The organism is Mycolicibacterium obuense, from assembly GCF_055397605.1.
The window spans coordinates 2,611,390-2,669,060 of sequence record NZ_AP043663.1 but is presented as its reverse complement, the minus strand read 5'-3'; the positions used below and the strand labels follow the sequence as shown (position 1 = coordinate 2,669,060).

The window sequence follows — 57,671 nt, the reverse complement described above, 5'->3', positions numbered from 1 at the left end:
AGGAGGACGACGCGGTCAGGATGGCAAACGACAGCGTCTACGGTTTGGCAGCATCGGTGTGGACGAACGACCTTCGACGCGCTCACGGCGTCGCCGCCAGATTGCGCGCCGGCACTGTCTCGGTCAACACCGTCGATGCGCTCAGCGCGCAGACGCCATTCGGCGGCTTCAAGCAGTCGGGTTTCGGCCGGGATCTCTCGCTGCACGCGCTGGACAAGTACACGGGCCTGAAGACGACGTGGATCGCTCTGTGACAACGGGGATTCGCTAGGCAGCGACCGGCGGCGGCCGCTGGCTCCCGACTGTCAGCTCCACACAGGCGAGGCCGAGGGCTGCACCACGGCGTCCTCGCGGATGAGGTCGCTGGCCCGCTCGGCCGCAGCCATCACCGTACCCACCGGGTTCACCGAAGGAATCGTCGGGAAGATCGACGCGTCGACGATGCGCAAGCTGCGCACACCGCGCACCCTGAGTCGTGAATCACACACCGCCAGTGGATCATCGGACGCACCCATTCGGCACGTTCCCGACACGTGGTAGACGGTCTGATGGGTGGCCCGTAACGGCGCCGACAGTTCTTCGTCGGTGGTCAGATCCGCGCCGGGGAACACCTCGGCTCCGATCCACGTGGACATCGGTGATTCCGCGGCGATGCGGCGGGCCGCCCTGATGCCCGCGATGAGCGTCGCCTCATCGGCGCCCTCGTCGTCGGTGAAGTACCCGTAGTCCAGGTTGGGTGGCGCATCCGGGTCGGCGCAGGTGATCCAGACCCTCCCCCGACTGTGCGGCTTCGCGACATTGGGCGCCAGCGCCACGATGCGTTCGGGGAGTTGCACCCCGTAGGTCACGGCGTGGTCGGCGACAGCTTCGACGGGGAAGTGCATCAGCACGTCCGGCCGTGCCGGTCCGGTACCGCCCAATCGAACGGCCGCTCCGGCGTCCCAACCGGTGGCGCAGGTGTCGGGGACGTCTCGGCGCGCCTCCCAGACGATCAATCCCTCGGCGTGATCCATGAGGTTCTCACCCACCCCGGGACTGTCGACGAGCACGGACACGCCCGCTGCGTCGAGCACCGCCCGGGGACCGATTCCGGAGAGCTGCAACAACTTCGGCGAATCGATCGCGCCGCAGCACACGATCACCTCGCGGTCGGCGCGCAGTTCGTGCTGGACGCCGGCCGCATCGACGGTGAGCACGCCGACCGCCGCGCCGTCGTCGATGATGATCCGCACTGCCCGCAACCCGTGCCGAACGGTCAGATTTGCACGCGTTCCGAGCACGTCGTGCAGATAGTGCACGGACGTGGACGAACGCAGGTGGTTCTCCGGTGTGTATCCGATCTCGAAGAAGCCGGCTCCGACGCCCGTGCGCGCGAAGTCGGGGTCGCTGTTCCAGTTCGACCGGTCAGGGAGGTCGAGCGCTTTCCGCGCCGATGTGACGACGTCAGCGACGTAGGGATTCTGATCCTTCGGCGGGATCGGGGTGATGGGTGTCGCGAGCCGGTCGTAACACGCGTTGACCGTCTCCGGATCCCAACCCTCCACGCCGAGCGCGGCCCAGTCCTCCAGATCGGCGGGCAGCGGACGCCAGCTGATCATCGTGTTGGCCGTGGAGCAGCCACCGAGGATGCGCATCCGCGCCTGACGGATATGGGAGTTGCCACGATCCTGCGGCACGCTGCGGTAGTCGAGGTCGTACTCGCTTTCGACCATCTCGGGCCACCGGCGGATGTCCAGCGCGCGCGGCTCCCCGGCGTCCGATGGACCGGGCTCGACAAGCGTGACCGTCACCGCGGGATCCTCCGAAAGACGGCTAGCGACAATGCATCCCGCTGTTCCCCCGCCGACGACCAGGTAGTCGCTCACGCGGCGCTCGGAGCGACGTCGGTGGCGTTCGCGGCGACCACGCGTGGGCGCATCAGCGCGTAGTACAGCGGGCAGATGACGGCGAGTCCGACGATCCAGGAGATGTCCACGCCGTCCATCGCCGCGGCGGCGAAGCCGGTGAACAGGGTCGTGGACAGGAACGGGATCTGCACCAGGATGCCCGCGAAGTAGCAGCCGATCGCCACCCAGTTGAAGCGCCCGTATCGTCCGCCGTCACGTTCGAACAATGCGTCGATGTCGTAGTGCCCGTGGCGCAGGAGGTAGTAGTCGACCAGGTTCACCGCGGTCCACGGGATCAGCACGCACAGCAGCAGCGCCAGGAAGTTCGCGTAGTTGGCGAGGAAGTCCTCGGCGCTGACGAGTGCCGGAATCAGCGTGAGAACGAACAGGGCAATCGCGACCACCGCGCGGCTGCCTGCCTGCGGATTCCACTTCGGCACGATGTTCTGGCCGATCGTGATCGTCGACAGTGTTCCGCAGTACAGGTTCATCGCGTTTGTGGCGGTGATGCCGATCGCGAAGATGGCGAACACGCCGGTGGTCACGCCGTGGGTCAGGGACGAAAGCCCGTCGAGTGTCTCGTCGTTGGGCAGCGCGGCGCCGACGACCACACCGAGCAGCATCGGCAGGACGGAACCCAGAACGCAGCCCGAGTAGGTGCCCCAGAAGGCGGCGCGCTGGCCGGTGTCCTTCGGCATGTACCGGGTGTAGTCGGAAACGTAAGGGGCGTAGGCGATCTGCCAGAGCGCGGCCACCGACAGTGTCGCCATGAAGCCCGCCCAGGTGAATCCGTCTGTGTGCCACGTCCCGTCGGGTACGCCGTTGACACCGACGATCCACACGAATGTGACCAGCAAGGCACCGCCGGCGACCACCGACAGCAGCGCGGTCACGCGGTGGATGAGCCGGTAGCCGACGATCGTCGCTGCCACGCTGATCAGTCCGATGATGGTGATGGCCCCGTTGACCGGCAGCCCGGTGACCTGGGCGAGGGCCTGACCGCCGAGCACCGCGTTCGAGGCGAAGAAGCCGAGGTACATGAAGACCACCAGCACCACCACCAGCAAGCTGCCGTAGGACCCGAATTGCGCCCGGGTCTGCAGCATCTGCGGCACGCCCATCTGTGGTCCCTGCGCAGCGTGGAGCGCCATCACGACGGCGCCGACGACGTTACCCAGCACGATGGCAGTGACGCCGGCCCACGCAGGCAGGCCGAACACGGTCGTCGACAGTGCGCCGGTGATGATCGTCAGCAACATGATGTTCGAGCCGAACCAGACGGTGAAGAGATCACGTGCCCTGCCATGACGTTCGTCGAGGGGGACGTGGTCGATGGTCCGGCGCTCGACGGACTCCGAACCCGACTGTGGTGCGGTCATGACTTACCGGTCCTCACATGAGACGTGTCACCGCGGCCCGTGACCGCGATCGCGCTTCAGTATTCGGCGCTGACTGAAACGGATAAATCACAAAGAATCGCACTGCTAGATCGCTTTCATCGATCCAATGCAACGAGAAGTCCGCGTTGACCGGACGCACGCCCGGCATGACGATCGCCTGATGCCCGCTGATGTCGTCTTCACCAACGCCTCGGTTTTCCTTCCGCAGGGCTCTGCCCCCGTGGATACCGTTGCCACCAGCGCCAATCGGATCATGGCGATGAGCCTCGGCGTCGACCGCGACCTCGTCGGTGACCGCACCGAGGTCATCGATCTCCGCGGCGCCACCCTGCTGCCCGGCTTCATCGACGCGCATGTCCACCCAGTGGCAGCCGGGATGGCTGCGCTGCGGTGCGACCTGTCGACACTTCCGCACGACCGGAGTGGCTACCGGACAAAGATCGCGGAGTACGCCGCTGCCCACCCCGACGAGAAGGTCGTCGCGGGCAGCGGGTGGTACGGCGACGCGTTCGAGAGCGGGTTTCCGCTCGCAGCCGACGTCGACGACGTGGTCGCCGACAGGCCGGTTGTGCTGTCGAGTCACGACGGTCACGGCGTGTGGACGAACAGTCGCGCCCTCGAACTCGCGGGAATCGACTCCGACACCCCGGACCCTGCGGGTGGCCGCATCGCGCGCGACGCAGACGGGCGCCCGACGGGAATGCTGTTCGAAAGTGCCGCGGATCTGGCCAACCGGCTCATACCGGCGGCCACGCCGGCGTTCCTGCGCGACGCCCTACTCGAAGCCCAGCGACGACTGCACGCGGTTGGCGTCACGGGCTGGCAGGACGCTGGTGTGGGCATTCCGGCCTTCGGGCTCACCGATATCCTCTCCACCTATCTCGATGCGGACGTGGCCGGTGAGCTGACGGCACGCGTGGTCGGCGCGCTGTGGTGGACCGCTGACGCCGGGATGACGCAACTCGATGAGATTCTCGAGCGCCGTGCCGCGGCCGGGCAGTCGCGATTCACCGCCACGACAGTGAAGGTCATGCAAGACGGCATCTGCGAGAACTGCACCGCGGCGATGCTCGCGCCCTACCTGGGGGCAGCGGAGACAGAGCTCACCGGCATGTCGTTCATCGACCCGGCCGAGCTCTCCGACATCACGACACGGCTTGCCGCCGAACGGTTTCAGATTCACATGCACGCCGTCGGCGATCGCGCGGTGCGTGAGTGTCTCGACGCTCTCGAGGCCGCGATACTGCCGAACCGCGGGTTCGACGGGCGGCATCAGATCGCACACCTCGACGTTGTCGATCCGGCCGACGTCTCCCGTTTCGGCGAATTGGGGGTGATCGCCAACATCCAGGCGCTGTGGGCGCGCCGGGATCTAGAGATCGTCGAACGCAAGCTACCTCTACTCGGACCCGAACGGGAGCCGTGGCACTTCCCGTTCGGCTCGTTGCACCGCAGCGGTGCTCGGCTGGCTATGGGTAGTGACTGGCCCGTCACCGACCCGAACCCGTTGTGGGCCATCCACACCGCTGTGCATCGAACCGGGACCCGCGCCGACCCACATGCCATCGGAGACGGCGTGTTCGATACCCCTTTGCAAGCGCAGCAGGCCATCGATCTGCGAACCGCGCTCGAGGCCTACACTGCCGGCTCCGCCTACGCCAACCACGACAATGATCGAGGCGTCATCGCCGTCGGGAAGATCGCCGATCTGGTTGCCCTCGACACCGATGTGTTCGCCGCCGACGACATCGGCACCGTGGGGATAACTCTCACGATGGTCGACGGGGCCATCGTGCATCGTCTCTGAGGATTCCCACATCTGCCCGCGTGAGCCTGCGCAGGTGTACGCGGCGCCGTACAAGCTCCTTGAGCAGTCCGCAGTCCGGCACTAGCAGAACTTCGACAACCCCACCGGCACCACCCCGGGGATACGGCGTCGGTACCGAACTGCAAGCAGGTCTGATCGGTGCCCCGGAACTTGAATTTCAACTATAGTTGTAACACTCTAACTTTAGTTGGAATACGGGAGGAGGCTACTGATGCAGTTGAACAAGCCGTTCACCACGGTGACGCCGACCCTGGACGGCGACGTGCTCGCTGTCCTCGCATCCGCCGAGGTGACGTTCACGATCTCTCAAATCCAGCGCATCATCACCACGGCGTCGGGTGAAGGCATCCGTAAGGTCCTCACCCGCCTCAGCGCCCAGGGGGTGGTGCTGCACGATCAGGTGGGCCGGACCAACACCTACCGACTCAACACCGAACACGTTGCAGCCGAGCCGATCATGGCGCTGTCACGGCTGGCCTCCACGTTCCTCGCGCGCCTCGAAGCGCACCTGGACGAATGGGGTGCCGAGCTCAGGTACGCCGCCGTGTTCGGCTCGGCGGCGACGGGGCGGATGCGCCTCGACAGTGACATCGACCTGTTCCTGGTGCGCGCCACCGACCACGGCGCAGACGCCGACGCGTGGGAGCAACGGGTGACCGAACTCGGTCGACTGGTCACCGCGTTGACCGGAAACGACGGCCGCATCGTCGAGTACACCGAGGACGAACTCCGCGTCGCGGCGGCGACTGGCGAGCCTCTGCTCAATGACGTGTCCAAACAGGGCCTGACCATCGCCGGCACACGGGCCTGGCTCAATAAGCAGCTGCGCGTGGCCGACAAGGCTGCTCCGATGACGAGGTCCTGATGGCTGGACAACGCGACTGCAACTCGGTGGTCACCGCAGGGCGCCTGTCGAAAGCGACCGAGTTCTTCGAGCTCGCCGAACTCAGGGAAGATACGCACCCCAATGCCGCCGGCGATCTGTACGTCGACGCGGGCATCACTGCCTCCGACGTGATCTGCTGCGTGCGTCTCGGCGTGCACTCGAACACCGGCAAGCACAACGAAGCCGTCGCCCTCGTGAAGAAAGCAGACAGCGGATCCGAGCGGCACCTGAGCACGCTGCTGAGCTTGAAGAACAAGGCCGCGTACACGCATCAAAATCTCAGCTCGGCGGAGCTGAAGAAGATGAACCGCGCCGCGGATCACCTGGTGGAGAAGGCCAGGCGACTGGTGGCGTCGCGCACCTGACTTGCAACGGTGAGCAGCCCCAGCCGAGTCGGCTGGGGCTGCCTTCTGTTCCTAGCTGCTACAGCACCGCGCTCGGCACGCCGGCGGTATCCGCAGCGGGCTGCACTCCTGGTGCGTTCCCGTCCACCGGGCCGGTCGGAGCACCCGTGGCGTCCGGCACTGCGTGCGGTGACCTGCTTGCCCGGATCCTGTCCTGGCAGGAGGCGCCGGGCCCGCCTGCGGCTGCTCGCTGATGTACTACTCCGCCGCGGCGCTCATGATCTGGTCGATCTTTGGGAACTTCGTCATGCCGTTGAACCACTCCGCCGCAGCCGCCGCCACCTCGGGCGTGCTCAACGCCAGCGCCGCGAGAGTCGTTCCGTCCCAGACGGACCCGTACCGAGCGTCCTCCTGGCTGAACACGTCCCGCTCAGCCGGGGTGATCTGCTGGTCGCACTCCTCCACGCCCGCGACGTCTTTGGCGTCGCGCATCAACATGAAGGGCGACTCCCCGTCGCGCGCCGGACACTCTTCGTATCGATCACACCAGCCAGTTGCCAACCAGCCGGTCCGAGGATCACACACAGCAAGGTGACACCTGTACACCGCGAGACCGCTTACCGCGCGCCGCGTTGTACGCATCGATCGCGTCCTGCAACGTCGTGAACCGGCGCTTCTGGTGCTGCCGATTGCCGTCGGTCTTTCCGGCCTCGATCCGCATCTCGTAGCGGCCAGAGCCGCTGGACGTGGTGACGACCTTGACGTAGTCGGGGATCCGAGCCATGGCGAGGAAGAGTGGGACCGATAAGCGAGGTTGAGTGTCAACTCGTTCAACACGCCGATTACTCAACGGATCACCTAGATACAAAGAAACCCGCTCCGACACTGGTCAGAGCGGGTTTTTCCAGTCGGGCTGACAGGATTTGAACCTGCGACCACTTGACCCCCAGTCAAGTGCGCTACCAAGCTGCGCCACAGCCCGCGTGCTTCCCGGGATCGCCGGTCAGCGGTCGAAAGCTTACAGCAGGGTTACCCCCACCTCCCAACCGCGTCGCCGCGTCCCGGGCGGGTATCACTGATCGATGAGTGACACTCCCCTGTGGCTGTTCGCGGACCAGCTCGGCCCGGCCGTCTACGGTGGCGAGCACGCCCACCGCGAGGTCCTGCTGGTCGAGGCGACCTCGGCTTTGTCGAAGCGTCGCTATCACCGCCAGAAGCTGCACCTCGTCCTCTCGGCGCTGCGCCACGCCGAACGCGACCTCGGCGACCGTGCGACCCTGCTCAAGGCCGACTCGTACACCGACGCACTCGAGCAGTTCGGCCGCCCCGTGCTCGTGCACCAGCCCACCTCGCATGCCGCCGAGCGGTTCGTCAACCGGCTGCAGAAAGAGGGCCTCGTCGAAGAAGTGCTGCCGACGCCGACATTTGCGTTGCCGCGCAAGGACTTCGAAGAGTGGGCCGGCAACCGCACCCGCTTCCGCATGGAGGATTTCTATCGCGACCAACGCCGCCGCTTCGACGTACTGATGGAGGGCTCCGACCCCGTCGGCAAGCGCTGGAACTACGACGAAGACAACCGGGAATCCCCGCCCAAGAAGCAGGCGAAGCTCGACGTACCCACCCCCTACAAGCCTCGCGAGGACGACATTGACGAGCAGGTCCGCCACGACCTCGACGCGATGGACCTCGACACCGTCGGCACCGACGGTCCGCGCCTGTTCGCCGTCACCCCCACCGAAGCCAAGCGTGCGCTCAAACGCTTCATCGACCATCGGCTGGAACTGTTCGGCCGCTACGAAGACGCGATGATGGGCGGCGACTGGGCCATGTCGCACTCGCTGCTGTCGGTTCCACTGAACCTCGGCGTGCTGCACCCTCTCGACGCCGTCGAAGCCGCCGAGCAGGCCTACCGCGACGGGAACGCTCCGCTGGCCGCCACCGAGGGATTCATCCGGCAGATCCTCGGCTGGCGCGAATACATGTGGCATCTCTACTGGCACTTCGGCCCCGACTACACGAAGAAGAACGAGCTGAAAGCGCACACCAAGCTCCCGCAGTGGTGGGCCGACCTCGACGCCGACTCCGTCACCGCGGCCTGCCTGCACGACGCCCTCGCAGGGGTCCGCGACCGCGGCTGGTCCCACCACATCCAGCGGCTGATGATCCTGGGCAGCCACGCCCTACAGCGTGGCTACCGACCGGACCAGCTGACCGAGTGGTTCGCCACCGCCTACGTCGACGGGTTCCGCTGGGTGATGCCCACCAACGTCGTCGGGATGAGCCAGCATGCCGACGGTGGCCTTCTGGCCACCAAGCCCTACACCTCGGGCGGCGCCTACATCAACAAGATGAGCGACCACTGCGGGGACTGCGCCTTCGACCCGAAGAAACGGCTCGGCGACGACGCCTGCCCCTTCACCGCCGGCTACTGGGCCTTCACACACCGCCACAAAGATCTGCTCGCCAAGAACATGCGCACCCGGCGCGCGGTGTCGTCGATGGAGCGCCTCGGCGACCTCGACGCCGTCCTCGAGCAGGAGTCAGCGCGGGAGCACTTCTGAGTCGGCCGCCGATACCGGAACTGTCTTCGGTGCCCGCGACGCCCGCCAGGCGTAGACCACCAGCGACACCCACGCCACCACGATGAGCGTGTAGATGGCCGTCGACCACGGCCAGTGAATGTCGAAGAAGTGCACCAACTTCTGGCTGTTCGTCAGCACGATGACCCCGCCCACACCAGTGCCCAGCAGCGCCGGGCTGATGCGGCTCACCAGCCACGCCGCGATCGGCGCGGCGATCACCCCGCCCACCATCAACCCGACCACCACCGGCCAGTTCTGGAAGAACTCGTCGCGCAGCCCGATCAGGAACCCGATCGACGCCGACACCGACACCAGGAACTCCGATGCGCTGACCGAGCCGATGACGGTGCGCGGCGCGGTCTTTCCTCGCGACAGCAGCGTGCTCGTCGTGACGGGGCCCCACCCGCCGCCGCCGGACGCATCGATGAACCCGCCGAAGAGACCAAGCGGGGCAAGGAACTTCGCTCCGTGCCTGGTGCCCTGTCCGCCGATCGCCAGCGGGGTGCGCAGCGAGAAGCGCAGCAGCACGTACACACCGATCGCCATCAGGATCGCGGCCATCAGAGGCGCCGCATGCTCTGTTGACAGCGATGACAGCACGGTCGCGCCGAGGAACGCCCCGATCGCGCCTGGTACACCGAGTTTGGCGACCAGCGGCCAGTCGATGTTCTTGAATCGCCAGTGCGAGAGCCCGGACGCGAGCGTCGTGCCCACCTCGGCGAGGTGCACCGCCGCGCTGGCCTGCGCAGCGCCGACGCTGGAGAGCACCAGCAATGTGGTGGCCGTGACACCGAAGGCCATCCCCAATGCGCCGTCGACGAGTTGGGCGCCGACACCGACGAGGGTAAAGATCAGAAGAGAACGCATGGCTGCTTTCGAATGCGGTCACACGGGGTGGCCGGTCGGACAGGGGGGCGCGGCGTCAGGGACGCCGACAACACCACTCGTCGAAAGCCATCAGGCGGCGCGACGGCCAGAAGGGCTCGAGAGCCCACGCCTCGGACGGCGCAACCGCCGCCGGCACGTGCTCGATCATCGACAACCCCATCCCCTGATCAGACCCGGTCAGCCTACACAGTCAACAACCGGTACAGCCCGATCAATCCCACCACGACGATCACCGCGCGGAGTGCATTCGGGGACAGTCGCCGGCCGTAGTGCGAGCCCAGGAACCCGCCGATCAGCGACCCGATCGCGATCAGCCCGGCGGCCGCCCAGCTGATCCGATCGAACGCCACGACCGTGTAGGCGATGGCCGCGACGATGTTGACCAGTAGCGAGAGCAGGTTCTTGGCGGCGTTCATCCGCTGCATGTCCTCGGGCAGCAACGCCCCCATCACCGCAACCAGCAGGATGCCCTGCGCCGCGGTGAAGTAGCCGCCGTAGACGCCGACCGCGAACGTCAACGCGACCAGTGCGGTCATCCGGGCCGCGGAGACATGGTCGGCGGACTCACCCTTGGCTTCGGCGCGCCGACGCGCCCAGGCCTGGATTCGCGGCCCGATCACCACGAGCACCAGAGCCAGCACCAGAAGGACCGGCACGACGGTGAGGAACACCTTTTCCGGCAGGTGCAGCAGCAGCCAGGCACCACCGCCCGCGCCGAGCAGCGACGCGGGGATCTGCCAACGCAGTCGGCGCCACTGTCCGCGCAGCTCCCGGCGGTAGCCCCAGGTGCCCGAGACGCCGCCGGCGACGAGGCCGACCGCGTTGGACATCGTGGATGTCACCGGCGGATAGCCCAGCGCCACCAGCGTGGGGAAGGTGATGAGGGTGCCGGAGCCGACGAGCGCATTGATCGCCCCCGCTCCGACGCCCGCCAGGGCGATCAGGATCATGTCGACGACGGGCACTTGCGCCACCCTATCGGCGCTTGGGGCCTCTCTTTTCACGCACCCGGACGTTGATGCGGACCGGGCTGCCGTCGAAGCCGAACGTCTCCCGCAGCCGGCGCTCCAGGAACCGGCGGTACCCGGCCTCCAAGAACCCGGATGTGAACAGCACGAACGTCGGTGGGCGGGTGGCGGCCTGGGTGGCGAACAGGATGCGCGGCTGCTTGCCGCCCCGCACCGGCGGCGGCGTCGCGGCGACGATCTCCTTGAGGAACGAGTTCAGCTGTCCCGTCGTGATCCGCTTGTCCCAGGAGGCCAGCGCCGTCTCCAGCGCGGGCACCAGCTTCTGCACCGCCCGGCCTGTCTTGGCCGAGATGTTGACCCGGGGCGCCCACTGGATCTGAGCCAGCTGCAGGTCGATCTCGCGGTCGAGCAGATACCGACGGTCCTCGTCGACCAGGTCCCACTTGTTGAACGCCAGCACCAGCGCGCGGCCGGCCTCGACCACCATCGCCAGCACCCGCTGATCCTGCTCGGTCAGCGGTTGGGAGGCGTCGATCAGCACGATCGCGACCTCGGCGGCGTCGATCGCGCCGTGGGTACGCACCGACGCGTAGAACTCGTGGCCGCTGGCCTGACCCACCTTGCGTCGCAGCCCGGCGGTGTCGACGAACCGCCAGAGCTTGCCCTCCATCTCGATGAGCGAGTCGACCGGGTCGACGGTGGTGCCGGCGACGTCGTGCACAACGGACCGTTCGTCCCCCGAGAGCCGGTTGAGCAGCGAGGACTTGCCGACGTTCGGCTTGCCGACGAGTGCCACACGGCGCGGTCCCCCGCCGCTGCCGCCGACCTCGGACAGGGCGGGCAGCTCCTCGAGCACCGCGTCGAGCAGGTCGGCGACACCGCGGCCGTGCATGGCGCTGATCGGATGCGGCTCCCCGAGCCCCAGCGACCACAGCGCCGCCGCATCGGCCTCGCCGCGATCGTTGTCCACCTTGTTGGCGGCCAGGAACACCGGCTTGCCGGAGCGCTGCAAGATCTTCGCGGCGGCCTCATCGGCGCTCGTGGCGCCGACCACCGCGTCGACCACGAACACGATCGCGTCGGCGGTGCGCATCGCGACCGCCGCCTGATCGGCGACCAGCTGCTGCAAGCCCTTCGCGTCGGGCTCCCACCCGCCGGTGTCCTGCACGACGAACCGCCGGCCCGACCAGGACGCGTCATAGGAGACGCGGTCACGGGTGACGCCGGGGATGTCCTGCACGACGGCCTCTCGTCGACCGAGGATGCGGTTCACCAGGGTCGATTTCCCGACGTTGGGGCGACCGACGACGGCCAGCACCGGCGGCGGCGCCGAGGCCTCTTCGATTGCCTCGCTGATGTCCTCGCTGCCGACCTCCCAGTCGCCTTCGTCGAACCAGACGCCGTCTCCGTCACTCATCTGATCGCACCGGCTTTCTGTTCGACCAGTGCGGTCAGATGGCCGATCACCTGGTCTTGGGTCATGTCGCTGGTGTCGACCACCAGCGCGTCGTCGGCGGCGCGCAACGGCGACACCGCACGGGTGGAGTCGAGGTGGTCGCGGCGGCGGACGTCGGCGAGCACAGCGTCGAAGTCGTCGCGCAGCCCGGATGCGACGTTCTGATCGTTGCGTCGTCGCGCCCGCTCTTCGGCCGAGGCGGTCAAGAAGATCTTGACGTCGGCATCGGGCAGCACGACGGTGCCGATGTCGCGGCCCTCCACGACGACCGGCCCAGCGCCGTCGGCGAGGTTGCGTTGCAGCGCGACCAGCCGGGCGCGCACCTCGGGAACCGCCGAGACCGCCGACACCGCCTTGGTCACCGCGTCGCCGCGGATCTCGGCCGAGACGTCCTCACCTTCCAGGAAGGACCGGTCCTCGGCAGGGTCGTGCCCGACCGCCATGTCGGTGTTCTGCACCGCCGCCGCGATCGCCGTCGGATCGTCGAGGTCGACTCCCTGGCGCAGCGCGCTCAACGTGACGATGCGGTACATCGCCCCGGTGTCCAGATAGCGGGCTTGCAGCGCAGTCGCCAAACCTCTTGCCACGGTGGACTTTCCGGTGCCGGCCGGGCCGTCGATCGCGATCACCACCGGACGGGTCACAATCCCACCGCCTTGTACAGCTCGCCGATCTCCTTCTGCGTCAACACCCGGATGCTGCCCGGTCGCTGCTCGCCGAGGGTGACCGTGCCGATGTCGGTGCGCACCAGCTCCTGGACGGGGAACCCGACCTCGGCCAGCAGCCGTCGCACGATGTGCTTGCGGCCTTCGTGCAGCGTCACTTTCACCAGCGATCGACCCGGCACCGTGTCCACGACGGCGAAGTCGTCCACCCGGACCGGCCCGTCGTCCAACTCGACACCGGCGCGCAGCTTGTTACTCAATCCCTTTGGGACACTGCCCATCACGGTGGCCAGATACGTCTTGGGCACCTCGAAGGACGGGTGCATCAGGCGGTGGGCGAGCTCACCGTCGTTGGTGAGCAAAAGCAGACCCTCGGTGTCGGCGTCGAGCCGGCCGACATGGAAGAGGCTCTTGTTTCCGCGGACCCGGTGCTCGACGAGGTCTCCCACACAGGGGCGTCCACGATCGTCGGACATCGTGGAATGCATGCCGCGGGGCTTGTTGATCGCCAGGTACACCCGCTCGTCGTCGATGGCGATCCGCGCACCGTCGACCCGGATCACCGAGTTCTGCGGATCCACGCGCGTTCCGAGTTCGGTGACGATGAGGCCGTCGACCTCGACCCGGCCGTCACGGATCATCTTCTCCGCCACCCGCCGGGACGCGATCCCGGCCTGGGACAACACTTTCTGCAGGCGGACGCCCTCGTCGTCGCTCATCGTCACTCCCGTTCCGCGTCGACGTCGATCGCGGCGCCGGATTCGGACCCCGATGGGGACGCAGACGCCCCGCTGAGTTTCATGAAACGTGGCTCCTCGTCCAGGTTTTCGCTGATGTCGTCGATCACGTCCACATTGGGCAGCAGCGGTGCGATGTCAGGCAGGTCGGTCAGCGACGACAACCCGAGGCGTTCGAGGAACAGCTCGGTGGTGGCGAAGGTGACCGCACCGGAATCGGGATCGGTGCCGGCCTCGGTGATCAGCCCGCGGGCGATCAGGGTCCGGATCACCGCGTCGACGTTGACGCCGCGTACCGCGCTCACCCGAGCCCGGGTCACCGGCTGACGGTAGGCGATCACGGCCAGGGTCTCCAGTGCGGCCCGGGTCAGTCGCGTCCGGGCTCCGTCGAGCAACAGCTTCTCCACGTACGGCGCATATCGCGCGCGGGTGTACATCCGCCACCCACCGCCAGCTTCCCGCAGATCGATCCCGCTACCCCGGGCCGCGAACCCGTCGGCCAGCACCTGCAACCGCTCGGCGACGCGCGCCGCCGGAGCCTCGGTGGCCGTCGCCAACGCGTCGACGGGGACCGGGGTGTCGACGACCAGCAGAAGCGACTCAAGGACCGCGTCGAGTTCGGTGTCCGAGAGCTCGACGACGTCGCGTTCAGGGTCGCCGAGCTCGGCCTCGACGTGGTCAGCGTCAGGCTCGGTATCCGGCTCGGTGTCCGGCGACATTTCTTCAGTCATCGTTTATCGTTCCCGCGCTATTCGGCGTCCGCGGTCGCCAACTGCTCGCTGTCAGGCCGCTCCCCGGTCCAGGAAATCTGGAGCACGCCCAGCGGTTCTGACTGGTCGAATGCTACCGCCCTGGCGCGGAACAACTCGAGCAGCGCCAAGAAGCGCGCGACGATCTCCATCGGCACCTGACAGTCGGCCACCAAGTCGGAGAACGAGGCCCACTCGCCGATCCCCCTGTCCTCCAGCAGCGTCATCAGGTTGGCGGCCTGTTCGGGCACCGACACCGGGACCTGGTGCAGGTGGTCCAGCCCCACCGTCGGCACGGGGCGGGGGGTGAACGCGGCGGCCGCGATCTCGGCGAAGCGGGCCGCATCCACCCCGAGCATCACCTCGGGCAGCAGGTCGGCGAAGCGGTCTTCGAGCGCGACGGCGCGCGGGTAGCTGCGCAGCGCCGCGGACTCTAGTTCGGCGAACATCTCGGCGACGTGCTTGAACGCCCGGTACTGCAGCAGCCGGGCGAACAGCAGGTCGCGGACCTCCAGCAGCGCGAGATCGTCCTCGTCGTGGACGTCACCGGCCGGCAGCAGCCGGGCCGCCTTCAGATCGAGCAGCGTCGCGGCGACCACCAGGAACGAGGTGGTCTCGTCAAGACCCAGCTTGCTGCCGATCTCCTTGGTGTAGGCGATGAACTCGTCGGTGACCTGGTGCAGCGCCACCTCGGTGACGTCGAGCCGGTGCGCGAAGATCAGCTGGAGCAGCAGATCGAACGGGCCCTCGAAATTGCTCAGCCGTACCTGGAACCCGGTGGGCTCGCTCACGCGCCGAACCGGTGGATGACCTCGCGCGCCAACGCCCGATATGCCTCGGCCCCATTGGATTTCGGCGCCCACGTGGTGATCGGTTCGCCGGCCACGCTGGTCTCGGGGAAGCGCACGGTGCGGGTGATCACGGTGTCGAACACCAGGTCGCCGAAGCGCTCGACCACCCGAGCCATGACCTCGCGGGAGTTGACGGTGCGCGGGTCGTAGCGGGTGATCAGGATCCCGCTGATCTCGAGCTTGGGGTTGAGCCGGTCGTGCACCTTCTCGACGGTGTCGGTGAGTAGGGCCAGCCCGCGCAGGGAGAAGTACTCGCACTCGGTCGGGATGATCACCCCGTCGCTGCAGGCCAGCCCGTTGACGGTGAGCAGCCCCAGCGACGGCTGGCAGTCGATCAGCACGTAGTCGTAGCGGTCGAGCACCGGGTAGAGCGCCCGCGCCAGCGACTGTTCCCGGCCGACCTCGTTGACCAGCTGGATCTCAGCGGCAGACAGGTCGATATTGCTGGGCACCAGATCGAGGCCGGGAACCCGGGTGGTGATCAACACCTGGTCGATCGACACCCGCGGTTCGACCAGCAGGTTGTAGACGGTGTTATCCAGCTCGTAGTGCGGAACGCCGAGTCCGGCGGACAACGCGCCCTGCGGATCGAGATCGACGAGCAGTACGCGTCGGCCGTACTCGGCGAGGGCCGCACCGAGGTTGATGGTCGAGGTGGTCTTGCCTACCCCGCCCTTCTGGTTGCACATCGCGATGACCGTGGCCGGGCCGTGGGAGGTCCGCGGCGGCGGTTCGGGAATCTGGCGGGGCAGCCTGCCGGTCAAGCCAGGGGTGGGCTCGGGCTCAGGGGCGCTCCCCGGCTCCGAGGTGGGCAGGCCGGTGTCATCGGTCATGCCGGACCGTCGCTGGTCAGGCAACCCTCTGGCATGGCGGACATCGCGGCAAGCTTAACGGGGAGTGCACGGTTGACGAGGCAGACCCGCAGGCAATACCGCGACGACGACGGAAAGTCGGCCACACCCGGTGCGCCTGCCGAACCCGTGAACTCGTCACGGTGCTTCGCTTTCAGCAAGGCGATCCCCGCGGGCCGTCGCCTGTCGCCACACGACGGGACAGTCCGCGCCGGTACCGGCGAGTCGTGCACAGAACATCTCTCGGCGTGTCGCAGCGCGCCAAAAGCTGCACATTATGCCTGTTGTTAGCCGTGATCTGCGGATCCATCCATAGTGCGAAACAAGATCATCGAAATCCGTTTCTCAGTGCCGATAAAGAGCAGTTTCGAATCTTCGACGGATTCACAGGAAATTGCCAGTGGCTTTGCTACTGTGCTGCCCGCGGGCCGAGAACATGGTCCCGAACTTCGACGAGGGGGCTGGCATGACAACGGGTGCGGGAACGACCAGGACATCGGCGCACGGCGGACGGCATCGCAAGAACCGGGCCGAACGACGTGCGCTGGCAAAGCGACTGGCCGGAGGTGCAGCGGTCAACGCCGCGCTCGCCGCCGGTGCGCTCGTGACGATGGGCACGGCCACGGCAGAAGCTGACACCACCCCCACCTCGGTGACGTGCACGCCCAGCGACGGCGCCGACTGCCCGAGCGCCTTCGGTCCCGCCGTCCACAGCGTCGGCGGTGTCGGCCCCCGCGCGCTGACCCTCGACGAGGCCGGGCCGGCCATTCGTCTGTTCGGGCCCGGCGGCGTGCTGATCGGCAATGGGCTCGACGCCACCGCACTCGATCCGTCCTGCACGGCGGGCTGCGTCGGCGGCAACGGCGGCCTGCTCTGGGGCAGCGGCGGCGCCGGAGCGTACGGCGGTGACGGTGGGAAGGCCGGCATGATCGGCGTCGGTGGCGCCGGCGGCGCCGGCACCCTGGACTACAACGAAGGCCGCGGCGGCACCGGCGGTGCCGCCGGCCTGTTCGGTACCGGAGGTACAGGCGGCGCGGGCGCGGCGGTGACCGCGACGGGGTCGAGCGCGGCGGTCGGCGCCGCCGGGGGCGCCGGCGGTGCGGGCGGAAAGCTGGCCGGTCGCGGCGGCGCAGGCGGTGCGGGCGGCGCGGCTACGTCGGAATCGGGTGACGCCGTGGGCGGGGCCGGCGGTGGCGGCGGTGCCGCGGGTCTGCTCGGCACCGGCGGAACGGGCGGAGTGGGCGGCACTGCCGAATCACTGGGCGGGGACCTGGTCGCCGGACCGCAGGTGCTGGTGAGCCGCACCTTCAACAGCCCAATCCTGCCGACGCGCCGATTCGATACCTACGAGACGCTCTTCACCGTGGTCGCCGGCACCGCCACGGGCGGTGCGGGCGGCACCGGCGGAGCAGGCGGATCACTGCTGGGTGACGGTGGGACCGGTGGACAGGGCGGCAATGCCCTCACGGTGTCCGGTGTCAACGCGGCCACCGGAGGCGACGGCGGGGCCGGCGGTATCGCGTCACTCCTCGGCGCCGGCGGCACGGGCGGTGCCGGCGGAGCAGGTGTGAACACCGGCAGTGATACCCGCATCGACACATTCACGCAGACCTTCAGCAAGCCTGCCTTCGGGGGCTCGTACTCGTTGTCGTCGACATCGCCGACCACCAGCACGACCGGTTTCACCGCCGGGGCGGGCACCGGCGGTGACGGTGGCGCCGGCGGGGACGCCGCGCTCGTCGGTTCCGGCGGCGCGGGCGGAGTCGGCGGGGCTGGCGTCTCGAACTCGACCACCACGGGCGTCGCAGGAACGGGTGGCACGGGCGGCGCCGGTGGCGCCGGCGGATCGGCCGCCGGCGACGGCGGTGCGGGCGGGACCGGCGGCGCCGGCTACGGCGACCTGCTCGGTATCGGTGGCGACGGCGGCGCCGGTGGATCGGCGGAAGGCAACGGGAGCTCCGGTGGCAGCGGCGGGACCGGCGGCCTGGGTACGTCCGACGGTGTCGGCGCCACCACGACGACCATCGAATTCCCCAGTGTCATCCGCGATTTCGTGGCCGACAACCTCACTGGCGGTATCGACATCCTTCCTGCGGCCGTGTCGGCATCCGGCGTCGGCGGCAACGGCACCGGCATCGGTGGAGCGGGTGGCGTCGGCGGTGACGGCAAGTCGTACGGCGGCGCAGGCGGAGCCGGCGGGGCGGCCGACGCGACACAGACCGCGATCGGCGGCGCCGGGGCGGCCGGCGGTAACGGTGCCGTGGCGGGAGGCCGCGGTGGTGACGGCGGCGCGGCGACCGCGGACGGCACCGCCGACGTCGAAGGAGCACTGCTGCGGATCCTCGGAATCACGGTCGGGACCGTCGCCGCCGATGGCATCGCCGTCGGTACGGCCACCGGTGGTGCGGGTGGATCCGGCGGCACCGGGTTGTTCGGAGGACGAGGTGGTGACGGCGGCGCAGGCAACGGAAACCTGACCGGCGTCGGCGGCGCAGGCGGCACCGGCGGCACCGACACCGAGGACACGGAGGTCGCCTTCGGCGGGCGCGGCGGCGACGGCGGTTCGGCGACCGGAGGGACCACCTTGGCTGATGCCAACCTCTCCGGCGGTGTCCCGCTGCTCGGGCTGTCGTTCGACGAGCAGGTGCCCCTGCCGGTCGGTCACGCGACGGCGGGACAGGGTGGCAATGGCGGAGACGGCAGCGTCGCCGGCGGTACGGGGGGTACCGGCGGCACCCGCTACCACTCGAATCCGTTCGACCTGCTCGACGACGATGCGCTGACCCAGCTGCTCTCTGCAGTGCTGGGCGGCGGCGGCATCGACTTCGACATCAGCCAGCTCGCCGGCATGATCTCGGCCGATGAGGCTGACGGTGGCAACGGCGGCTCGGGCGGGATCGTCGGCGGCAACGGCGGGACCGGCGGCAAGGGCGTCTTCGGAATCGGTGGCCTGCTCGGCCTCGCCGGTGATGGCCTCGACGTCGGCGAGCTCCTCGGCGGCCTCGAGATCGGCGGCGTTCCCGTCGGCGATCTGATCAGCGAGCTGGGCATCGACATCGGCTCGTTCACGATCGGGACCGGCGGCACGGGCGGTACGGGTGGCGACGGCGGCGTGTTCGGTGGCACCGGCGGCACGGGCGGCGGCACCGGCAACTTCATGGAAAGCCTGCCGTTCCTGACCACGATCATCGGCGTCGCCGGCAACGGCGGTGACGGCGGTGAGGGTGGCTCGGTCGGCGGCAACGGCGGGACCGGCGGCAACGGCGTCGCGCTCGGCATCTCCGCCGGCGGCGACGGTGGCAACGGCGGAAACGGCGACACCGCTGCGGGTTCGGGCGGCTCCGGCGGTTCGGCCATCGGCATCGTCGACGCAACCGGTGGAAACGGCGGAAACGGCGGGGATGCCACGACGTCCGGCGGTGCGGGCGGCAACGGCGGCGGAGCGGTCGCGGTCCTGTCAGGACAGGGCGGTGATGGCGGCGACGGCGGCTCGGGCACCCGCCCCGGACGCGGCGGCAACGGCGGCAGCAGCATCACCGTCACCGACGACAGCACCGGCGGCGACGGCGGCGATGGCGCCATCAGCACCGACGGCTCGACCGGATCGAACGGCGGCAGCGGCGGCTCCGCGGTGAGCATCTCGGGCGACAGCGATGGCGGCGACGGCGGAGATGGCGCCGACGGCACCACCCGCGGTGGCCGCGGTGGAGACGGCGGCTCCGGATCGAGCGCCGAGGGAACCGGCACCGGCGGTGACGGCGGCAACGGTGGCTCACCCGACGGGCGCGGCGGCTCCGGTGGCCGGGGCAGCGATACGCGCGGGAACGCGGGGACTTCGGGCTCGGATTCGGGTTCGTCGAGCTCGCGATCGTCGAACGCGGGCTCGAGCACGGGATCGTCCGACTCGGACTGACGCCGATACGCGAGGTGTGGGGCTAGCGGGCCCGCGGATGCGCGCCCGCCCACACCTCGCGTAGTGCGTTGACGGTCACCATCGTGTAGATCTGCGTCGTCGTCACCGAGGCGTGGCCCAGCAGTTCCTGCACGACGCGCACGTCGGCGCCGCCGTCGAGAAGATGTGTGGCGAACGAGTGGCGGAGGACGTGCGGGGAGACGGCCGCGGTGATGCCGGCGCGATCGGCGGCGTCCTGGAGCACCTGCCACGCGCTCTGCCGGGACAGGCGCCCGCCGCGCGCGTTGAGGAAGATCGCGGGAACACCTCTGCCCCGGCGGGCCAGGTCCGGCCGGGCCCGCACCAGGTAGGCGTCCAGCGCGGCGACCGCGGGCCGGCCGATCGGGATGAGCCGCTGTTTACCGCCCTTGCCGTGCAGCAGCACCGAGCGGGCGTGCAGGTCGATGTCGTCGACGTCCAGGCCGACGGCCTCCGAGATGCGCGCGCCGGTCGAGTAGAGCAGCTCCAGCAGCGCCCGGTTCCGCAGCGTCAACGGCCCGTCCGCCTCGCTGTCTCCTCCCGCAGCCTCGAGCAGCGCCAGCACCTCGTCCAGCGTCAGGCTCTTGGGCAGCCGCCGGCTCGGGGTGGGCGGTTTCACCTGACGGGCGACGTCGAGCGTGGCGATGCCCTCCGCGGCGGCGAAGCGGTGCAGGCCGCGCACCGCGATCAGGGCACGCGCCGCCGAGACCGCCGACAGCGCGGGCACACCGTTGTCGGGATCGCCCCGGCGCAGCGCGACGAGGAACTCGCTCACGTCGGGCTCGGTGGCGGCCGCCAGATCGGCGACCCCGCGGGAGGACAGGTGCTCGACGTAGCGGCGCAGATCCCGGCGGTACGAACTCAATGTGTTCGCGGCGGCGCCGCGTTCGATCGCCAGGTGATCGAGGTACCCCTGGATCTGTGCCTCGAGGGTGGAGCCGACAGACGAGAACGTCTGGGTCACGCAAGTCCCTTCCGCCGTGCGAACGCCGTGGGCCTGTCGGTCCACGGCGCGTCGACGGCGCGGAGCGCATCGATGCCGGGCATCGCATGCGCGGCCAGGATGCCGGCGACGGAGATCGAGTTGACGATCTCCCCCGAGTACACCCTGGCGACGGCGTCTTCGAGCGCGACACGCTCGACGACGAGGTCGGCTTCTTCGTGCTCGGCCTCCGGGCGGCCGATCTCGCGCAGCCCGGTCGCGAGGAACACTCGCACGCTCTCGTCGCTGAACCCCGCAGCGGTGTCGAGGTCGACCAGCGTGTGCCAGGTCTCGGCAGCCAGCCCGGCCTCCTCTTCGAGTTCCCGCGCCGCGGACACATGCGGCGGTTCCCCGCCCATGTCGAGCAGGCCGGCGGGCAACTCCCACAATCGGCGGCCGAACGGGTGCCGGTACTGGTAGACCAGCACGACGCGGCCGTCGTCGTCGAGGGCGACCACGGCCACCGCGCCGTAGTGCTCGACGATCTCGCGGCGCGCGCTCGATCCGCCCGGCATCCGAACCTCGTCAGCGCGCAGGGCGAAGATGTTGCCCACGTAGAGCGTCTCCGACGCCGCCACCGAGAAGTCGTGGTTGCCGGGGCCGTCACCCACGCGCGGGAGCGTCTTCCAGGGAGTGCTTGGCGCCGTTGGATTCCCGCTCGGACACCTCCGACACCTCAGGAGCCTCGGGGATATCCACGGGCAGCCGTTCGGCGTTCTTGTAGTCCAGCGACGCACCCACGAACGCGACGAACAACGGATGCGGCCGCGTCGGCCGGCTCTTGAGCTCGGGATGCGCCTGGGTGCCCACCAGGAACGGGTGCACCTCGGGGTCGTACTCGACGAACTCCACCAGGTGCCCGTCCGGTGACGTGCCCGAGAACCGCAGGCCGCTCTCGGAGATCTGCTCGCGGTAGGCGTTGTTGACCTCGTAGCGGTGCCGGTGCCGCTCGGACACCTCGGTCGACTGATATGCCTGCGCCACAATCGAATCCGGGGTCAGGACGGCCGGGTAGGCGCCCAGGCGCATGGTGCCGCCGAGGTCTGCTTCGCCCGCGACGATTTCCTGCTGGTCCGCCATCGTCGAGATCACCGGGTCAGGGGTGTCGGGGTCGAACTCGGCCGAGCTCGCCTCGGTCAGCCCCACCGACCGCGCGGCTTCGATCACGATGCACTGAAGTCCCAGGCACAGGCCGAGGACGGGCAGGCCACGGCGGCGGGCGTAGCGGATCGCGCCGATCTTGCCCTCGATGCCGCGGATGCCGAAGCCACCGGGGATCAGCACGCCGTCGACGTCGGCCAGAGCTGCGGCCGCGCCCGTGTCGGTATCGCAGTCGTCGGAGGGCACCCAGCGCATCTCGACCCGGGCGTGGTGGGCAAAACCTCCGGCGCGCAGCGCCTCGGCCACCGACAGGTAGGCGTCGGAGAGGTCGATGTACTTGCCCACCAGCGCGATCCGCACGGTCTCGCGTGGCTCGTGCACACGGCGCAGCAGGTCGTTCCACTGCGTCCAGTCCACGTCGCGGAACGGCAGATTCAGCCGGCGCACCACGTAGGCGTCGAGCTCTTCGCGATGCAGCACCCTGGGGATGTCGTAGATCGAGGGCGCGTCGGGGGTCGAGATGCAGCCGTCGATGTCGACGTCACACATCAGCGCGATCTTGTTCTTCAGCCCTTCGGGCACGTCCCGGTCGCAGCGCAGGATCAGCGCGTCGGGCTGGATGCCGATGCTGCGCAGTGCCGCCACCGAGTGCTGGGTCGGCTTGGTCTTGAGCTCACCGGAGGGCGCCATGTAGGGGATCAGCGAGCAGTGCAGGAAGAAGCAGTTCTCGCGCCCGACCTCGTGGCGCACCTGCCGGGCGGCCTCCAGGAACGGCAGCGACTCGATGTCGCCGACCGTGCCGCCGACCTCGGTGATCACCACATCGGGGCGGTTCCCGTCGGCGTCGGGCTCGGCCATGGCCAGCACCCGGTTCTTGATCTCGTCGGTGATGTGCGGGATCACCTGCACGGTGTCACCGAGGTATTCGCCGCGGCGCTCCTTGGCGATCACCGACGAATACACCTGTCCGGTGGTCACATTCGCGTATCCGGTGAGGTTGCGATCCAGGAAGCGCTCGTAGTGCCCGACATCGAGGTCGGTCTCGGCGCCGTCCTCGGTGACGAACACCTCACCGTGCTGGAACGGGTTCATCGTGCCCGGGTCGACGTTGAGGTAGGGATCCAGCTTCTGCATCGTCACCTGCAGGCCGCGCGCGGTGAGGAGCTGACCGAGGCTGGACGCCGTCAGACCCTTACCGAGAGAAGACACCACCCCACCGGTCACGAAGAGATGTTTGGTGGCGGTCTGCGGATGTTTACGCAGTGGCTTCGTTTGGCCTGGCACGGAACTCCACCCTAACAGCGACTGCGACGCCGCGTCACTGACACGCGGTCGCGCGCCGCCGCTACTGCGGAACCGTGACTGCGCTGGCGCCCTGACCGGTGCCGTACTGACCGGGTGTGCCGCCCGCGACCAGCGCGCTCAGCGCGAGCACGGTGGTGATCCGGCCCGACTCCCGGTCGACGTCGTCGACGGTGCTCATCGCGCTGTTCAAGGCGTTGTCCGACCGGGTGACGGCGACCGCGGAGGTGCCTGATGCCGCACCGTCGCGGCCGGCGAGCACGACGCCCGCGCCGTGGGGAGCCAGGCCGGCGGCGAACCGGGCCACCGTCGCACCCTGGTTGCCGGCGTCGTCGCCGAGACCGCCGCCGGTGAGGACGACAGCGGTGTCGGCCGCGCCGACGCGCTCGGTGCCATAGGTGATGAACCCGGTGTCGCGCAGCGCGGACAGCACGGTGTCGCGCTGATCGTCGTTGACGGGCGGCGCCTTGGGGTCGCGGTTGGTCAGCAGCGTGATGCCGAGCAGATCGCCGGCTTGGGAGCCCTGGTCGACGGTCGTGGTGCTCAGCTGCGTGCCTGCCGGCACGATCGGCGAGTTCACCACCGAGAGCAGCTTCTCGGCGGAGTTGGCGTCGACGAATTCCTGGGTCAGTGCGATCGTGCCGCTGACGCGCCCACCCGCCTCTCCGACGAGACGGGCGACGGCGTCGACGTCGTCATCGGCGGCGTCGGGGGTGCGGAACAGCACCACCGACTTGTTCGCCAGGCTGTCACGCAGAATGCGCGGAGCCATCTGTGCGTCGAAGTCGCCTGCGGCGCTCAGCTTTTCGTTGAGCCCGTTCCGGTCGTTGGTGAGCGTGTCGATCTCGGTCTGCATCTGCGCCTTGTCGTCGCGCATCCCCGACAGCACGGTGTTGGACAGCAGCCCCGAGCCCAGGGCGATACCGAGTGCCAGCGCCAGGAACACGGCGGCCAGCGAGATGGCGTGCGAGCGCAGCGAGATCACGTCGACCCTCCTAGGCGACCAGACCCTGGACCCACAGCAGGAACTGGTTCCACGTGTGGGTCATCCATTCGAGCACTGCGGCATCGGCGCGTGACACCCACAGCGCGGCGATCACCGCGATCAGCATCGCGAGTACCAGCAGTGCGATCGCGCCGCCGGAGACGCGGCTGCGGTACAGCGTCGCAACGGCTTTGGCGTCGACGAGCTTCTCCCCCACCTTCAGCCGGGTCAGGAAGGTGGACGGGTTGCTGCGCTGGCGGGTGCGATCGAAGAACTCCTCGATGCTGGCGGTGTGGCCGACGGTGACGATCAGCGATGCTCCGTGGTGGTCGCACAGCAGCAGGGCCAGGTCGGCGGCCGAACCCGCAGCGGGGAACGTCATCGCGCCGACACCGAGGTCCTGGATGCGCTCGAGACCGGCGGCGTGACCGTCGGCGTCGGCGGGCAGCACCACTTGTGCACCGCTGCGCAGCGCCTCGGTGCTGATCTTGTCGGGGTCACCCACGATCAGCGCCGGACGATAGCCGGCCTTGCGCAGGACGTCGGCGCCGGTTCCGACCCCGACGAGCACCGGCTGGTACTCCTTGATGAACGGTTTGAGCGCCTTGAGATCGGCGGCGGCGTGGTCCTCCTCGGCGACGACCACGACGTGGCGCCGATTGAGGTCGACGTCGATGTCGGGGATGCCGATGCCGTCGATGAGCAGCGGGCTCTCGCTGCGGATGAATTCGATCGAGTTGCCTGCGAACGCCTCGAGGTGCGCGACCAGTCCGCCCTTGGCTTCCTGCATCATCTCGTGGATGTCGGCGTCGGTGCGCTCGGTGCCCAGGATCAGTCGGCGGTCACCGGAGTAGACGCCGCCCTCGTTGATGCGGATTCGCGCGCCGTCCTTGACCTTCTTGAAGACCTCTTGGCCCGTGTCGTCGACGAGCGTGATCCCGTTGGCCACGAGCACCTCGGGTCCGAGGTTCGGGTAGCGCCCCGAGATCGACGACGACGCGTTCACCACCGCCGCGATGTTCGCCTCGACCAGGGCGTCGGCGGTGACGCGGTCGAGGTCTTGTGCGTCGATGACCACGATGTCGCCGGGCGTCACCCGGCGCAGAAGTCGGTCGATGTCGCGGTCCACCCTGGCGGTGCCGGTGATGCCCGGCCGTGAACTGGCGTTTCGGGAGAGCAGCGCTGACATCTTCATGGGGGGATTCTGTCCAGCAACCCCGGAGATCTGTCGGAGGCGCGCCGTAACATCAGCCTCAGAAGTCTCTTCTTTTCACACCAGTCACAGAGCTTAAGCCGGCGCCTCACGCTCCTGCCGCGCCGTATCCAGCAGTTCTCGCGCGTGCGCACGACCGCTGTCGGACTCCCCCAACCCAGCCAGCATCCTGGCCAGCTCGGCGACCCGGTCGTCTTCGCCGAGGCGGCGCACGCCGCTGGTCTTGGCCCGCGTCGAGGTCGCCTCCGCCTGACCCTCGATGACCAGGTGCACGTCGGCGTAGGCGGCGACCTGAGGCAGGTGGGTCACGACGATCACCTGATGGGTGCGGGCCAGCCGCGCGAGTCGGCGCCCTATCTGCACCGCGGCGCGTCCGCCGACCCCGGCGTCGACTTCGTCGAACACCATCGTGGTGCCCTCCGTGGACGCGGCCAAGACCACCTCGAGGGCGAGCATCACACGGGACAACTCGCCTCCGGAGGCACTCTTGTGCAGCGGCAGGATGTCCGATCCCCGGTGCGCGGCAAACCCGAATTCCACTGCGTCGACACCATCGCGGCCGGCGTGCACCACATCGCCAGAGGCCAGCGTCAGCGGCGCGCTGTCGTCGGGGCGCGCCGCCAGCGGACTGACCGCGATGGTGAACTGTGCACCGGACATCGCCAGTCCGCCGAGTTCGGCGGTGACGGCCTTGGCCAACCCCTTCGCAGCCTTGACCCGGGCCTTGGTGACCTCGGCAGCCGCGACCGCCACGGCCCCGGCGAGGTCGTCGACGCGGCGCGCGAGGCCGGCCATCGCCTCCTCGGAGACGTCGAGCTGGGCGAGCCGCTCGCGAGACGTGCGCGCCCAGTCCAGGACGCCGTCGACATCGGGGGCGTACTTGCGGGTCAGCGAGCGCAGCTCGGCCTGACGCGCCAATTTGGTCTCCAACGCGCTTGCGTCACTGGGTAATTCGGACAGGAAGTGGCCGAGCTCGGCAGCGACGTCGACGACGACGGTCAGTGCTCCGTCGAGTTGTCCGGCCAGCGCCTTGAGGGCGGCGTCATCGGTGTTCTCCAGCGCCGAGCGGGCCTGCCCGACGGCGTCGACCGCCGAGGCGCCCTCTGCGGCGGTGTCGCTGTCGCCGGAGAGCACCGAGCGCGCGGTGTGCACCGCCTCGCGCAGCGCGTCCAACTCCGACAGCCGCCGGATGTCGGACACCAGCGACTCGTCCTCGCCCGGCTGCGGCGCGACCCCATCGATCTCGTCGATGCCGAACTGCAGGCGGTCCGCCTCCTGGGCCAGCTCGCGGGCGTGCCGTCGGCGCTCCTCGAGATCCGTGCGGGCGGCCAGCCACTCATCGCGCGCGGTCCGGTAGCGCTGCAGCTGCGCGGTGACGCCCGCGTGGCGGTCGAGCGCACCGCGCTGCTCGTCCGGACGCATCAGACGCAGCTGGTCGTTCTGGCCGTGCAGCGTGAGCAGCTCGCCGGTGAATTCGCTCAGCGATTTGGCGGGCACGCTGCGGCCCCCCAGGTACGCGCGCGACGGCCCCTCCCGGCTCACCGAGCGGGCCGCGATCACGCTGCCGTCGTCGTCGCGGTCGGCGCCTGAGGAATCCAGGATGTCGTCGACCCGTGCGACCGCGTCGGCACCGAGTTCGGCGGTGACGAATCTGCCCTCGACGACCGCTTTCGGCGACCCGGACCGCACCCGGGCCGGGTCGGCGCGGGCACCCCCGAGCAGATGCAGACCCGTCACCACCATGGTCTTGCCGGCGCCGGTCTCCCCGGTGAGCACCGTCAATCCACCGTCAAACTCCGCGGTCGCCGCGCTGATCGCGCCCAGCGACTCGATCCGAATCTCGGCTAGCACTAGGGTCCGCGCCACCCCGTGACCGGCAACCGGAACTTACGCACCAGCCGGTCGGCGAACGGCGCGCTGTCCAACCGCACCCATTTCAACGGGGTGCCGCATCGAGTCACCTCGAGACGACCACCGGCAGGCAGCACCATCTCCCGCCGGCCGTCACAGAACACCAGCGCGTCATGGCCGGAGGCCTCGATCTCGATGGCGATCAGCGCGTGGGGGCTGGTGACCATCGGCCGGGCGAACAACGCGTGGGCGTTGTTGGGCACCACGATGATCGCCTCCAGGTCGGGCCACAACACCGGCCCACCGGCGGAGAACGCGTACGCGGTCGAGCCGGTCGGGCTCGACACAAGCATGCCGTCGCAGCCGAAGGCCGAGACCGGGCGGCCGTCGACCTCGAGGACCACGCCCAGCACACCGAGCCGCGGCCCCTTCTCCAGGCTCGCCTCGTTGAGCGCCCAGCCGCGGTCGAGCAGTTCACCACCCGACCAGACGGTCACGTCGAGCGTCATCCGTTCCTCGACGCGGTACTCGCGACGGACGATGTGGTCGAGCACGGTGTCGATCGAGTCGGCTTCGGCCTCGGCGAGGAAACCGATCTTGCCGAGGTTCACTCCGAGCACCGGTATCTCCACGTTGCGCGCCAGCTCCGCGGCCCGCAGGAACGTACCGTCGCCGCCGAGCACGAGAACGAGCTCGCAGCCCTCGGCAGCACGCTGATCGGCGTCGACGACATCCACGTCGACGCCGAGGGCCGCCATGGCGGACGTGCGGCGCTGCGGCGATCCGCGGTCGACCGCCTCGGCGGAAAGGACGCGCAGAGCGATGTCGTTGTCGCTGAACACCTTTGCCACCCGCCGCGCGACGTCGAGGGCGTCATCGCGGCCGGTGTGCACCACCAGGAGAACGGTGCGTTCGGCTGTCATTGCGGGCCTTCCTCGACGGCGCGGCGGATCGCGGTCTCGAGCGCGTCGCCCCGCAGGGCCTCCGTCGTGTCGGCGCGTAGATGCAGAAAGTACTCGACGTTGCCGGCCGGGCCCGGTAGCGGGCTCGCGGTCACGGCGACACTGTGCCACCCCAGGGTCTGCGCGGTCGCGGCGACCGAGCGGACCGCGTCGATGCGCAGCAGCGGATCGGAGACCACGCCTCCCGCGCCCACCCGGTCCTTGCCGACCTCGAACTGCGGCTTCACCATGGGAACGATATCGGCGGCCGATGACGCACACGCAGTCAGCGCCGGCAGTACGGTCGCCAACGAGATGAACGACAGGTCGGCGACTATCAGGTCGACCGGTCCGCCGATGGCCTCGGCAGTCAGCTCCCGCACGTTGGTCCGCTCCATCACCGTGACCCGGTCATCGGTCCGCAACGCCCATGCGAGCTGCCCGTATCCGACGTCGACCGCCACCACTTCCCGTGCGTCCCTGGTGAGCAAGACCTCGGTGAAACCGCCGGTGGAGGCGCCGGCGTCCAGGCAACGACGCCCCTGTACCGCCACCTCGAACGCATCGAGCGCCCCGATCAGCTTGTGCGCACCGCGCGACACCCAGCTCGGTTCGTCCGCGTCGTCGACCGTCAGGTTCGCACTCACCGCGATGGCTGTCGCGGGCTTCGCGGCCCGCATCCCGTCCACGCTCACCCGGCCTGCGCCGATCAGCTCAGCTGCCTGCTGGCGCGAGCGGGCCAGCCCACGCCGAACCAGCTCGGCGTCCACACGAGCGCGCCGCGTCACGCGGATCAGCCTTTCTCGACCGATTCCAGCGCGCGCACCAGCAGATCGTGCGCCTCCTCCAGGCGGGCGGCGACGGAGTCCAGATCAGCGTCGGTGGGTTCGGTCGGCTCTCCGAGGAGGTCGGCAACCTGGGCGCGGAGCTGGTCGGGTTCGGTACTCATGTCGAATGCCACGCTAGTCGATGTCGGGGCCGAGCAGGGACCACCTCTGCGCCGCCTCGCGGGCCGCGTCGTCGGCCGCGCTGATCGTGGTTCTGGTGCCGGGCTCGGTGTCTGCCGCCCAGACCGCCGCGGCGATCGCGCGGACGATGGACAGTGCGTCCCCGGCATCCTCGCCCGTCGAGGCCACCACCACGCCATCCTCCCGGCACTCGACTCGCCAGGCGCGGTGCGGACCGACCCGCAATCCCTCCGCGTCGTCGGTCAGCGCGCGGAGGTCCTCGGCGATCATGTCCGGCCGCTGATCGGCGACGGCGAAGATGGCGTCTGCGGCGTCGTTGACGCCACACAGCACCATCAGGCTCGGCAGCCCTGAGGCATGGGCTCCCGCGATGTCGGTGTCGAGTCGATCGCCGATCATCAGCGGCGAGTCGAAGTCACCGCGCGCCAACGCATCCGCCATCAAGGCAGGCGCAGGCTTACCGGCCACCTGGGGATCCTGATCGGTGGCCGCCCGCAACGCAGCGACCATCGAGCCGTTACCCGGCAGCAGGCCCCGCTCCGAGGGCAGTGTCTTGTCCACGTTGGCGGCGACCCACAATGCGCCTGCCCGGACGGCGAGCCCCGCCTCGGCGAGGTCGGACCATGCGGTTTGGGGTGAGTGTCCCTGCACGACGGCCACCGGCTCATCGGCGAACTCGCGCACCGGCTTCAGGCCGGCGGCCCGCACCTCGTCGGCGAGTGAGTCGGTACCGACGACGAGGACTTTCGCCTGATTCGGTAGTTGCTCGGCGAGCAACCGGGCCGCCGTCTGCGCGCTGGTCACGACGTCGTCAGCGGTCGCACTGAAGCCGAGTTCCCGTAGATGCTCGGCGACCTGGTCGGCACTGCGGGAAGCGTTGTTGGTGACGAACAATCTGCGGGCCGTCAGGGCGCCGAGAGTCTCGACCGCGCCGGGAGTCGGCTCGTGTCCCCGGAAGACGGTGCCGTCCAAGTCGAGCAGCAGGCAGTCATGAAGATGCGCAAGGGTTTTCACGTCAGGACAGTTCCGTGATCCGCTCTTCGGCGTCGGTGACACCGTCGGTGTCCGCCGCAGCCGCCTTGAGGAACCACTGCAGCGCGTCGTCGCGACGGTCGAGCGCCAGCAGCGTATCGGCATACACGTAGAACAAGCGGGCCGCGGTCTGGCCGGTACGTGCGGGATCCAGTTGCGGGGTGGACAGCACAGCGAGAGCCTGTTCGTGCTGACCGAGATCGGAGCGGGCACCGGCGACGACGATGCGTAGCTCGTCGGCGTCGTCGCCGCTCAGCTGCGCAGCCTCGGGACTGCGACCGAGTTCGATCGCCCGCTCGGGACGGCCGACACCTCGTTCACAGTCGGCGATCATCGCCAGAAGTGGTGAGCGACTGCCCATTCGGCGGGCGGCCCGCAATTCGGAGAGCGCCTGTGCCCAATCACCACAGGCGTAGGCGGCTATGCCGACGGCCTCGCGTACGGCCGCGATGCGACCCGAGCGGGCGCGCGCAGCCCGGGCGTGCTCCAGGGCCGCCTCGGGATCCTCGTCGAGCAGTTCGCCGGCCGCCACGAGATGGCGGGCAACCGCATCAGCGGTGGCTCGATCGAGGGTGGTCAGTTCGCCGCGAATCTCGGGAGAGAGCTGTTTGGCCTCGATCTCCGCAGGAATGGGCGGTCCGGTGGGTTTCGTCTCGTCCTGCGTTCTGGGTTGCGCAGGACGAGCGCGATGCGGACCCGAGCTGCGCGGCGCCGAGCGCTGATCGCGGCGGGGCCCCTGCCTGTCGCCGGCCGAACCGCCGCGGTGGGGTCGCCGGTCGCCGCGGCCGGCCTTATTGTCTTCGGGCACCACAAAAGGATACGGCCACAATCAGCGACACCACAATTGCGCGAATTCCCAATGCGCAGAACGCAATAGAGAGCGCCGAATAAAGGCCCCGAAATAGGAAATCGCCCCCCACGAAAGTGGGGGGCGATTCCAATGTGTGTTCGGCGGTGTCCTACTTTTCCACCCGTGTGGGTAGTATCATCGGCGCTGGTAGGCTTAGCTTCCGGGTTCGGGATGGGTCCGGGCGTTTCCCTGCCGCTATGGCCGCCGTAACTTTATTCACTTTTATAGTGATCCCCGTGTGGGGAAGTTTTGTAGCCCCTGTTTTTTGGTGGTGGGGGTGGTGTGTGTTTGTGGTGTGGTTGCGAGGTTTTGTTGGTGTTGTAAGTTTTCGGCCGGTTAGTGCCAGTTCCCTGCGACTATTACTAGTCTTCTAGGTCTGGTCTATCGATCCCGTGGTCTGCGGGGGGCCTTATCCCACTTGATGGGTGAGAAGCCTGGTCTTGGAGGGGGTTTCCCGCTTAGATGCTTTCAGCGGTTATCCTGTCCGAACGTGGCTATCCAGCGGTGCCCCTGGTGGGACAACTGGTGGACCAGAGGTTCGTCCGTCCCGGTCCTCTCGTACTAGGGACAGATTTCCTCAAGCTTCTGACGCGCGCGGCGGATAGAGACCGAACTGTCTCACGACGTTCTAAACCCAGCTCGCGTGCCGCTTTAATGGGCGAACAGCCCAACCCTTGGGACCTGCTCCAGCCCCAGGATGCGACGAGCCGACATCGAGGTGCCAAACCATCCCGTCGATATGGACTCTTGGGGAAGATCAGCCTGTTATCCCCGGGGTACCTTTTATCCGTTGAGCGACACCCCTTCCACTCAGAGGTGCCGGATCACTAGTCCCGACTTTCGTCCCTGCTTGACATGTATGTCTCGCAGTCAAGCTCCCTTGTGCACTTACACTCAACACCTGATTGCCGTCCAGGTTGAGGGAACCTTTGGGCGCCTCCGTTACATTTTAGGAGGCAACCGCCCCAGTTAAACTACCCACCAGGCACTGTCCCTGAACCGGATATACGGTTCGAGGTTAGAGGCCCAATACGATCAGAGTGGTATTTCAACAACGACTCCACAATCACTGGCGTGACTGCTTCATAGTCTCCCACCTATCCTACACAAACCGTATCGAGCACCAATACCAAGTTGTAGTGAAGGTCCCGGGGTCTTTTCGTCCTGCCGCGCGTAACGAGCATCTTTACTCGTAATGCAATTTCGCCGAGTCTATGGTTGAGACAGTTGAGAAGTCGTTACGCCATTCGTGCAGGTCGGAACTTACCCGACAAGGAATTTCGCTACCTTAGGATGGTTATAGTTACCACCGCCGTTTACTGGGGCTTAAATTCTCCGCTTCACCCTTACGAGTTAACAGGTCCTCTTAACCTTCCAGCACCGGGCAGGCGTCAGTCCGTATACATCGTCTTGCGACTTCGCACGGACCTGTGTTTTTAGTAAACAGTCGCTTCTCACTGGTTTGTGCCACCCACTCACGCTCAGAACCGCGAGGGTTCGTCACGCCATGTGGGTCCCCCTTCTCCCGAAGTTACGGGGGCATTTTGCCGAGTTCCTTAACCATAGTTCACTCGTACGCCTTGGTATTCTCTACCTGACCACCTGTGTTGGTTTGGGGTACGGGCCGTGTATGCGCTCGCTAGAGGCTTTTCTCGACAGCATAGGATCACCGAATTCGCCTCACTCGGCTATGCATCACCTCTCAGGATATGTGAGATCCGGATTTGCCTAGATCTCTCCCTACAGGTTTGCCCCAGTATTACCACTGACTGGTACGGCTACCTTCCTGCGTCACCCCATCGCTTGACTACTACCACCGAAGGTCCCGCGCAGCCGGTGATCCCCGCTTCCCGAAGGAATTGGTGGACCACCTTTTGGGCGGTTAGTACCGGTGATTCATCAGGGACGCTCATACACGGGTACGGGAATATCAACCCGTTGTCCATCGACTACGCCTGTCGGCCTCGCCTTAGGTCCCGACTCACCCTGGGAGGACTGGCCTGGCCCAGGAACCCTTGGTCTTTCGGCGGGCAAGGTTCTCACTTGCCTTATCGCTACTCATGCCTGCATTCTCACTCCCACACCCTCCACCACTCGATCACTCGGCGGCTTCACCGGATGCAGGACGCTCCCCTACCCAGCACACACAAGGTGTGCTGCCGCGGCTTCGGCGGTGTGCTTGAGCCCCGCTACATTATCGGCGCACAATCACTTGACCAGTGAGCTATTACGCACTCTTTCAAGGGTGGCTGCTTCTAAGCCAACCTCCTGGTTGTCTTCGCGACTGCACATCCTTTTCCACTTAGCACACGCTTAGGGGCCTTAGCCGGCGATCTGGGCTGTTTCCCTCTCGACGCACGGAGCTTATCCCCCGCCGTCTCACTGCCGCATTACACCGTGTCGGCATTCGGAGTTTGGCTGACGTCAGTAACCTTGTGAGGCCCATCGGCCATCCAGTAGCTCTACCTCCGACACGAACACTGCGACGCTGCACCTAAATGCATTTCGGGGAGAACCAGCTATCACGGAGTTTGATTGGCCTTTCACCCCTACCCACAACTCATCCCCTCAGTCTTCAACCTAAGTGGGTTCGGGCCTCCACGCGGTCTTACCCGCGCTTCACCCTGGCCATGGGTAGATCACTCCGCTTCGGGTCCAGAACACACCACTACACCACACACTGTTGTGTGGATACGCCCTATTCAGACTCGCTTTCGCTACGGCTACCCCACCCGGGTTAACCTCGCGACATGTCCCTGACTCGCAGGCTCATTCTTCAAAAGGCACGCCATCACCCCACAACAAAGTCGAGGGCTCTGACGGATTGTAAGCGCACGGTTTCAGGTACTATTTCACTCCCCTCCCGGGGTACTTTTCACCATTCCCTCACGGTACTAATCCGCTATCGGTCACTGAGAAGTATTCAGGCTTACCGGGTGGTCCCGGCAGATTCACAGCAGATTCCACGGGCCCGCTGCTACTCGGGGAAAACATTTCACGAAAGCCGCCAGGTTTTCGGATACGGGGCTCTCACCCTCTCCGGCAGGCCATCCCAGACCACTTCACCTAACCCAACGGTTGTTCACTTTCGCTCCTCTCGGCGGAGAGAAGAAGAAACGCCCCACAACACCGCACACACAACCCCCGCCGGGTATCACATGCACACGGTTTAGCCATCCTCCGCTTTCGCTCGCCACTACTCACGGAATCACTGTTGTTTTCTCTTCCTACGGGTACTGAGATGTTTCACTTCCCCGCGTTCCCTCCCAACGCCTATATATTCAGCGCTGGGTAACACGACATCACTCGTGCTGGGTTTCCCCATTCGGACATCCTCGGATCCACGCTCGGTTGGCAGCTCCCCGAGGCATATCGCAGCCTCCCACGTCCTTCATCGGCTCTCAGTGCCAAGGCATCCACCATGCGCCCTTAAACACTTACAACACAAAACCAAAAAAATGAGTCATCACCCACACACAACCCCAGCACCCCGAAGAGCACCGCCATCGCATGCGGGTATCAGAAAAATTTGCATTACATGCTGACCACACACAACCCACAAAAGTCATGCATGCTCAGATGCTCGCAACCACTATCCACAAATCAAACACCACACCCCACCACCAAAGCAGGGCAACAACAGCACCTCTCACCACACACAGTGGCCAGAGAACCAACGGGCTGTTGTCTCAAAGCCCAATAGTGTGTCCGATGATTTTCCCCACCACGCTTATCCCACGCAGCAAGCCAAGTTTGTTGAATTGCACCAGACCCCCACCCACTACAGGTGTGAGGCCATCTTCACGAATCGGCTACGGTCACCGAACCCCCACACGATGTGGGCGGGCCGAGCTCTCGTGGTGCTCCTTAGAAAGGAGGTGATCCAGCCGCACCTTCCGGTACGGCTACCTTGTTACGACTTCGTCCCAATCGCCGATCCCACCTTCGACGGCTCCCTCCCACAAGGGGTTAGGCCACCGGCTTCGGGTGTTACCGACTTTCATGACGTGACGGGCGGTGTGTACAAGGCCCGGGAACGTATTCACCGCAGCGTTGCTGATCTGCGATTACTAGCGACTCCGACTTCACGGGGTCGAGTTGCAGACCCCGATCCGAACTGAGACCGGCTTTGAAAGGATTCGCTCCACCTCACGGCATCGCAGCCCTTTGTACCGGCCATTGTAGCATGTGTGAAGCCCTGGACATAAGGGGCATGATGACTTGACGTCATCCCCACCTTCCTCCGAGTTGACCCCGGCAGTCTCTCACGAGTCCCCACCATAACGTGCTGGCAACATGAGACAAGGGTTGCGCTCGTTGCGGGACTTAACCCAACATCTCACGACACGAGCTGACGACAGCCATGCACCACCTGCACACAGGCCACAAGGGAACTGATATCTCTACCAGCGTCCTGTGCATGTCAAACCCAGGTAAGGTTCTTCGCGTTGCATCGAATTAATCCACATGCTCCGCCGCTTGTGCGGGCCCCCGTCAATTCCTTTGAGTTTTAGCCTTGCGGCCGTACTCCCCAGGCGGGGTACTTAATGCGTTAGCTACGGCACGGATCCCAAGGAAGGAAACCCACACCTAGTACCCACCGTTTACGGCGTGGACTACCAGGGTATCTAATCCTGTTCGCTCCCCACGCTTTCGCTCCTCAGCGTCAGTTACTGCCCAGAGACCCGCCTTCGCCACCGGTGTTCCTCCTGATATCTGCGCATTCCACCGCTACACCAGGAATTCCAGTCTCCCCTGCAGTACTCCAGTCTGCCCGTATCGCCCGCACGCCCACAATTGAGTTGTGAGTTTTCACGAACAACGCGACAAACCACCTACGAGCTCTTTACGCCCAGTAATTCCGGACAACGCTCGGACCCTACGTATTACCGCGGCTGCTGGCACGTAGTTGGCCGGTCCTTCTTCTCCAGGTACCGTCACTTGCGCTTCGTCCCTGGCGAAAGAGGTTTACAACCCGAAGGCCGTCATCCCTCACGCGGCGTCGCTGCATCAGGCTTGCGCCCATTGTGCAATATTCCCCACTGCTGCCTCCCGTAGGAGTCTGGGCCGTATCTCAGTCCCAGTGTGGCCGGTCACCCTCTCAGGCCGGCTACCCGTCGTCGCCTTGGTAGGCCATTACCCCACCAACAAGCTGATAGGCCGCGGGCCCATCCCACACCGCAAAAGCTTTCCACCACAGCACATGAATGCCGTGGTCCTATCCGGTATTAGACCCAGTTTCCCAGGCTTATCCCAAAGTGCAGGGCAGATCACCCACGTGTTACTCACCCGTTCGCCACTCGAGTACCCCGAAGGGCCTTTCCGTTCGACTTGCATGTGTTAAGCACGCCGCCAGCGTTCGTCCTGAGCCAGGATCAAACTCTCCAAACAAAAACCCCCGATACAAGACCGGGCAGAATCCGAATCAGAAAAATCCGATCACAAACACCAGCAAAAACTGGCAAAAAAACGTTGCGCCCCCAAACGGGAAAATGCGGACACAACAAAAAACAACAAACAAAAACCACCAAACACACTATTGAGTTCTCAAACAACAGCCCCGACTGACCGCGCAAAGATCCCGCGGCTAAAAGCCGCGATCGCTACTGCGGGCAGATGAGGACTCTCACCTAAGTGAGTGACCTCTCGGGAGTCGGCCGCGCTCTCCGGGTTTTGGCCCGTGTCGCAGCGACTCCGATAAGTTACGTCAGGGATAACGCCGAGTCAAATGGCCTGCTAGGGCGGCTTTTTCGGGCCGATCCCAGCGCGCGCACGGCTGGCGTGCGTTGACTGCTGAAGTGACAACGCGCGAGCGTGCGCTCTTGTTCCCGGCCCATCGAAACACCCTGACCTGGACTTTTCAGCCCAGATGTCAGCCGGCCCTGTGCACGCCGGCGACATTGCGCTTGCCGCGGCGCAGCACGAGCCACCGCCCGTGGAGGAAGTCCGACTCCTGTGCCACCCACTCTTCTGTGGCGATCCTCACGTTGTTCACCGACACGCCACCTTCGGCGATGGTTCGCCGAGCCGCCCCCTTGCTGGCAGACAAACCGGTCGCGACCAGGAGGTCGACGATCGAATCCTCGCCTGCGGGAGCCACTTCCACGACATCGTTGTTACCGGCCTCCCGCAGCGCAGCCGCCAGGGTGCGCTCGTCGAGATCGGTCAGCTCTCCCCTACCGAACAGCGCCTGGCTGGCGAGTTCCACCGCATCGGTGGCCGCCTGGCCATGGATGAGGGTCGTGAGCTCGCGCGCGAGGCGGCGCTGAGCGGCGCGCTCATGCGGACGTTCGGCAGTGGCCTCCTCGAGTTCGGCGATCTCGCCGGTATCGAGGAAGGTGAACCACCGCAGATACCCGACGACGTCCGCATCGGCGGTGTTGATGAAGTACTGGTACCAGGCATAGGGGCTGGTCATCTCCGGATCGAGCCACAGGCTGCCGCCGCCGGTCGACTTCCCGAACTTCCTGCCCTCGGAATCCGTCACCAGCGGCGTCGTCAGCGCGTGCACTCCGGCGCCCGCCTTCTGACGGACCAGCCGCACGCCGGCGATGATGTTCCCCCACTGATCGGAACCACCGATCTGCAGCGAGCACCCGTACCGCTGATGCAATTCCACGAAGTCGTTGGCCTGCAACAGCATGTAGCTGAACTCGGTGTACGAGATGCCTTCGCCCTCGAGACGTCGGCGCACCGTGTCCCGGTCGAGCATGACGTTCACCGAGAAGTGCTTGCCGACGTCTCGAAGGAACTCGATCGCTGACATCTCCTGGGTCCAGGACAGGTTGTCCGCGATGATCGCGCCTGTCGGCGAGTCGTCGAAATCGACGAAGCGCTCCAGCTGACCGCGGATTCGCACGGCCCAGTCCGCGACCGTGTCCGCGGTCTGCAGCGTGCGTTCGCCGACCTCACGCGGATCGCCGATCATGCCCGTCGCACCGCCGGCGAGCACGATCGGGCGGTGCCCGGCCTGCTGGAAACGCCGCAACGTCAACAGCGGGATGAGGTGCCCGGCGTGCAAGCTGGGAGCGGTCGGGTCGAACCCGGAGTACACGGTGACCGGGCCGTCGGCCAGGGCTTCTCCGAGTGCGTCACGGTCGGTCGACTGCGCGATCAGCCCACGCCAGTCCAATTCGTCGAGGATGTCACTTCCCACACACCGATCTTCCCGTACTAGTCGCTGTCGCCGGGAGCCGGTGCCCGCGGGCTACGTCGGTAGGGCGACACTTCCGCGCGACCTGCCACCCAGAAGCGCCACGGGCGATCGGCAGCCTTGCTGACCCCGGTGCGGGGTCCCTCAACTGCGCGCGGACGGCGCCCCCACGAAAGACGGACCGGCGCAAGCGGATCGAAGAGGTCGAGGCCGTTGTCCCCCATCTCGATTCCGAGTGCTGAACACAGATTGCCTGGGCCTCTGGCCAGTGCGGACTCTTTGACCAGCTCGCCTCGGCGCCCGCGGGCGGCACCCACGCCGTCGTCGATCACCGCCGCTCGCAGAAGTACCGCACCGGCGACACCATCGGTGGCGCACACCACGTTCGCGCACACATGGATGCCGTGACTGCGATAGGTGTACAGGTGACCCGGCGGGCCGTACATCACGGTGTTGCGCCCCCCGCGCCCGCGAAACGAGTGCGACGCCGAGTCTGGCCACGGCCCGTCGGCCGGTCCCCCGTATGCCTCGACTTCGACGATCGTCGCCGTGACATCGCGTCCGGTCAGCTGGGCGCCGAGCAGTAGCCGGGCGGCTCGAACGGGATCGACGGACAGACGATCAGCCCCGCATGCGGGTTGGATTTCGGGGCTGAGCTGGGTGTCTTCCACCATCGCTGGCCATCCTACGGCTGCTCTTGACACCGTTCCGAGACGAGGCGCACTATTCATCACATGATGAGTTCATCGCACGATGAATTACCGTCGCTGTCGCGCGACGCCGCGATCGACATCGAGAATCTGCACGTCCGCCGCGGTGGCAGGACCGCAGTGGACGATGTCACCGTCCGCGTGACGCGCGGCACCATCACCGGGCTGCTGGGGCCGTCCGGATGCGGCAAGAGCACGGTGATGCGCAGCATCGTCGGCACACAGATCGTCTCGAGCGGAACCGTGCGGGTCCTCGGCCTGCCCGCCGGCTGCGCAGCACTGCGGCATCGCGTCGGCTACGTCACTCAGCAGCCGACCATCTATCCCGACCTCCGCGTCGTCGACAACGTGCGGTACTTCGCCGCGCTGTTCGGCAGCGATGCGGCGGATATCGACGAGGCCCTCGACGCCGTGGGCCTCGACACGCATCGCACTGCACTCGCCGGCAACCTCTCCGGCGGCCAGCGCACCCGAGCGTCACTGGCCTGCGCGCTGGTAGGGCACCCCGAGGTGCTGGTACTCGACGAACCGACCGTGGGCCTCGACCCCGTCCTGCGCGCCGACCTGTGGGACCGGTTCGCCGCTCTCGCGCGTCACGGCACCACGCTGTTGATCTCCAGCCACGTCATGGACGAGGCCGAGCACTGTCAGGACCTGCTGCTGATGCGCGAGGGCCGGCTGCTCGCGCACACCACCCCGAACCGACTCCGAGAGGACACCGCATGTCAGTCGCTGGACGAAGCGTTCCTGTCCGTCATCCGGCACGGCACCGCAGCCGCACGGGCCTGACGGCGGCCCGCCCGGACCTGAGGTGGCGCGCCTACCTCGCCACCACTGTGCGCATCCTGCGGCAGCTGGCCGGCGATCACCGCAGCGTCGCGATGATCCTGCTGGTGCCCAGCCTGATCATCGCGCTGATGTACTTCATGTTCGACGCCGTGCCCACCCGGCCGGGCATGCCGTCGCCGTTCGACAACGCGTGCCTGGTCATGCTCGGTGTCTTCCCGCTCATCGTGATGTTCCTGATCACGTCGATCACCATGCAGCGCGAGCGGGTGTCGGGAACGTTGGAGCGCATCCTCACCACACCGCTGGGTCGCTTCGCGCTGCTCGGCGGTTACGGCACCGCGTTCTCGCTCGCCGCGGCGGCGCAGGCCACGCTCGCCTGCCTGGTGTCGTTCTGGCTGCTCGGTCTCGACACCGCGGGCAGCCCGGTGTGGGTGTTCGCGATCGCCATCGTCAATGCGGTGCTCGGGGTCGGCTTGGGTCTGCTCTGCAGCGCGTTCGCCCGCACCGAGTTCCAGGCCGTGCAGTTCATGCCGCTGGTGATCGCGCCGCAGCTGCTGCTCTGCGGCATCATCGTGCCGCGCGAGCAGCTGCCCGACTGGCTGCAGTGGGCCAGTAATGCGATGCCGGCCAGCTACGCTCTGGAGGCACTTCGCCAGGTCGGCGCCCACGCCGAGCTGACGTCGCTGGCCGTCCGCGACTTCCTGATCGTCACCGGCTTCGCGGTGTCGGCGCTCGCCCTGGCCGCAGCGACACTGAGGCGAAGGACACCGTAGGCACCGTGACGACCGACCAGGATCGCAAACGTCCAGGGCGGCCTCCGGGCGCCTCGGACACCCGCGATCGGATTCTGACCGTCGCACGAGACCTGTTCGCCCGCAACGGGTTCGACAACACCTCGATTCGCTCGATCGCCGCCGGAGCCGGCGTAGACGGCGCATTGGTGCACCACTACTTCGGTACCAAGACCCAACTGTTCGCTGCCGCGATCCACATTCCGATCGACCCCATGTCGGTGATCGGCCCGCTGCGCGAGGTGCCGGTCGAAGAGATCGGCCACGTTCTGCCGTCGCTCCTGCTGCCGCTGTGGGATTCGGAGATGGGCAAGGGATTCATCGCCACGCTGCGATCGTTGCTGGCCGGCAGCGACGTGTCCATGGTCCGGAGCTTTCTGCAGGACGTCATCGCCGCGGAAGTGGGCAGCCGGGTCGACAGTCCGCCCGGCACCGGCCGCGTCCGCGTGCAATTCGTGGCGTCGCAGCTGGTCGGCGTGGTGATGGCGCGCTACATTCTCGAGCTCGAGCCGTTCAGATCGCTGCCGGTCGATCAGGTCGCGGAGACCATCGCACCGAATCTGCAGCGCTACCTGACCGGCGACCTGCCCGCGCTCCGCGCGATTGACTGACCGTCAGGCGCCGTCGGCCGCGGCGGCCAGGCGTCGATGCTCGTCGTCGTCCACCGTGACGGCCTCGTCGATCAGCAGGACAGGGATGTCGTCGTCGATGCGGTACTTGCGATGCAGCCGAGGGTTGTAGAGACACCCATCGACGTAGAGAAGAGGACCCCGGTCTTCGGGGCACACGAGCAACTCGAGCAGAGCGGGATCGAGCGTCATCCCGTCCGACCGGGCATCGGGAAGATCGTGTCGTTGGGATCCTGGATCATCGGATTGCCCGGGCCCCAGCTCGGCCCCATCGGCGCCTGCACGATGCCCGGAGTCGCCGGCGGCGGCACTGCGGGCTGCTGCACCTGATTGGATGCCTGCATTTTGATCTTGCGCTGCGTCATCAGCGTCGCCTGCAGAGCTTCGACGAGCGGAGCCTGGTTCGGGCGCTTGTCGAGTGCATCCGCCAGTGCCGCGGTGTTGGCGCGCGAGGGCTTGAAGCCCTGCATGCGCAGCGTCATCACCTGATCGATCAGCTTCGACACCTGACCGCCGCCCGACCCGGTGTTGTACTGCTCATTGATCATCATGAGGATCCGATCGGGTGACACCGGCGGAGGCGCATCGCCTGTCGCCGGCGCTGCGGCCGGATCAGCGGCCGCCACCGGGACTGAGAGCCCCGCGGCAATGCCTCCGACCAGTGCGGCACCAGCCAGCGCTGTTCCGGCGGCGCGGCGCCAGGTGCGTGGTGACATGAATCCTCCTCGAGTCGCCAGCGCGAGCCTAACAGTGAGGCACGCGCCCGGCATCACTGCTGTGTGCCGGCAATCTCGCTGCGAACAGCCGCAGTCAACCGCTTGTACCGATGGGTATCGGCATCCCGGTACCAGGCGTTACGGGACGCTTTCGGAACACCGTCCGCCTGCAGCGGTCCGGCGAGTGGACGGTACGTGGCGGTCAAGCTCATGTCCGCGACGACGTGCACGATGTCGGGCGACGCGCCGACGGGCAGATCGGAAAGCGCCTCGGACAGATCAGCTGTCGTGATGCTGCCGCCCGGGCGCAGCGCCAACGCCGTCACCGCCAGCGGGTGGGCGTCGACGGGCACCGCGTAGGTGACGGCCATGTCGACCGCGCCGAGGCGGCTGACCGCGTCGTTGACCGTGGCCGCGAAGACCGGCCCGCGCGCGGTGTGGATCACCGCGGCCCGGGTGTCGACGAGCCAGTAGTCGCCGTCCTCGTCACGACGGAACAGGTATTCGGTGGACACCCAGGTGTCCGCCGGCGCGAACACGCCACGCTTGACCGAGGCCAGCGGATCGACCGGACCACGCGGATGAGCGAGTAGGACGCCGACCTCGTTGGTGTCGGCGCGGCGGACGAAACCGCGGTCGTCCTCCAGGATCAGGTTGTCCTCGGGGTCGTAGGCGGCCAGCGCGATCTCTCCGCCACCGGGCAGCGGCCTGCCCTTGCTGCCGACTTTCGCACCGGCGACGTTGGCCAGTACCGCCTGCCCGTCGGTGGTTGCGAAGAACTCCACGACCTTGGCCGGTTCGAAGACCTCCACGACCCGTTTCCACAGCCCACTGGGCATACCGGAACCGATGAACACCCGCACCGGGTGATCGCCCGTCAGCGAGAACTCGGGATCGTCGATCACGTCCCGCAGCATCGCCCACGTGTAGGACACCACCGTCACGCCGTACTGCCGGATCTCCTGCAGGAAGCGGTCAGGCCGCGGTCCCCGGGACAGTGCGATGCGCGCACCCGCGACCACCGCGCCACCGAGGCTCACCAGCAGACCGGACTGATGGTGCAGCGGCGTCAGGCAGTAAACGGTGTCGTTGCGGCCGAGGTTCGCCGCCGACGCGGTGCCGAACGCCGACAACGCCCACCGGTAGTTGGTGATCTGGCGGGCGACCATCTCGCCGCTGATCGTGCTGAATCCGATGAAGGCAAGGTCGCGGGCAAGTCCGGGGTTGGGTCGGTACCAGCCGGGCAGATCGACGCGGTCCGGGTCGATCTGCTCCATGTCGATGACGCCGGCGTCGTCGGGCAGGTGCAGGTCGCGTGATTCGCCGCCACCGAGGACGAGCACCCGCGTATCGAGCGTGCGGGCGGCGTCCAAGTGGTTCGGGTCGGCGATGATCTCGGTGACCGCGCCCAGTCGCGCGGCGGTGGCGAGATCGGCGTCGGGCGGCATCAACACCGCGACCGCTCCGAGCCGCGACAGCGCGGCGATCGCGACCAGCGCGCTCGGGCGGGTGTCCATCAGCACGCCGACCCGCGCGCCTTGACGCACTCCGACGTCGATCAGGCCGCGCACGACGTTGTTGATGCGACGATCCACCGCCTCGTAGGTGTGCACGCGACCGTCGAACAGCAGCGCCTCACCCTGCGGGGCATCCCGGGCCTGTTCACTCATGATGCGGCCCAACGAGATTCGGGTGTGATCGTTGACCTGGCCCAGTCGCGCGAGGCGGGGCAGAGTGCGTGCGGTCTCGACGGCGAGCGTGCGTGCCGACCGATTCGCCGCGACCAGCGCGTCGGCAGCGGACTTCGCCAGCGTGAGTGCCATCTCCGTCGCCGCGGCGGTGCCGTGCGCTAGCCGGGAGGTCAGGGAGACCCCGCTCTCCGAGGATTCGGCGGGTGACAGCGCCATCGGCGCCACGCCCTCGGGCTTGGCACCGGATCCGTCGAGCCACTGCACCCACTGCGCGACCGTCGGCCACGTCTGGTTGGCCGCCTTGGATCCGACGACCAGACCGAAATGTCCGGCGCGGATCAGGAACTCGTACACGTCGGCCTGCGGTGCGGCCCGCTTGATGCCGCGCACCGAGGCGGGCTGACCGATGTCGTCGACCTCGCCGACCACCGCCAGCACCGGGCAGTCGATGTCCGAGAGAGTCACCAGATCGCCGTGGACGGAGAAGCCCCCGGTCATCATCCGGTTGTGGGCGACGAACTGTTTGAGCAGTTCGGAGATCGCCGGGCCAGACCACGCGATCCAGCCCTCAGAGGCCAGGAAACGGCGCTGCTGCTCCCGTGGGAGCAGGGCTTCCCGGTCGTGCAGCTGCAGCAGGAACTCCACCCGCGACTGAGCGGTCTTGATCGGGTCGAGCATCTGGAAGCCGGTGCGGGCCATCCACCCGGGGATGTCGATGCGGCTGAAGACGTGGTCGGCCATGAAATCGGCGGCCGCCGGGGCGAGGGTGGCGGGCAGGTTCATCGGCAACGCCGCCAGCGTGTCGACCGGTGAGCCGAAGGCGATGAGGCTCGCCAGATCTTTCGAGCGGCGGTAGGCCGCGGTCTGGTAGGCGAACATGCCGCCCTGCGAGTAGCCGGCCAGGTGGACATCGCGCCCGGTCACGGATTTGACCGTGTCGACTGCCTCGCTGAGCGCCACGATGTGGTCGGCCAACGTGCGCTGCATGCCGCCTTCGACCTTGTCCGGCGAACCGAAATCGATGACCCACGGGTCAACGCCGGCGCGGTGCAGGATGCCGACCGCCCCGTCCTCACGGGTGACGTCCCACATGTCGGCCGACATCATCATCGGGTGGACCATCAGCACGGGCGGGCCCGCGGGTGCGGCGCCGGGCCGGGCGTCGGGCGGGAAGTAGCGGCGCAGCCGGTACATCGGCACGCTCTCCACGATCTGGAACGGCGAAGGCACCGATCCGGTCTCCAGGCCGCCGTAGCGGAGGACCTCGAGACCGTTCTGAGCGGTCGCGACCAACCGACCGAACGGGCCGGTGATCGCCGACAGATCCACCAACGCCTGCTCCCCTATCGCCGACCCCGAACCTCTGATCCCCCCAGTGCAGAGGTCATCATGGCACAGCGGAGGCCTATCATCGGCGCCTGATGGCGAACCTGATCAACCTGGAAAAGGTGACCGTGGGCTACGGCACCCGTACGTTGCTCGATGCTGTCAGTCTCGGTGTCGAAGAGGGCGACGCGATCGGTGTGGTCGGCCGAAACGGCGACGGCAAGTCGACGTTGCTCAAGGTCCTCACCGGCACACTGGCACCCGACTCCGGACGGGCTACCCACACGTCGGGGCTCTCTGTCGGCTATCTGCGACAGGCCGACGACTTCGCGCCGGAGGACACGGTTCGCGGAGTGATCGTCGGGGGTCGGCCGGACCACATCTGGGCTGCCGAGCCGAACACCCGCGCCGTCGTCGAACACCTGCTGTCCGGGGTGTCGCTGGACGCCCCGGCGGCGGAGCTGTCCGGCGGCGAACGGCGCCGTGTCGCACTCGCCGAGGTGCTGCTGGCCGCCCACGACGTGCTGGTGCTCGACGAACCCACCAACCACCTCGACGTGGAAGTGATCGGATGGCTCGCCCAGCACCTGTCCGCGCGGCCTGCGCGGGCGCTCGTGGTGGTCAGCCACGATCGCTGGTTCCTCGACGCGGTCGCCACGAGCACCTGGGAGGTGCACGACGGCGCGGTCGACGCCTACGAGGGCGGCTACGCGGCGTTCGTGCTGGCGCGCGCCGAACGCATGCGGATGGCCGCGGGTACCGAGGCGCGGCGCAGGAACCTGATGCGCAAGGAACTGGCGTGGCTGCGGCGCGGGCCGCCGGCGCGGACGTCGAAACCGAAGTTCCGCATCCAGGCCGCCAACGACCTGATCGCCAACGAGCCGCCGCCGCGCGACTCGCTGGCGTTGCAGCGTTTCGCCACCTCCCGCCTCGGCAAAGACGTGTTCGATCTGCACCGGGTGGGTCTGCAGGTGGGCGACCCGCCCCGCACGCTCCTCGACGGCATCGACTGGTCGATCGGGCCGGGCGCGCGCATCGGGCTGGTCGGGGTGAACGGCACCGGAAAGTCGTCGATCCTCAAGCTCCTCATCGGTGAGATACCCCCGACCTCGGGCACGGTCAAGCGCGGTCAGACGCTGTCGATCGGCTACCTGAGCCAAGCCCTCACCGAACTGCATCCCGACGAGCGAGTGCTCGACGCGGTCGAGAGCAACAAGCGCCTGACCGAGGTCGCGGGCGGTCGCGAGGTCAGCACCTCGACCCTGCTGGAAGACTTCGGGTTCACCGGAGACAAGCTGACCACGCGCCTGGGCGAGCTGTCCGGCGGTGAGCGGCGGCGGTTGCAGTTCCTACGACTGCTGCTCGACGAGCCGAACGTGCTGCTGCTCGACGAGCCGACCAACGATCTCGACATCGAGACACTGACCGTCATCGAGGACTACCTCGACGGCTGGCCCGGCACGCTGATCGTGGTCAGCCATGACCGCTACTTCCTGGAGCGCGTCAGCGACGTGACCTACGCGTTGACCGGCGGCGGACGCTGCGATCTGCTGCCCGGGGGCGTCGAGCAGTACCTGGCCGCACGGTCGGCGGCCGACACCCCGGCGCCCGCTCGCACCGACCCGGTGCGCGGTGAATCCGCCGCCGCGCGCGATCGCCGCGCGGGCAAGGAGATGTCGAGGATCGAGAACCAGCTCGCCAAACTCGACGACCGGATCGCCGCGGTGCACGAGGCGATGGCCGACGCCGCCGCCGACCACGTGCGGGCCGGCGAACTCAACGGTGAGCTCGCCGACTTGCTCTCTCGGAAGGACGAATTGGAGCAGGCCTGGCTCGAGCTGGCCGAGAACGCCGGATGAGGACGGGGCTGTCCTACATCGCGCGTCCTTTCGTGCTGTGCTGGCGGTATTGGCCTCAGCTCGCCGCCTGCTATCTGCTCGGGCTGCTGGGGCGCCGGGCCGCGATCGAGCTGGCTGCGTGGGCCGGGTGGGACAACGACCTGTGGGCCGCGCTGATCATGCCACTGGCCGGTCTGGCGCGGCTCGGGTCCTACGTGGCGATGTTCTTCGTGCTCCGGTCGGGCGTCCCGGCGCTGGCTGCACTGCCGACCCGTACCGCGCGCCGCGTCGATGTCTTCGCCACCGTCATCGTGCCGTTCTTCGCGATCTACCTGGCGTGGAAGATGTTCGCCGAGGACTGGATCGCCTACGAGAATCGCGCGCTGGACTATCGCATCGGCGACGCGATGACGACCCCCGGCACGGCCGATCTGCATCCCGAATCGCTGCCCGTCGGCACCGTGACGCTGGTGCTGATCGTCGCCGCCCTCGTCCTGCGCTACGTGCTGAGCCGGTTCAAGGACGTGATGCCGCGGTGGATGATCGCGGTCCGGGTGTACGTCGACGCACTCTGGGTCTTCCTCGGCCTCAGCTTCGCCGCCAGCCAGGACGTCACCTTCTTCATCAACCCGACCGGCTGGCTCTCGCAGCGGCGGATCGTGGTGTGGTTCACCGAGACTCGCGCCGAGCTGTTCTCCCACTTCCGGCCTCTCGAGGTCATGTGGGACACGGTCACGTGGACTGTGAGCGCGGTGTTCGGCGGCGCGACGATCCCGCTGCTGTGGTTGGCCGTCGCGGCGATCGTCTACGGCGTGTCGATGCCCGCGGACTGGCGCAGCGCCGCACGTCGCGTCGCCGGTCAGCGCGCCGACCTGATCTTCGAGCGCGCCGCGACGCGGCAAAAGCGGGTGCGGGACCGGTGGTCGCAGCTACCGGAGGTCCGCCGGTCGGAGGCCCGCGACGTGGTGCTGTCCCGGCTCGGCAACTACCGGCCGATCACCGATTCCGCGCGGCTCATCCTGCACGGCGGCGTGCTCGCGTTGGCGCTCTACGTGCTCGGCTATCTCGGGTTGGCCTGGCTGGACATGGCGGGCAGCTTCTACCGGCCCGAGGTGCGCGCCGGAAACCTCTTCCGCGGCGCGGCCTGGGTGCTGGGACCTCACCCGCAGGCCTACTGGGATGCCGTGCGCCCCACCCTGGTCTTCCTGTCGCACCTGATCATCGAGCCGCTGCGGGTCTGCCTCATCGCCTCGACCGTGGCGTACTGCCTCGAACACGTACGCCCGCAGCAGGTCACAGCACCATCCGCACCGTGATCTGACCGTTGTTCGTCACGTCCAGGGCCGTGGGCACCACGTCGTCGGGCAACAGGAACGTGAATTGCACGGGCCCGGGCAGGTTGCACAGCGACGTCACCCCCTCGGGCGGGATCGGGGTGTATCCACCGACGCCCTCGGCCGTCCAGCGCGTGGTGCCGTCGGTGATCACCGCGGTGCAGTAACCCTGGTCGGGGGTTCCGGATCTGTCGACGTCGAGCACGGTCAGCACCGTGCCGGCAGGAAGCGGCGGCCCGAACCGCGTCGGGCTGCGATTCAGATGCGTGATCGACGTCAACCGCCAGGTCTGCCCGCCGGCCGAGCCGCTCTCGCCCTTTCCGATCACGACGCGGGGCTCGACAGAGTTCCGGTAGGCCGACCAGTCGGCTCGGAAGTCGATGATCACGTACACGACGAGCGCGCAGACCACCACGACGGCGCCGAGGACGTTGCGCTGCCACAGCTGTGCGGGCTTCATGCGCTCGCCTCCGACGGCGCCAGCCGCAACTCGGCGCTGCGGCCGATCGCTTCCGGCGGAATGGCGATCACCAGCCGCGAGTCGAGCAGGTCGCTGCCCACCCAGACGCGCAGCACGAGCGAGTCGAGATCACCGTCGTCGATCAGCGCCGACGCGACGTCGAAGACCCAGCTGCCGCGCTGTTCGATCCCCGGCGCCAGAGAACGCCCGAGAGTTGTGGTCAGGAAGCGGTCGGTGGGGATGTAGGTGTTCGGACCGACGAGCAGGTCGGCGTGCGGCACATCGGTGCTGCCCTGGGCCTCCACCGTCGTCTCGACGACGACCCACCGGCCGGCAGCCGGCACCGAATCGACCAGTGGTGCAACCCGAACCGACGTGACGGTGGCGGTGACGCCGCGACCGCGCACGGGCTCACCGGCCGTGCCGTGTACATCGAAGGGCCCGTAGAGGTCGGTCGGCGTGGGAAGGTTGTGCCAGACCAGCGCCGCCACCGCGACCAACACGAGGACGCATACCGCCGACAGCGTCGACCGGATCCTCGCCCCGCTCACCCGGGTTCCTTCACGGTCAACTCGGTGACCCCGTAGTCGGTGAGGCTGTCCAGCCACTCCTCACCGCCGTAGGTCACCATCAGCTGCTTCAACTGTTTCTTCCACACCCGCACGCTGACCGTGTCGCCCGACTGCAGAGCGTCGCGCGGCACCACCCACAGATAGGCGAGCTTCTCCGTCAACCCGGGTCCGAGGGTCTGGATCTGCGACCCGTCGCGGACACGCCACGCGCCGAAGAACTCCTTGCCCGGCACGTCCCGCAGATCGAGCTCGTTGCGCAGCCGTCCCGGCGTCGTGCCGTCGTTGGTCAGCGTGACCGTCACACCGAGGTACAGCTTGCCCGGCTGGACGGGGCCGATGGTGCGGTTACCGCCGGTGACCTTCGGTAGCAGCGTGGCGCCGTGGACGGTGACGGTGTACTGACCGTCGGAGAAATCCTCGCCGGCGGCGAACGGGACGGCCCCGGTGTTGACGGTGTCGAGACCGCCGAACAGTGCCGCGACCGCGAGGACCACGGCGAGCGCCGCCTTCCACCACTGCCGCACCGGGCGTTCCGCCAGCCAGCGCCGGATTCGAGACCATCGCCGGGCAGGGCGGCTCGGCACCGCGGGCTGCTCGGCGGAGTCCATGCTGGCAGATGCTAGCGGCGCAGCCGGATTCGCAAGTCGTCGGACGCAGCCCGGACCGCGCTGAGCTGCCGGGCCACCTGGACCGGGGCGGTGCCGCCCCGCGCGTCACGCGAGTTGACCGACCCTTCGACGGTCAGGACGTCACGAACCTCGGGACCGAGCTCGGGATGGATCGCGGCGAGTTCGGCGTCCTCGAGGTCCTCCAGACCGACGCCGCGCGCCTCCGCGGCCCGGACCGCCGCACCGGCCGCCTCGTGCGCCACACGGAACGGAACACCGCGGCGCACAAGCCATTCGGCGATGTCGGTGGCCAGCGTGTATCCCAGCGGGGCGAGCGCGACCATCCGGTCCTCGTCGAAGTCCAGCGTCGCCACCAGGCCCGCCATCGCCGGCAGCAGCAACTCGAGCTGCGCCGCCGAATCGAAGACGGGCTCCTTGTCCTCCTGCAGGTCACGGTTGTAGGCCAGCGGCTGGGCCTTGAGGGTGGCGAGCAACCCGGTCACGTTGCCGATGAGACGACCGGCCTTGCCGCGGGCGAGTTCGGCGATGTCGGGGTTCTTCTTCTGCGGCATGATCGAGCTGCCCGTCGACCACGCGTCGTGCAACCGCACGTACCCGAACTCGGTGGTGCTCCACAGGATGATGTCCTCGGCCAACCGGGACAGATCGACCGCGATGAGGCCGAAGACGAACGCCGCCTCCGCGGTGAAATCGCGCGCCGCCGTGGCATCGACGGAATTGTCGGCGGCGGCGGAGAAACCGAGCTCCTCGGCGATCGCATCCGGATCCAGCCCCAGGGACGACCCGGCCAGCGCACCCGATCCGTACGGTGACACCGAGGCCCGTTTGTCGGCGTCGAGAAGACGGTCGACGTCGCGTAGCAGCGGGTGAGCGTGCGCCAACAGATGGTGTGCCAGCAGGATCGGCTGCGCGGACTGCAGATGTGTCTTGCCGGGCATGATCGCGGTGGGATGCGCGGCCGCCTGGGTGGACAGCGCGGCGACGACGTCCAACACGCCGTCGGCGACCCGGCGGATCGCGTCGCGCAGCCACAGCCGGAACAGCGTGGCCACCTGGTCGTTGCGCGATCGGCCGGCACGCAAGCGTCCGCCGAGATCGGCACCCACGCGGTCGATCAGGCCCCGCTCCAGCGCCCCGTGCACGTCCTCGTCGGTCGCGAGCGGGCCGAAGCTGCCGTCGGCGACGTCGGCGCCCAGGCTGTCCAGCCCGGCGAGCAGCCCGTCGCGCTGGTCGTCGGTCAGCAGCCCGGCGCGATGCAACACTCGCGCGTGCGCCTTCGACGCGACGACGTCGTAGGGCGCCAACACCCAGTCGAAGTGGGTCGACTTGCTCAGTGCGGCAAGCGCATCCGAGGGCCCGTCGGCGAACCGGCCACCCCAGAGCGACCCCTCGTTCGTGCTCATAGCTGTTGCTCTTCGCGCAAGCGGCTCATCGGTTTCCGGCCAGGTCCCGCCGCGCCGACAGGCTCGACGACAGCCCGTGCACGTGCACGAAGCCCTTGGCCGAGGACTGGTCGAAGGTGTCGCCCTCGTCGTAGGTGGCGAGGTTGAAGTCATACAGAGACTCGGCGCTGCGCCGGCCGTTGACCGCGATGTGACCGCCGTGCAGCACGAGCCGGATCTCACCGGTGACGTGCTGCTGGGTGTGCGCGACGAACGCCTCGAGCGACGACTTCAACGGCGAGTACCAGAGGCCGTCGTAGACCAGCTCGCCCCACTTGCGGTCGGTGCCGCGCTTGAACCGGCCCAATTCACGTTCCAGCGTGACGTGTTCGAGTTCGGTGTGGGCGGTGATGAGCACCATCGCGCCGGGCGCCTCGTAGATCTCGCGGCTCTTGATGCCGACGAGGCGGTCCTCGACCACGTCCAGGCGGCCCACACCCTGCGCCCCGGCACGGGCATTGAGCTGCTCGATGGCCTGCAGCACCGTCACCGGCTGGCCGTCGATGCTGACCGGCACGCCCTTCTCGAATCCGACGATCACTTCGTCGGGACTGCTCCAGTTGACCGTCGGGTCCTCGGTGTAGTCGTAGACGTCCTTGGTCGGCGCATTCCAGAGGTGTTCCAGGAAGCCGGTTTCCACCGCGCGGCCCCAGACGTTCTGATCGATCGAGAACGGCGAGCGCTTGGTCACGTTGATCGGGATGTCGTTCTGCTCGGCGAAGGCGATCGCCTTCTCGCGGGTCCACGCGTAGTCGCGCACCGGGGCCAGCACCTGCAGGTCGGGCGCCAGCGAGGCGAAGCCGACCTCGAAGCGGACCTGATCGTTGCCCTTGCCGGTGCAGCCGTGGGCGACGGTGCCGCCGCCGTGTTCGCGGGCCGCCTCGACGAGGTGCTTGACGATCAGCGGCCGGCTCAGCGCCGACACCAGCGGGTAGCGATCCATGTAGAGCGCGTTGGACTGGATCGCTGGCAGGCAGTACTGCTCGGCGAACTCGTCGCGGGCGTCGACCACGACGGCCTCGACCGCACCGCAGTCCAGGGCGCGCTGACGCACGACGTCCATGTCCTCGCCGCCCTGCCCGAGGTCGATGGCCACCGCGACCACTTCGCGGCCGGTCTCCTTGCCGATCCAGCTGATGGCCACCGAGGTGTCCAGACCGCCGGAATACGCCAGGATGACGCGCTCGGACATATCTCTTTCTCCCTTGTTCGTATCAGGCTTTGGCGAGGCTCTCCAGAGCCTCGCTGAGTTCGGCACCGGTCATCGGCTCGCGCGCGATGACGAAGATTGTGTCGTCGCCGGCGATGGTGCCGACGACGTAGGGCAGTGCGGCCCGGTCGATCGCACTGGCCAGGTAGTGCGCCGCACCCGGGGGTGTGCGCAGGACGGCGAGGTTGGCGCTGGCGTCGGTGGCGACCAGCAGGTCACCGAGCAGCCGCGACACCCGTTCGGTGCCGCCGGTGACGCCGCGCACCGGGCTGCCGTCCTCGGGCACGATGTACACCCCGCCACCGCCGTCGGCGCCGCGCAGCTTGACCGCACCGAGCTCTTCGAGATCGCGCGACAGCGTCGCCTGCGTCACGTCGATGCCGTCGGCGGCCAGCAGCGCCGCCAGCTCACCCTGGCTGCGGACCTGCTGAGCGGACAGCAGCGCGACGATGCGGGCCTGGCGGCCCGCGCGGGTGGAGGCGGTCACGAATGCTCCAGCAGCCACACCAGCAGCGCCTTCTGGGCGTGCAACCGGTTCTCGGCTTCGTCCCACACGGCGCTGCGCGGACCGTCGATCACGTCGTCGGTGATCTCGTGCCCGCGATGGGCCGGAAGGCAATGCAGCACAACCGCTTCGGAGTCTGCGCGGGCGAGCAGATCGGCGTTGACCTGGAATGGGCGGAACGGCCGGACCCGATCGAGTCCGTCGTTCTCCTGACCCATGGAGATCCAGGTGTCGGTGACCAGCACGTCCGCACCGGCAGCCGCAGTCTGCGGGTCGTCGGTCATCGTCACCGTGGCACCGGTCTGCTGCGCCCGTGCCTCGGCGGCCGCGACGAACATCGGATGCGGGGCGAAGCCGTGCGGTGCGGCGATCGTGACGTCCACGCCTGCGGTGACGCCGCCCAGCATCAGCGAGTGCGCCATGTTGTTGGCCCCGTCGCCGAAGTAGCTCAGTCGCAACCCCTTCAAGCCGCCCTTCCACTCCGCGAGGGTCTGCAGATCGGCGAGCACCTGGCACGGGTGGAACTCGTCGGAGAGCGCGTTGACGATGGGCACGCTCGAGCCCGACGCCATCGCCGTCAGTCGCTCCTGGGCGAAGGTGCGCCAGACGATCGCGTCGACGTAGCGGGAGAGCACCGCGCCAGTGTCCTCGAGCGTCTCCTCGCGGCCCAGCTGCGTGCTGCGCCCGTCGACGACGACGGCGTGGCCGCCGAGCTGAGCGATGCCCATCTCGAAGGAGAAACGCGTTCGGGTGGAGTTCTTCTCGAAGATCACCGCGACGCCGCGCGGCCCCTCCAGGGGCCGGCGGCTGAAGGGCTCGCGCTTGAGGTCGGCCGCCAGCGCGAGCACCTCGGCCTGCTCGTCCGGGGTGAGGTCGTCGTCGCGCAGGAAGTGCCGGATCATGACTCACCCGCTGTGTCGAGGATGGCGGGTAGAGCGGCGACGAAGGACTGCGCCTGCTCCTCGGAGAGGACCAGGGGCGGGGCGAGCCTGATGATGCCGGGTGCGGCGGCGTTGACGAGGAAGCCCGCGTCGCGGGCGGCGGCCTCGACGGGCTTGGCGACCTCGGCGGTCAGCACGATGCCGCGCAGCAGCCCGCGACCGCGGACGTGGTCCACCAGCGGATGGCCGAGCTCCTCGATGCCGTGGCTCACGGTCTTGCCCAGCACGTCGGCGTGCTCGATGAGGCCGTCGTCGGCGAGCACCTTCAGCACGGCCAGTGCCGCCGCGGTGCACACCGGGTTCCCGCCGAACGTGCTGCCGTGCAAGCCCGGCGTCAGCAGCTCCGCGGTCGGTCCGATGGCCAGGCACGCCCCGATGGGGAGCCCGCCGCCGAGGCCCTTGGCGAGGGTGACGATGTCGGGGGTGATGCCGTCGTGCTGATGGGCGTAGAAGGCACCGGTCCGCCCGATGCCGGTCTGCACCTCGTCGAGGACGAGCAGGGCGCCGTGGCGTGCCGTGATCTCCCGCGCGGCGACGAGATAGCCCGCCGGCGGGACGACGACACCACCCTCCCCCATGATCGGCTCGAGGAAGACCGCGGCCGTCTCCGAATTGACAACGCGTGCAAGTTCTTCGATGTCCCCGTAGGGCACGTGCGTCACGTCGCCGGGCAGCGGCTCGAACGGCGCCTGCTTGGCCGGCTGCCCGGTCAGGGCCAGCGACCCCATGGTCCTGCCGTGGAAAGCACCTTCTGCGGCAACGAGTTTGGTGCGCCCCGTCAACCGCGTGATCTTGAACGCGACCTCGTTGGCCTCGGTACCGGAGTTGGCGAAGAACACCCGGGCGGGCGCTCCGAGGTGATCGACCAGGGCTTCGGCCAGCGCGATGCCCGGCTCGGTGGCATACAGGTTCGAGGTGTGTCCCAGCGTGCTCATCTGCCGGTGCACCGCCTCGATCACCGCGGGATGCCCGTGGCCGAGCACATTGACCGCAATCCCGCCGAGCAGGTCGACATAGGTCTTGCCGTCGACGTCGGTGACCACCGCACCCTGCCCGCTGGCCAGGGCCAGTGGCGGAGTGCCGTAGTTGTTCATCATGACCGCGGACCAGCGGTCCAGCAGAGTGTGGCTCATCACGGCACCACCTTCGTGCCGGCGCCTTCGTCGGTGAACAATTCGGCCAGCACGCAGTGCTCTACGCGGCCGTCGATGACGTGTGCGCTGGGCACGCCGCCGGTGATGGCACGCAGGCAGGCCTCGATCTTGGGTACCATGCCCTCCTCCAACGTGGGAAGCAGTTGCGTCAAAGCGGCGGAATCGATTTCGCTGACGAGCGAGCCGCGGTCGGGCCAGCTGGTGTAGAGGCCTTCGACATCGGTCAGCATCAGCAGTTTCTCCGCCCCCAATGCCTCGGCCAGCGCTGCCGCCGCGGTATCGGCGTTGATGTTGTGGACCCGTCCCTCGACATCCGGCGCGATGGTGGACACCACGGGTATCCGGCCCGCCGCGATCAGATCCCGCACCGCGTCAGTGCTGACCCGCTCTACATCGCCGACCAGTCCGATGTCGGTGGCCACGCCGTCGACCAGCACATCGCGACGCACCGCGGTGAACAGATGCGCGTCCTCTCCGGTGATCCCGACCGCGTAGGGACCGTGCGCGTTGATCAGGTTGACCAGTTCGCGGCCCACCTGACCGAACAGCACCATACGTGCGACGTCGAGCACCTCGGGTGTGGTGACGCGGAACCCGCCCTTGAATTCGCCGGCGATTCCGAGTTTCTTGAGCATCGCGCTGATCTGCGGACCCCCGCCATGGACGACGACAGGGTGGACGCCGCAGTTGCGCAGGAACACCATGTCCTCGGCGAAGGCCACCTTGAGCGTCTCGTCGGTCATGGCGTTGCCGCCGTACTTGACCACGACGATCTTGCCGTGCAACGCCTTGAGCCAGGGCAGCGCGGCGGCGAGGACCAGCGCCTTCTGCGACGTGGCGATGGTCATGAGCTGTAGGCCGAGTTCTCTTCGACGTATGCGTGCGACAGGTCGGTGGTGCGGATCGAGGCCGAGGCGGCGCCGACCCCCAGATCCACCGTGACCACGATGTCCTCACCCGTCAGATCGACGTCGCGCGCGCCCGGCGCCCCCACGCTGTCCACACAGACCGGAAAGCCGTTGAACGACACGGTGATGCGATCGGCATCCAGCGGAACCGGCGCCATGCCCACGGCGGCGAGCACCCGGCCCCAGTTGGCGTCCGAGCCGAAGAGCGCGGTCTTGACCAGGCTGTCGCGGGCGATCACCCGCGCCGCGGTCACCGCGTCGTCCTCGGTTTCGGCACCGGTGACGGTGATGAGAATTCGCTTGGTCACGCCTTCGGCGTCGGCCTGCAGTTGAGCGCACAGGTCCTCACAGACCGCGAGCACCGCGGCATCGAGATCGTCCTGACTCGGCGTGACCTCACTGGCCCCCGACGACAACAGCAGCACGGTGTCGTTGGTGGAGCAGCTGCCGTCGACGTCGAGGCGATCGAAGGTGGCCGCGGTCGCGCGACGCAACGCACGGTCGAGCGCGGCGGCATCGGCGACGGCGTCGGTGGTCAGCACGCACAGCATGGTGGCCAGCGACGGCGCCAACATCCCCGCACCCTTGGCCATCCCACCGACGGTCCAGCGATCCTGATGATGCAGCGCAACCTGTTTGGGCACCGTGTCCGTGGTCATGATCGCCCGAGCGGCCTCTTCCCCACCGGTGAGGCCACCGGCCATCTCGTGCACGATCTCGGTGACGCCGGCGCGCACCTTGTCCATCGGGAGGCGATCACCGATCAGGCCGGTCGAACACACGGCGACCTCGATCGCCCCTGTCTCGGTGCCCCAGTCCGACAGTGCCGCGGCGACGGCTTCCGCGGTCGCATGCGCGTCCTGGAAACCGGCCGGGCCCGTGCAGGCGTTGGCGCCCCCGGAGTTGAGGATCGCCGCGCGCAGCCGACCGGTGGTGAGCACCTGCGTCGACCACAGCACCGGCGCCGCCTTGATCTTGTTGCGGGTGAACACCCCGGCCGCGGCGTGATCGGGTCCCTCGTTGAACACCAGGGCGAGGTCGAGCGCGCCGGATGCCTTGATGCCGGCAGCGATTCCGGTCGCCCGGAATCCGGCGGGCGCTGTCACCCCCTGCGTGCGCAGCAGCCGGGCGCTGTCAGCCAGATCGGTCACGGAGCCACCCCCACAGTCGTCAGTCCATCGGTCTCGGTCCAGCCCAGCGCGAGGTTCATCGACTGCACCGCCGCGCCGGCGGTGCCCTTGACCAGATTGTCGATCGCGGCGATCGCGATGAAGGTCTGCGCGTCGGTGTCGACGGCGATCCCGAGCTGGGCCGCATTGCCGCCAACGACGGCCCCGGTCTGCGGCAACCGACCTTCAGGCAGCAGGTACACGAAAGGTTCGGCGTCGTAAGCTTTTTCGTAGACCGCACGCAGATCGGACAGCGAAGCCCGGGTGCGGGCGGTGCAGGTGGCCAGGATGCCGCGGGCCGTCGGGATCAGCACCGGGGTGAACGACACGGTGACGTCCGCACCGCCGGCGACCGCGGTCAGGCCCTGGGCGATCTCAGGAGTGTGCCGATGCTTGCCGCCCACGTTGTACGCCCGCGCCGAGCCGATCACCTCGGCGGCCAGCAGGTCGACTTTCG

The 57,671-nt window shown here is 67.7% G+C and carries 50 protein-coding genes, 1 tRNA gene and 3 rRNA genes (2 of these 54 only partly in view); 11 read left to right on the top strand and 43 right to left on the bottom strand.

Annotation, left to right across the window (positions count from 1 at the left end; genetic code table 11):
* A protein-coding gene (locus tag ACZ50N_RS12780) for an aldehyde dehydrogenase (protein ID WP_464475517.1) crosses the window boundary here: on the top strand, positions 1–254 show its final stretch. The gene continues 1,243 nt to the left of window position 1, outside the view; the window shows 254 of its 1,497 coding nt (coding positions 1,244–1,497); its start codon lies off the left edge, out of view; its stop codon occupies positions 252–254.
* 51 nt (positions 255–305) lie between these two features.
* Here the strand turns inward: ACZ50N_RS12780 and ACZ50N_RS12775 are convergent, their stop codons facing one another.
* On the bottom strand, positions 306–1,865 hold the full coding sequence (locus ACZ50N_RS12775) for a GMC family oxidoreductase (protein ID WP_464475516.1): 1,560 nt from the start codon (positions 1,863–1,865) through the stop codon (positions 306–308).
* Positions 1,862–3,265 (bottom strand): purine-cytosine permease family protein, encoded by a 1,404-nt coding sequence (locus ACZ50N_RS12770; protein ID WP_464475515.1) that lies wholly within the window; start codon positions 3,263–3,265, stop codon positions 1,862–1,864. Before ACZ50N_RS12770 ends, ACZ50N_RS12775 begins: the two co-directional genes overlap by 4 nt.
* Positions 3,266–3,446: 181 nt before the next feature.
* Here ACZ50N_RS12770 and ACZ50N_RS12765 point away from each other — a divergent pair, with 181 nt between their 5' ends.
* The 3 genes from ACZ50N_RS12765 to ACZ50N_RS12755 all read left to right on the top strand — a co-directional run bounded on the left by ACZ50N_RS12765 (position 3,447) and on the right by ACZ50N_RS12755 (position 6,365).
* A complete protein-coding gene (locus ACZ50N_RS12765; protein ID WP_464475514.1) occupies positions 3,447–5,093 on the top strand; it encodes an amidohydrolase in 1,647 nt (548 codons plus the stop codon).
* A gap of 232 nt (positions 5,094–5,325) precedes the next feature.
* Complete coding sequence (locus ACZ50N_RS12760) at positions 5,326–5,979, top strand: nucleotidyltransferase domain-containing protein (RefSeq protein ID WP_464475513.1); 654 nt, start codon at positions 5,326–5,328, stop codon at positions 5,977–5,979.
* Positions 5,979–6,365: a hypothetical protein gene (locus tag ACZ50N_RS12755; RefSeq protein WP_464475512.1), complete on the top strand. Its 387-nt coding sequence runs from the start codon at positions 5,979–5,981 to the stop codon at positions 6,363–6,365. The genes ACZ50N_RS12760 and ACZ50N_RS12755 overlap by 1 nt, the downstream gene beginning before the upstream one ends.
* A gap of 237 nt (positions 6,366–6,602) precedes the next feature.
* Here the strand turns inward: ACZ50N_RS12755 and ACZ50N_RS12750 are convergent, their stop codons facing one another.
* The 3 genes from ACZ50N_RS12750 to ACZ50N_RS12740 form a co-directional block, all read right to left on the bottom strand.
* Positions 6,603–6,842 carry a hypothetical protein gene (locus ACZ50N_RS12750; protein ID WP_464475511.1) on the bottom strand — a complete coding sequence of 80 codons (240 nt, stop codon included), beginning with the start codon at positions 6,840–6,842 and terminating at the stop codon, positions 6,603–6,605.
* Between the two features lie 79 nt (positions 6,843–6,921).
* The gene (locus ACZ50N_RS12745) at positions 6,922–7,128 is read right to left on the bottom strand and encodes a hypothetical protein (RefSeq protein ID WP_464475510.1); all 207 of its coding nucleotides are present in this window, start codon (positions 7,126–7,128) and stop codon (positions 6,922–6,924) included.
* 124 nt (positions 7,129–7,252) lie between these two features.
* A tRNA-Pro gene (locus tag ACZ50N_RS12740) sits at positions 7,253–7,326 on the bottom strand.
* Positions 7,327–7,426: 100 nt separating this feature from the next.
* Between ACZ50N_RS12740 and ACZ50N_RS12735 the strand changes: the two genes are divergently transcribed.
* Positions 7,427–8,905: a cryptochrome/photolyase family protein gene (locus ACZ50N_RS12735; protein WP_464475509.1), complete on the top strand. Its 1,479-nt coding sequence runs from the start codon at positions 7,427–7,429 to the stop codon at positions 8,903–8,905.
* On the opposite strand, the gene ACZ50N_RS12730 is transcribed toward ACZ50N_RS12735, so the two are convergent.
* From ACZ50N_RS12730 to ACZ50N_RS12695, 8 genes are all read right to left on the bottom strand, one after another.
* Positions 8,885–9,793, bottom strand: a complete 909-nt coding sequence (locus tag ACZ50N_RS12730; protein WP_046363521.1) for a sulfite exporter TauE/SafE family protein — start codon at positions 9,791–9,793, stop codon at positions 8,885–8,887. The two genes, ACZ50N_RS12735 and ACZ50N_RS12730, sit on opposite strands and share 21 nt — an antisense overlap.
* Before the next feature lie 203 nt (positions 9,794–9,996).
* Positions 9,997–10,764, bottom strand: a complete 768-nt coding sequence (locus ACZ50N_RS12725) for a sulfite exporter TauE/SafE family protein (RefSeq protein WP_201778401.1) — start codon at positions 10,762–10,764, stop codon at positions 9,997–9,999.
* Between the two features lie 25 nt (positions 10,765–10,789).
* Positions 10,790–12,199: a ribosome biogenesis GTPase Der gene (der, locus tag ACZ50N_RS12720; protein ID WP_046363520.1), complete on the bottom strand. Its 1,410-nt coding sequence runs from the start codon at positions 12,197–12,199 to the stop codon at positions 10,790–10,792.
* Positions 12,196–12,882, bottom strand: coding sequence for a (d)CMP kinase (cmk, locus tag ACZ50N_RS12715; protein WP_048424475.1), 687 nt, complete (start codon positions 12,880–12,882; stop codon positions 12,196–12,198). The genes der and cmk overlap by 4 nt, the downstream gene beginning before the upstream one ends.
* Positions 12,879–13,622, bottom strand: coding sequence for a pseudouridine synthase (locus ACZ50N_RS12710; protein WP_048424476.1), 744 nt, complete (start codon positions 13,620–13,622; stop codon positions 12,879–12,881). Before ACZ50N_RS12710 ends, cmk begins: the two co-directional genes overlap by 4 nt.
* Positions 13,623–13,624: 2 nt before the next feature.
* Positions 13,625–14,371 (bottom strand): SMC-Scp complex subunit ScpB, encoded by a 747-nt coding sequence (gene scpB / locus ACZ50N_RS12705; RefSeq protein WP_048424477.1) that lies wholly within the window; start codon positions 14,369–14,371, stop codon positions 13,625–13,627.
* Positions 14,372–14,388: 17 nt separating this feature from the next.
* Positions 14,389–15,180: a segregation/condensation protein A gene (locus ACZ50N_RS12700; RefSeq protein WP_110797986.1), complete on the bottom strand. Its 792-nt coding sequence runs from the start codon at positions 15,178–15,180 to the stop codon at positions 14,389–14,391.
* Positions 15,177–16,073 (bottom strand): ParA family protein, encoded by an 897-nt coding sequence (locus ACZ50N_RS12695; protein WP_046363516.1) that lies wholly within the window; start codon positions 16,071–16,073, stop codon positions 15,177–15,179. Before ACZ50N_RS12695 ends, ACZ50N_RS12700 begins: the two co-directional genes overlap by 4 nt.
* Before the next feature lie 484 nt (positions 16,074–16,557).
* Here ACZ50N_RS12695 and ACZ50N_RS12690 point away from each other — a divergent pair, with 484 nt between their 5' ends.
* Positions 16,558–20,004: a hypothetical protein gene (locus ACZ50N_RS12690; RefSeq protein WP_464475508.1), complete on the top strand. Its 3,447-nt coding sequence runs from the start codon at positions 16,558–16,560 to the stop codon at positions 20,002–20,004.
* A 22-nt stretch (positions 20,005–20,026) separates the two neighbouring features.
* Here ACZ50N_RS12690 and xerD read toward each other — a convergent pair whose 3' ends face one another.
* The 16 genes from xerD to ACZ50N_RS12610 form a co-directional block, all read right to left on the bottom strand.
* Positions 20,027–20,986, bottom strand: coding sequence for a site-specific tyrosine recombinase XerD (xerD, locus tag ACZ50N_RS12685; RefSeq protein ID WP_464475507.1), 960 nt, complete (start codon positions 20,984–20,986; stop codon positions 20,027–20,029).
* Positions 20,983–21,615, bottom strand: a complete 633-nt coding sequence (locus ACZ50N_RS12680) for an NUDIX domain-containing protein (RefSeq protein WP_048424479.1) — start codon at positions 21,613–21,615, stop codon at positions 20,983–20,985. The genes xerD and ACZ50N_RS12680 overlap by 4 nt, the downstream gene beginning before the upstream one ends.
* Positions 21,608–23,368, bottom strand: a complete 1,761-nt coding sequence (locus ACZ50N_RS12675) for a CTP synthase (RefSeq protein WP_464475629.1) — start codon at positions 23,366–23,368, stop codon at positions 21,608–21,610. Before ACZ50N_RS12675 ends, ACZ50N_RS12680 begins: the two co-directional genes overlap by 8 nt.
* Positions 23,369–23,450: 82 nt before the next feature.
* Entirely contained in the window at positions 23,451–24,392 is a 942-nt protein-coding gene (locus ACZ50N_RS12670) for a copper transporter (RefSeq protein ID WP_464475506.1), read from the bottom strand.
* Between the two features lie 10 nt (positions 24,393–24,402).
* Complete coding sequence (steA, locus tag ACZ50N_RS12665) at positions 24,403–25,587, bottom strand: putative cytokinetic ring protein SteA (RefSeq protein ID WP_046366489.1); 1,185 nt, start codon at positions 25,585–25,587, stop codon at positions 24,403–24,405.
* Positions 25,588–25,680: 93 nt separating this feature from the next.
* Positions 25,681–27,456: a DNA repair protein RecN gene (gene recN / locus ACZ50N_RS12660; RefSeq protein WP_464475505.1), complete on the bottom strand. Its 1,776-nt coding sequence runs from the start codon at positions 27,454–27,456 to the stop codon at positions 25,681–25,683.
* Positions 27,456–28,379, bottom strand: coding sequence for an NAD kinase (locus ACZ50N_RS12655; protein WP_046366487.1), 924 nt, complete (start codon positions 28,377–28,379; stop codon positions 27,456–27,458). Before ACZ50N_RS12655 ends, recN begins: the two co-directional genes overlap by 1 nt.
* Positions 28,376–29,185: a TlyA family RNA methyltransferase gene (locus ACZ50N_RS12650; RefSeq protein ID WP_464475504.1), complete on the bottom strand. Its 810-nt coding sequence runs from the start codon at positions 29,183–29,185 to the stop codon at positions 28,376–28,378. The genes ACZ50N_RS12655 and ACZ50N_RS12650 overlap by 4 nt, the downstream gene beginning before the upstream one ends.
* Positions 29,186–29,190: 5 nt before the next feature.
* The gene (locus ACZ50N_RS12645) at positions 29,191–29,346 is read right to left on the bottom strand and encodes a hypothetical protein (protein WP_162938696.1); all 156 of its coding nucleotides are present in this window, start codon (positions 29,344–29,346) and stop codon (positions 29,191–29,193) included.
* Between the two features lie 13 nt (positions 29,347–29,359).
* A complete protein-coding gene (locus ACZ50N_RS12640) occupies positions 29,360–30,379 on the bottom strand; it encodes an HAD-IIA family hydrolase (protein ID WP_048424483.1) in 1,020 nt (339 codons plus the stop codon).
* 1 nt (position 30,380) lies between these two features.
* Positions 30,381–31,205, bottom strand: coding sequence for a tetratricopeptide repeat protein (locus ACZ50N_RS12635; protein WP_082164291.1), 825 nt, complete (start codon positions 31,203–31,205; stop codon positions 30,381–30,383).
* 138 nt (positions 31,206–31,343) lie between these two features.
* Positions 31,344–31,456 (bottom strand): 5S ribosomal RNA (gene rrf, locus ACZ50N_RS12630).
* Positions 31,457–31,563: 107 nt separating this feature from the next.
* A 23S ribosomal RNA gene (locus tag ACZ50N_RS12625) occupies positions 31,564–34,690 on the bottom strand.
* 428 nt (positions 34,691–35,118) lie between these two features.
* A 16S ribosomal RNA gene (locus tag ACZ50N_RS12620) occupies positions 35,119–36,638 on the bottom strand.
* The 16S, 23S and 5S rRNA genes sit together here, the layout of an rRNA operon.
* Before the next feature lie 481 nt (positions 36,639–37,119).
* Positions 37,120–38,403, bottom strand: a complete 1,284-nt coding sequence (gene tyrS, locus ACZ50N_RS12615) for a tyrosine--tRNA ligase (protein ID WP_046365248.1) — start codon at positions 38,401–38,403, stop codon at positions 37,120–37,122.
* 17 nt (positions 38,404–38,420) lie between these two features.
* Positions 38,421–39,074 carry a DNA-3-methyladenine glycosylase gene (locus tag ACZ50N_RS12610; protein WP_464475503.1) on the bottom strand — a complete coding sequence of 218 codons (654 nt, stop codon included), beginning with the start codon at positions 39,072–39,074 and terminating at the stop codon, positions 38,421–38,423.
* A gap of 60 nt (positions 39,075–39,134) precedes the next feature.
* Here ACZ50N_RS12610 and ACZ50N_RS12605 point away from each other — a divergent pair, with 60 nt between their 5' ends.
* Genes ACZ50N_RS12605 through ACZ50N_RS12595 form a run of 3 tightly spaced genes read left to right on the top strand, consistent with a single transcriptional unit; the run spans position 39,135 to position 41,301 of the window.
* Positions 39,135–39,899: an ABC transporter ATP-binding protein gene (locus ACZ50N_RS12605; RefSeq protein ID WP_046365250.1), complete on the top strand. Its 765-nt coding sequence runs from the start codon at positions 39,135–39,137 to the stop codon at positions 39,897–39,899.
* Complete coding sequence (locus tag ACZ50N_RS12600; protein WP_048424222.1) at positions 39,833–40,672, top strand: ABC transporter permease; 840 nt, start codon at positions 39,833–39,835, stop codon at positions 40,670–40,672. The genes ACZ50N_RS12605 and ACZ50N_RS12600 overlap by 67 nt, the downstream gene beginning before the upstream one ends.
* A gap of 5 nt (positions 40,673–40,677) precedes the next feature.
* Positions 40,678–41,301 carry a TetR/AcrR family transcriptional regulator gene (locus ACZ50N_RS12595; protein WP_464468107.1) on the top strand — a complete coding sequence of 208 codons (624 nt, stop codon included), beginning with the start codon at positions 40,678–40,680 and terminating at the stop codon, positions 41,299–41,301.
* Between the two features lie 3 nt (positions 41,302–41,304).
* Here the strand turns inward: ACZ50N_RS12595 and ACZ50N_RS12590 are convergent, their stop codons facing one another.
* From ACZ50N_RS12590 to ACZ50N_RS12580, 3 genes are read right to left on the bottom strand one after another with little or no spacing between them, the layout of a single operon-like run.
* Positions 41,305–41,511, bottom strand: a complete 207-nt coding sequence (locus tag ACZ50N_RS12590) for a Trm112 family protein (RefSeq protein ID WP_046365253.1) — start codon at positions 41,509–41,511, stop codon at positions 41,305–41,307.
* On the bottom strand, positions 41,508–42,035 hold the full coding sequence (locus ACZ50N_RS12585; RefSeq protein WP_046365254.1) for a hypothetical protein: 528 nt from the start codon (positions 42,033–42,035) through the stop codon (positions 41,508–41,510). Before ACZ50N_RS12585 ends, ACZ50N_RS12590 begins: the two co-directional genes overlap by 4 nt.
* A 53-nt stretch (positions 42,036–42,088) precedes the next feature.
* Positions 42,089–45,055: an acyl-CoA synthetase gene (locus ACZ50N_RS12580; RefSeq protein WP_046365255.1), complete on the bottom strand. Its 2,967-nt coding sequence runs from the start codon at positions 45,053–45,055 to the stop codon at positions 42,089–42,091.
* Between the two features lie 92 nt (positions 45,056–45,147).
* Here ACZ50N_RS12580 and ACZ50N_RS12575 point away from each other — a divergent pair, with 92 nt between their 5' ends.
* A complete protein-coding gene (locus ACZ50N_RS12575) occupies positions 45,148–46,911 on the top strand; it encodes an ABC-F family ATP-binding cassette domain-containing protein (RefSeq protein ID WP_464475502.1) in 1,764 nt (587 codons plus the stop codon).
* Positions 46,908–48,206, top strand: coding sequence for a hypothetical protein (locus ACZ50N_RS12570; RefSeq protein ID WP_464475501.1), 1,299 nt, complete (start codon positions 46,908–46,910; stop codon positions 48,204–48,206). The genes ACZ50N_RS12575 and ACZ50N_RS12570 overlap by 4 nt, the downstream gene beginning before the upstream one ends.
* On the opposite strand, the gene ACZ50N_RS12565 is transcribed toward ACZ50N_RS12570, so the two are convergent.
* The 11 genes in view from ACZ50N_RS12565 to argC are tightly spaced (at most 25 nt apart) and all read right to left on the bottom strand, a layout consistent with a single transcriptional unit that may run on beyond the window.
* On the bottom strand, positions 48,184–48,684 hold the full coding sequence (locus ACZ50N_RS12565) for a hypothetical protein (RefSeq protein WP_052765305.1): 501 nt from the start codon (positions 48,682–48,684) through the stop codon (positions 48,184–48,186). The two genes, ACZ50N_RS12570 and ACZ50N_RS12565, sit on opposite strands and share 23 nt — an antisense overlap.
* A complete protein-coding gene (locus ACZ50N_RS12560; RefSeq protein WP_464475500.1) occupies positions 48,681–49,235 on the bottom strand; it encodes a hypothetical protein in 555 nt (184 codons plus the stop codon). Before ACZ50N_RS12560 ends, ACZ50N_RS12565 begins: the two co-directional genes overlap by 4 nt.
* A complete protein-coding gene (locus ACZ50N_RS12555) occupies positions 49,232–49,864 on the bottom strand; it encodes a DUF4352 domain-containing protein (protein WP_464475499.1) in 633 nt (210 codons plus the stop codon). The genes ACZ50N_RS12560 and ACZ50N_RS12555 overlap by 4 nt, the downstream gene beginning before the upstream one ends.
* A gap of 11 nt (positions 49,865–49,875) precedes the next feature.
* Positions 49,876–51,288: an argininosuccinate lyase gene (gene argH, locus ACZ50N_RS12550; RefSeq protein WP_464475498.1), complete on the bottom strand. Its 1,413-nt coding sequence runs from the start codon at positions 51,286–51,288 to the stop codon at positions 49,876–49,878.
* Positions 51,289–51,313: 25 nt separating this feature from the next.
* Entirely contained in the window at positions 51,314–52,519 is a 1,206-nt protein-coding gene (locus ACZ50N_RS12545) for an argininosuccinate synthase (protein WP_046365259.1), read from the bottom strand.
* A 22-nt stretch (positions 52,520–52,541) separates the two neighbouring features.
* A complete protein-coding gene (locus tag ACZ50N_RS12540) occupies positions 52,542–53,024 on the bottom strand; it encodes an arginine repressor (protein ID WP_464475497.1) in 483 nt (160 codons plus the stop codon).
* The gene (gene argF / locus ACZ50N_RS12535; protein ID WP_133414305.1) at positions 53,021–53,944 is read right to left on the bottom strand and encodes an ornithine carbamoyltransferase; all 924 of its coding nucleotides are present in this window, start codon (positions 53,942–53,944) and stop codon (positions 53,021–53,023) included. Before argF ends, ACZ50N_RS12540 begins: the two co-directional genes overlap by 4 nt.
* Positions 53,941–55,116: an acetylornithine transaminase gene (locus tag ACZ50N_RS12530; protein ID WP_464475496.1), complete on the bottom strand. Its 1,176-nt coding sequence runs from the start codon at positions 55,114–55,116 to the stop codon at positions 53,941–53,943. The genes argF and ACZ50N_RS12530 overlap by 4 nt, the downstream gene beginning before the upstream one ends.
* Positions 55,116–55,985: an acetylglutamate kinase gene (gene argB, locus ACZ50N_RS12525; protein WP_464475495.1), complete on the bottom strand. Its 870-nt coding sequence runs from the start codon at positions 55,983–55,985 to the stop codon at positions 55,116–55,118. Before argB ends, ACZ50N_RS12530 begins: the two co-directional genes overlap by 1 nt.
* Positions 55,982–57,196, bottom strand: coding sequence for a bifunctional glutamate N-acetyltransferase/amino-acid acetyltransferase ArgJ (argJ, locus tag ACZ50N_RS12520; RefSeq protein ID WP_046365264.1), 1,215 nt, complete (start codon positions 57,194–57,196; stop codon positions 55,982–55,984). Before argJ ends, argB begins: the two co-directional genes overlap by 4 nt.
* Positions 57,193–57,671, bottom strand: the final stretch of a protein-coding gene (gene argC / locus ACZ50N_RS12515) for an N-acetyl-gamma-glutamyl-phosphate reductase (RefSeq protein ID WP_464475494.1). It continues 559 nt past the right edge of the window; only the last 479 of its 1,038 coding nucleotides appear in the window; the start codon falls outside the window, past its right edge; the stop codon is at positions 57,193–57,195. The genes argJ and argC overlap by 4 nt, the downstream gene beginning before the upstream one ends.

Coding starts and splice junctions, on each gene's coding strand:
- steA (WP_046366489.1), bottom strand. CDS start 25,587: ATGAAGATGTCAGCGCTGCTCTCCCGAAACGCCAGTTCACGGCCGGGC.
- der (WP_046363520.1), bottom strand. CDS start 12,199: ATGAGTGACGGAGACGGCGTCTGGTTCGACGAAGGCGACTGGGAGGTC.
- ACZ50N_RS12730 (WP_046363521.1), bottom strand. CDS start 9,793: ATGCGTTCTCTTCTGATCTTTACCCTCGTCGGTGTCGGCGCCCAACTC.
- argF (WP_133414305.1), bottom strand. CDS start 53,944: ATGATCCGGCACTTCCTGCGCGACGACGACCTCACCCCGGACGAGCAG.
- ACZ50N_RS12575 (WP_464475502.1), top strand. CDS start 45,148: ATGGCGAACCTGATCAACCTGGAAAAGGTGACCGTGGGCTACGGCACC.
- ACZ50N_RS12655 (WP_046366487.1), bottom strand. CDS start 28,379: ATGACAGCCGAACGCACCGTTCTCCTGGTGGTGCACACCGGCCGCGAT.
- ACZ50N_RS12610 (WP_464475503.1), bottom strand. CDS start 39,074: ATGGTGGAAGACACCCAGCTCAGCCCCGAAATCCAACCCGCATGCGGG.
- ACZ50N_RS12565 (WP_052765305.1), bottom strand. CDS start 48,684: ATGAAGCCCGCACAGCTGTGGCAGCGCAACGTCCTCGGCGCCGTCGTG.
- ACZ50N_RS12555 (WP_464475499.1), bottom strand. CDS start 49,864: ATGGACTCCGCCGAGCAGCCCGCGGTGCCGAGCCGCCCTGCCCGGCGA.
- ACZ50N_RS12710 (WP_048424476.1), bottom strand. CDS start 13,622: ATGAGCGACGACGAGGGCGTCCGCCTGCAGAAAGTGTTGTCCCAGGCC.
- ACZ50N_RS12760 (WP_464475513.1), top strand. CDS start 5,326: ATGCAGTTGAACAAGCCGTTCACCACGGTGACGCCGACCCTGGACGGC.
- argB (WP_464475495.1), bottom strand. CDS start 55,985: ATGACCATCGCCACGTCGCAGAAGGCGCTGGTCCTCGCCGCCGCGCTG.
- ACZ50N_RS12645 (WP_162938696.1), bottom strand. CDS start 29,346: ATGAGTACCGAACCCGACCAGCTCCGCGCCCAGGTTGCCGACCTCCTC.
- ACZ50N_RS12585 (WP_046365254.1), bottom strand. CDS start 42,035: ATGTCACCACGCACCTGGCGCCGCGCCGCCGGAACAGCGCTGGCTGGT.
- ACZ50N_RS12590 (WP_046365253.1), bottom strand. CDS start 41,511: ATGACGCTCGATCCCGCTCTGCTCGAGTTGCTCGTGTGCCCCGAAGAC.
- ACZ50N_RS12690 (WP_464475508.1), top strand. CDS start 16,558: ATGACAACGGGTGCGGGAACGACCAGGACATCGGCGCACGGCGGACGG.
- ACZ50N_RS12735 (WP_464475509.1), top strand. CDS start 7,427: ATGAGTGACACTCCCCTGTGGCTGTTCGCGGACCAGCTCGGCCCGGCC.
- ACZ50N_RS12545 (WP_046365259.1), bottom strand. CDS start 52,519: ATGTCCGAGCGCGTCATCCTGGCGTATTCCGGCGGTCTGGACACCTCG.
- ACZ50N_RS12725 (WP_201778401.1), bottom strand. CDS start 10,764: ATGATCCTGATCGCCCTGGCGGGCGTCGGAGCGGGGGCGATCAATGCG.
- ACZ50N_RS12530 (WP_464475496.1), bottom strand. CDS start 55,116: ATGAGCCACACTCTGCTGGACCGCTGGTCCGCGGTCATGATGAACAAC.
- ACZ50N_RS12745 (WP_464475510.1), bottom strand. CDS start 7,128: ATGGCTCGGATCCCCGACTACGTCAAGGTCGTCACCACGTCCAGCGGC.
- ACZ50N_RS12765 (WP_464475514.1), top strand. CDS start 3,447: ATGCCCGCTGATGTCGTCTTCACCAACGCCTCGGTTTTCCTTCCGCAG.
- scpB (WP_048424477.1), bottom strand. CDS start 14,371: ATGACTGAAGAAATGTCGCCGGACACCGAGCCGGATACCGAGCCTGAC.
- argH (WP_464475498.1), bottom strand. CDS start 51,288: ATGAGCACGAACGAGGGGTCGCTCTGGGGTGGCCGGTTCGCCGACGGG.
- ACZ50N_RS12755 (WP_464475512.1), top strand. CDS start 5,979: ATGGCTGGACAACGCGACTGCAACTCGGTGGTCACCGCAGGGCGCCTG.
- ACZ50N_RS12750 (WP_464475511.1), bottom strand. CDS start 6,842: ATGTTGATGCGCGACGCCAAAGACGTCGCGGGCGTGGAGGAGTGCGAC.
- ACZ50N_RS12570 (WP_464475501.1), top strand. CDS start 46,908: ATGAGGACGGGGCTGTCCTACATCGCGCGTCCTTTCGTGCTGTGCTGG.
- ACZ50N_RS12600 (WP_048424222.1), top strand. CDS start 39,833: ATGTCAGTCGCTGGACGAAGCGTTCCTGTCCGTCATCCGGCACGGCAC.
- ACZ50N_RS12770 (WP_464475515.1), bottom strand. CDS start 3,265: ATGACCGCACCACAGTCGGGTTCGGAGTCCGTCGAGCGCCGGACCATC.
- ACZ50N_RS12605 (WP_046365250.1), top strand. CDS start 39,135: ATGATGAGTTCATCGCACGATGAATTACCGTCGCTGTCGCGCGACGCC.
- ACZ50N_RS12695 (WP_046363516.1), bottom strand. CDS start 16,073: ATGACCGATGACACCGGCCTGCCCACCTCGGAGCCGGGGAGCGCCCCT.